This window comes from Pseudomonas sp. 21615526, assembly GCF_013386245.1.
Taxonomy (GTDB): Bacteria; Pseudomonadota; Gammaproteobacteria; order Pseudomonadales; family Pseudomonadaceae; genus Aquipseudomonas.
Genome location: NZ_JACAOM010000012.1, coordinates 1 through 53,813 on the forward strand (window position 1 = coordinate 1; position 53,813 = coordinate 53,813).

Annotated in this window: 59 protein-coding genes, 1 pseudogene and 1 riboswitch (1 of these 61 running past the window's edge); of the genes and pseudogenes, 31 read left to right on the forward strand and 29 right to left on the reverse strand. The window is 60.6% G+C overall.

Translation table 11 applies throughout. The annotated features are described in order from the left end of the window. Positions 1-144: 144 nt before the first annotated feature. From HX786_RS04900 to HX786_RS04915, 4 genes are read left to right on the forward strand one after another with little or no spacing between them, the layout of a single operon-like run. Positions 145-1,527, forward strand: a complete 1,383-nt coding sequence (locus tag HX786_RS04900; RefSeq protein WP_003216098.1) for an aspartate ammonia-lyase — start codon at positions 145-147, stop codon at positions 1,525-1,527. Positions 1,528-1,554: 27 nt separating this feature from the next. Then, on the forward strand, positions 1,555-1,998 hold the full coding sequence (locus tag HX786_RS04905) for a hypothetical protein (protein WP_003216099.1): 444 nt from the start codon (positions 1,555-1,557) through the stop codon (positions 1,996-1,998). Between the two features lies 1 nt (position 1,999). Beyond that, positions 2,000-2,611, forward strand: a complete 612-nt coding sequence (locus HX786_RS04910) for a superoxide dismutase (protein ID WP_003216101.1) — start codon at positions 2,000-2,002, stop codon at positions 2,609-2,611. 31 nt (positions 2,612-2,642) lie between these two features. Then, a complete protein-coding gene (locus HX786_RS04915; RefSeq protein WP_134327315.1) occupies positions 2,643-3,536 on the forward strand; it encodes a ZIP family metal transporter in 894 nt (297 codons plus the stop codon). Positions 3,537-3,549: 13 nt separating this feature from the next. On the opposite strand, the gene HX786_RS04920 is transcribed toward HX786_RS04915, so the two are convergent. Continuing rightward, positions 3,550-4,500: a GlxA family transcriptional regulator gene (locus tag HX786_RS04920; protein WP_087692865.1), complete on the reverse strand. Its 951-nt coding sequence runs from the start codon at positions 4,498-4,500 to the stop codon at positions 3,550-3,552. Positions 4,501-4,614: 114 nt separating this feature from the next. Here HX786_RS04920 and HX786_RS04925 point away from each other — a divergent pair, with 114 nt between their 5' ends. Next, on the forward strand, positions 4,615-5,616 hold the full coding sequence (locus HX786_RS04925; RefSeq protein ID WP_178911788.1) for an SLAC1 anion channel family protein: 1,002 nt from the start codon (positions 4,615-4,617) through the stop codon (positions 5,614-5,616). Positions 5,617-5,636: 20 nt separating this feature from the next. Here the strand turns inward: HX786_RS04925 and HX786_RS04930 are convergent, their stop codons facing one another. From HX786_RS04930 to HX786_RS04975, 10 genes are all read right to left on the reverse strand, one after another. Beyond that, on the reverse strand, positions 5,637-5,909 hold the full coding sequence (locus HX786_RS04930; RefSeq protein ID WP_003216108.1) for an HPr family phosphocarrier protein: 273 nt from the start codon (positions 5,907-5,909) through the stop codon (positions 5,637-5,639). Between the two features lie 16 nt (positions 5,910-5,925). Continuing rightward, positions 5,926-6,783, reverse strand: coding sequence for an RNase adapter RapZ (rapZ, locus tag HX786_RS04935; RefSeq protein WP_003216111.1), 858 nt, complete (start codon positions 6,781-6,783; stop codon positions 5,926-5,928). A 2-nt stretch (positions 6,784-6,785) separates the two neighbouring features. Next, on the reverse strand, positions 6,786-7,250 hold the full coding sequence (gene ptsN, locus HX786_RS04940) for a PTS IIA-like nitrogen regulatory protein PtsN (protein ID WP_003216114.1): 465 nt from the start codon (positions 7,248-7,250) through the stop codon (positions 6,786-6,788). Positions 7,251-7,262: 12 nt separating this feature from the next. Continuing rightward, the gene (gene hpf / locus HX786_RS04945) at positions 7,263-7,568 is read right to left on the reverse strand and encodes a ribosome hibernation-promoting factor, HPF/YfiA family (RefSeq protein WP_003216115.1); all 306 of its coding nucleotides are present in this window, start codon (positions 7,566-7,568) and stop codon (positions 7,263-7,265) included. Positions 7,569-7,643: 75 nt separating this feature from the next. Continuing rightward, positions 7,644-9,137 (reverse strand): RNA polymerase factor sigma-54, encoded by a 1,494-nt coding sequence (locus tag HX786_RS04950; protein ID WP_003216117.1) that lies wholly within the window; start codon positions 9,135-9,137, stop codon positions 7,644-7,646. A 184-nt stretch (positions 9,138-9,321) separates the two neighbouring features. Further along, the gene (gene lptB, locus HX786_RS04955) at positions 9,322-10,047 is read right to left on the reverse strand and encodes an LPS export ABC transporter ATP-binding protein (RefSeq protein WP_003216119.1); all 726 of its coding nucleotides are present in this window, start codon (positions 10,045-10,047) and stop codon (positions 9,322-9,324) included. Further along, positions 10,047-10,619 carry a lipopolysaccharide transport periplasmic protein LptA gene (gene lptA, locus HX786_RS04960; protein WP_023659193.1) on the reverse strand — a complete coding sequence of 191 codons (573 nt, stop codon included), beginning with the start codon at positions 10,617-10,619 and terminating at the stop codon, positions 10,047-10,049. Before lptA ends, lptB begins: the two co-directional genes overlap by 1 nt. Beyond that, the gene (gene lptC, locus HX786_RS04965) at positions 10,606-11,178 is read right to left on the reverse strand and encodes an LPS export ABC transporter periplasmic protein LptC (RefSeq protein WP_003216122.1); all 573 of its coding nucleotides are present in this window, start codon (positions 11,176-11,178) and stop codon (positions 10,606-10,608) included. The genes lptA and lptC overlap by 14 nt, the downstream gene beginning before the upstream one ends. Positions 11,179-11,186: 8 nt before the next feature. Beyond that, positions 11,187-11,711 (reverse strand): HAD family hydrolase, encoded by a 525-nt coding sequence (locus tag HX786_RS04970; RefSeq protein ID WP_003216124.1) that lies wholly within the window; start codon positions 11,709-11,711, stop codon positions 11,187-11,189. Beyond that, a complete protein-coding gene (locus HX786_RS04975) occupies positions 11,712-12,686 on the reverse strand; it encodes a KpsF/GutQ family sugar-phosphate isomerase (protein ID WP_003216126.1) in 975 nt (324 codons plus the stop codon). A gap of 292 nt (positions 12,687-12,978) precedes the next feature. Between HX786_RS04975 and HX786_RS04980 the strand changes: the two genes are divergently transcribed. From HX786_RS04980 to hisC, 10 genes are all read left to right on the forward strand, one after another. After that, the gene (locus HX786_RS04980; RefSeq protein WP_003216128.1) at positions 12,979-13,788 is read left to right on the forward strand and encodes an ATP-binding cassette domain-containing protein; all 810 of its coding nucleotides are present in this window, start codon (positions 12,979-12,981) and stop codon (positions 13,786-13,788) included. Beyond that, positions 13,788-14,585 carry a lipid asymmetry maintenance ABC transporter permease subunit MlaE gene (mlaE, locus tag HX786_RS04985; protein WP_003216131.1) on the forward strand — a complete coding sequence of 266 codons (798 nt, stop codon included), beginning with the start codon at positions 13,788-13,790 and terminating at the stop codon, positions 14,583-14,585. The genes HX786_RS04980 and mlaE overlap by 1 nt, the downstream gene beginning before the upstream one ends. Further along, positions 14,585-15,052: an outer membrane lipid asymmetry maintenance protein MlaD gene (gene mlaD / locus HX786_RS04990; RefSeq protein ID WP_003216133.1), complete on the forward strand. Its 468-nt coding sequence runs from the start codon at positions 14,585-14,587 to the stop codon at positions 15,050-15,052. The genes mlaE and mlaD overlap by 1 nt, the downstream gene beginning before the upstream one ends. Before the next feature lie 11 nt (positions 15,053-15,063). Beyond that, positions 15,064-15,717 (forward strand): phospholipid-binding protein MlaC, encoded by a 654-nt coding sequence (locus tag HX786_RS04995; RefSeq protein ID WP_003216135.1) that lies wholly within the window; start codon positions 15,064-15,066, stop codon positions 15,715-15,717. Then, entirely contained in the window at positions 15,714-16,019 is a 306-nt protein-coding gene (locus HX786_RS05000) for a lipid asymmetry maintenance protein MlaB (protein ID WP_003216137.1), read from the forward strand. The genes HX786_RS04995 and HX786_RS05000 overlap by 4 nt, the downstream gene beginning before the upstream one ends. Positions 16,020-16,133: 114 nt before the next feature. Further along, entirely contained in the window at positions 16,134-16,373 is a 240-nt protein-coding gene (locus HX786_RS05005) for a BolA family protein (protein WP_008434291.1), read from the forward strand. Positions 16,374-16,396: 23 nt separating this feature from the next. After that, positions 16,397-17,662, forward strand: coding sequence for a UDP-N-acetylglucosamine 1-carboxyvinyltransferase (gene murA, locus HX786_RS05010; protein WP_003216140.1), 1,266 nt, complete (start codon positions 16,397-16,399; stop codon positions 17,660-17,662). 247 nt (positions 17,663-17,909) lie between these two features. After that, positions 17,910-18,545, forward strand: coding sequence for an ATP phosphoribosyltransferase (hisG, locus tag HX786_RS05015; RefSeq protein ID WP_003188599.1), 636 nt, complete (start codon positions 17,910-17,912; stop codon positions 18,543-18,545). A gap of 127 nt (positions 18,546-18,672) precedes the next feature. Further along, positions 18,673-19,998, forward strand: a complete 1,326-nt coding sequence (gene hisD / locus HX786_RS05020; protein WP_008434283.1) for a histidinol dehydrogenase — start codon at positions 18,673-18,675, stop codon at positions 19,996-19,998. Between the two features lie 3 nt (positions 19,999-20,001). Continuing rightward, positions 20,002-21,054: a histidinol-phosphate transaminase gene (gene hisC / locus HX786_RS05025; protein WP_003216145.1), complete on the forward strand. Its 1,053-nt coding sequence runs from the start codon at positions 20,002-20,004 to the stop codon at positions 21,052-21,054. Positions 21,055-21,183: 129 nt separating this feature from the next. Here the strand turns inward: hisC and HX786_RS05030 are convergent, their stop codons facing one another. Beyond that, positions 21,184-22,458, reverse strand: a complete 1,275-nt coding sequence (locus HX786_RS05030; protein ID WP_087692860.1) for a uracil-xanthine permease family protein — start codon at positions 22,456-22,458, stop codon at positions 21,184-21,186. Positions 22,459-22,460: 2 nt separating this feature from the next. Then, positions 22,461-23,099, reverse strand: a complete 639-nt coding sequence (gene upp / locus HX786_RS05035) for a uracil phosphoribosyltransferase (protein ID WP_003216149.1) — start codon at positions 23,097-23,099, stop codon at positions 22,461-22,463. 165 nt (positions 23,100-23,264) lie between these two features. On the opposite strand from upp, the gene HX786_RS05040 reads away from it, so the two are divergent. The 3 genes from HX786_RS05040 to HX786_RS05050 all read left to right on the forward strand — a co-directional run bounded on the left by HX786_RS05040 (position 23,265) and on the right by HX786_RS05050 (position 24,865). Next, complete coding sequence (locus HX786_RS05040; RefSeq protein WP_003216150.1) at positions 23,265-23,822, forward strand: hypoxanthine-guanine phosphoribosyltransferase; 558 nt, start codon at positions 23,265-23,267, stop codon at positions 23,820-23,822. 61 nt (positions 23,823-23,883) lie between these two features. Then, positions 23,884-24,369: a hypothetical protein gene (locus tag HX786_RS05045; RefSeq protein WP_178911789.1), complete on the forward strand. Its 486-nt coding sequence runs from the start codon at positions 23,884-23,886 to the stop codon at positions 24,367-24,369. A 208-nt stretch (positions 24,370-24,577) separates the two neighbouring features. Then, on the forward strand, positions 24,578-24,865 hold the full coding sequence (locus tag HX786_RS05050; RefSeq protein ID WP_178911790.1) for a PA4642 family protein: 288 nt from the start codon (positions 24,578-24,580) through the stop codon (positions 24,863-24,865). Positions 24,866-24,958: 93 nt separating this feature from the next. Here HX786_RS05050 and mqo read toward each other — a convergent pair whose 3' ends face one another. Together mqo and HX786_RS05060 are read right to left on the reverse strand one after the other, a co-directional pair. Continuing rightward, the gene (mqo, locus tag HX786_RS05055; RefSeq protein ID WP_003216154.1) at positions 24,959-26,467 is read right to left on the reverse strand and encodes a malate dehydrogenase (quinone); all 1,509 of its coding nucleotides are present in this window, start codon (positions 26,465-26,467) and stop codon (positions 24,959-24,961) included. A gap of 727 nt (positions 26,468-27,194) precedes the next feature. After that, positions 27,195-27,428, reverse strand: a complete 234-nt coding sequence (locus HX786_RS05060; RefSeq protein ID WP_003216156.1) for a hypothetical protein — start codon at positions 27,426-27,428, stop codon at positions 27,195-27,197. Positions 27,429-27,612: 184 nt separating this feature from the next. On the opposite strand from HX786_RS05060, the gene HX786_RS05065 reads away from it, so the two are divergent. After that, a complete protein-coding gene (locus tag HX786_RS05065; protein WP_003216157.1) occupies positions 27,613-28,197 on the forward strand; it encodes a YajG family lipoprotein in 585 nt (194 codons plus the stop codon). Between the two features lie 107 nt (positions 28,198-28,304). On the opposite strand, the gene HX786_RS05070 is transcribed toward HX786_RS05065, so the two are convergent. Then, on the reverse strand, positions 28,305-28,514 hold the full coding sequence (locus tag HX786_RS05070) for a hypothetical protein (protein WP_008434269.1): 210 nt from the start codon (positions 28,512-28,514) through the stop codon (positions 28,305-28,307). 181 nt (positions 28,515-28,695) lie between these two features. Between HX786_RS05070 and HX786_RS05075 the strand changes: the two genes are divergently transcribed. After that, positions 28,696-28,953, forward strand: coding sequence for a hypothetical protein (locus HX786_RS05075; RefSeq protein WP_003216159.1), 258 nt, complete (start codon positions 28,696-28,698; stop codon positions 28,951-28,953). A 135-nt stretch (positions 28,954-29,088) separates the two neighbouring features. On the opposite strand, the gene HX786_RS05080 is transcribed toward HX786_RS05075, so the two are convergent. Then, positions 29,089-30,252, reverse strand: coding sequence for a 1-acyl-sn-glycerol-3-phosphate acyltransferase (locus tag HX786_RS05080; protein ID WP_003216160.1), 1,164 nt, complete (start codon positions 30,250-30,252; stop codon positions 29,089-29,091). A 144-nt stretch (positions 30,253-30,396) separates the two neighbouring features. On the opposite strand from HX786_RS05080, the gene HX786_RS05085 reads away from it, so the two are divergent. Genes HX786_RS05085 through HX786_RS05095 form a run of 3 tightly spaced genes read left to right on the forward strand, consistent with a single transcriptional unit; the run spans position 30,397 to position 31,509 of the window. Beyond that, positions 30,397-30,576 carry a CPXCG motif-containing cysteine-rich protein gene (locus HX786_RS05085; protein ID WP_102369897.1) on the forward strand — a complete coding sequence of 60 codons (180 nt, stop codon included), beginning with the start codon at positions 30,397-30,399 and terminating at the stop codon, positions 30,574-30,576. Positions 30,577-30,591: 15 nt separating this feature from the next. Next, entirely contained in the window at positions 30,592-30,852 is a 261-nt protein-coding gene (locus tag HX786_RS05090; protein WP_017477710.1) for a putative signal transducing protein, read from the forward strand. Between the two features lie 36 nt (positions 30,853-30,888). Further along, positions 30,889-31,509 carry an SOS response-associated peptidase gene (locus HX786_RS05095; protein WP_003216163.1) on the forward strand — a complete coding sequence of 207 codons (621 nt, stop codon included), beginning with the start codon at positions 30,889-30,891 and terminating at the stop codon, positions 31,507-31,509. Between the two features lie 133 nt (positions 31,510-31,642). On the opposite strand, the gene HX786_RS32280 is transcribed toward HX786_RS05095, so the two are convergent. Together HX786_RS32280 and HX786_RS32285 are read right to left on the reverse strand one after the other, a co-directional pair. After that, positions 31,643-32,485 carry a methyl-accepting chemotaxis protein gene (locus tag HX786_RS32280; protein WP_371132336.1) on the reverse strand — a complete coding sequence of 281 codons (843 nt, stop codon included), beginning with the start codon at positions 32,483-32,485 and terminating at the stop codon, positions 31,643-31,645. Positions 32,486-32,500: 15 nt separating this feature from the next. Beyond that, a pseudogene (locus HX786_RS32285) lies at positions 32,501-33,781 on the reverse strand (HAMP domain-containing protein); the annotation flags it as partial. 252 nt (positions 33,782-34,033) lie between these two features. On the opposite strand from HX786_RS32285, the gene HX786_RS05105 reads away from it, so the two are divergent. Beyond that, positions 34,034-34,852, forward strand: a complete 819-nt coding sequence (locus HX786_RS05105; RefSeq protein WP_003216165.1) for a M48 family metallopeptidase — start codon at positions 34,034-34,036, stop codon at positions 34,850-34,852. Between the two features lie 160 nt (positions 34,853-35,012). Here the strand turns inward: HX786_RS05105 and HX786_RS05110 are convergent, their stop codons facing one another. The 3 genes from HX786_RS05110 to HX786_RS05120 all read right to left on the reverse strand — a co-directional run bounded on the left by HX786_RS05110 (position 35,013) and on the right by HX786_RS05120 (position 37,851). Next, entirely contained in the window at positions 35,013-35,597 is a 585-nt protein-coding gene (locus HX786_RS05110; protein ID WP_003216166.1) for a TMEM165/GDT1 family protein, read from the reverse strand. An 88-nt stretch (positions 35,598-35,685) separates the two neighbouring features. Further along, positions 35,686-35,805, reverse strand: a riboswitch (yybP-ykoY riboswitch). Positions 35,806-35,856: 51 nt separating this feature from the next. Continuing rightward, positions 35,857-36,855, reverse strand: coding sequence for a class I SAM-dependent methyltransferase (locus HX786_RS05115; RefSeq protein WP_008434258.1), 999 nt, complete (start codon positions 36,853-36,855; stop codon positions 35,857-35,859). A gap of 30 nt (positions 36,856-36,885) precedes the next feature. Next, complete coding sequence (locus HX786_RS05120) at positions 36,886-37,851, reverse strand: 2-hydroxyacid dehydrogenase (protein WP_178911792.1); 966 nt, start codon at positions 37,849-37,851, stop codon at positions 36,886-36,888. Between the two features lie 84 nt (positions 37,852-37,935). On the opposite strand from HX786_RS05120, the gene HX786_RS05125 reads away from it, so the two are divergent. The 5 genes from HX786_RS05125 (at position 37,936) to HX786_RS05145 (ending at position 47,020) form a co-directional block, all read left to right on the forward strand. Continuing rightward, complete coding sequence (locus tag HX786_RS05125) at positions 37,936-38,568, forward strand: LysE family translocator (protein ID WP_003216169.1); 633 nt, start codon at positions 37,936-37,938, stop codon at positions 38,566-38,568. Positions 38,569-38,699: 131 nt separating this feature from the next. After that, a complete protein-coding gene (locus HX786_RS05130) occupies positions 38,700-40,382 on the forward strand; it encodes a fatty acid--CoA ligase (RefSeq protein ID WP_003216170.1) in 1,683 nt (560 codons plus the stop codon). 331 nt (positions 40,383-40,713) lie between these two features. Then, positions 40,714-42,573: a DUF1302 domain-containing protein gene (locus HX786_RS05135; protein ID WP_008434252.1), complete on the forward strand. Its 1,860-nt coding sequence runs from the start codon at positions 40,714-40,716 to the stop codon at positions 42,571-42,573. 43 nt (positions 42,574-42,616) lie between these two features. Further along, positions 42,617-43,981 (forward strand): DUF1329 domain-containing protein, encoded by a 1,365-nt coding sequence (locus HX786_RS05140; RefSeq protein WP_008434250.1) that lies wholly within the window; start codon positions 42,617-42,619, stop codon positions 43,979-43,981. 309 nt (positions 43,982-44,290) lie between these two features. Continuing rightward, a complete protein-coding gene (locus HX786_RS05145) occupies positions 44,291-47,020 on the forward strand; it encodes a LuxR C-terminal-related transcriptional regulator (protein ID WP_178911793.1) in 2,730 nt (909 codons plus the stop codon). A 9-nt stretch (positions 47,021-47,029) separates the two neighbouring features. Here HX786_RS05145 and HX786_RS05150 read toward each other — a convergent pair whose 3' ends face one another. The 5 genes from HX786_RS05150 to HX786_RS05170 are packed head-to-tail and all read right to left on the reverse strand — an operon-like array spanning position 47,030 to position 50,843. Beyond that, the gene (locus HX786_RS05150; protein WP_003216175.1) at positions 47,030-47,374 is read right to left on the reverse strand and encodes a hypothetical protein; all 345 of its coding nucleotides are present in this window, start codon (positions 47,372-47,374) and stop codon (positions 47,030-47,032) included. A gap of 23 nt (positions 47,375-47,397) precedes the next feature. Then, positions 47,398-47,952 (reverse strand): membrane integrity-associated transporter subunit PqiC, encoded by a 555-nt coding sequence (locus HX786_RS05155; RefSeq protein ID WP_177027792.1) that lies wholly within the window; start codon positions 47,950-47,952, stop codon positions 47,398-47,400. Between the two features lie 17 nt (positions 47,953-47,969). Beyond that, positions 47,970-49,625, reverse strand: coding sequence for an intermembrane transport protein PqiB (locus HX786_RS05160; protein WP_003216179.1), 1,656 nt, complete (start codon positions 49,623-49,625; stop codon positions 47,970-47,972). After that, on the reverse strand, positions 49,606-50,250 hold the full coding sequence (locus HX786_RS05165) for a paraquat-inducible protein A (protein WP_003216181.1): 645 nt from the start codon (positions 50,248-50,250) through the stop codon (positions 49,606-49,608). The genes HX786_RS05160 and HX786_RS05165 overlap by 20 nt, the downstream gene beginning before the upstream one ends. Then, on the reverse strand, positions 50,247-50,843 hold the full coding sequence (locus HX786_RS05170) for a paraquat-inducible protein A (protein WP_003216183.1): 597 nt from the start codon (positions 50,841-50,843) through the stop codon (positions 50,247-50,249). Before HX786_RS05170 ends, HX786_RS05165 begins: the two co-directional genes overlap by 4 nt. A gap of 179 nt (positions 50,844-51,022) precedes the next feature. Here HX786_RS05170 and HX786_RS05175 point away from each other — a divergent pair, with 179 nt between their 5' ends. Continuing rightward, positions 51,023-51,667, forward strand: a complete 645-nt coding sequence (locus HX786_RS05175; protein WP_003216184.1) for an MBL fold metallo-hydrolase — start codon at positions 51,023-51,025, stop codon at positions 51,665-51,667. Positions 51,668-51,885: 218 nt separating this feature from the next. Continuing rightward, entirely contained in the window at positions 51,886-52,656 is a 771-nt protein-coding gene (locus tag HX786_RS05180; protein ID WP_032899265.1) for an OmpA family protein, read from the forward strand. 67 nt (positions 52,657-52,723) lie between these two features. On the opposite strand, the gene HX786_RS05185 is transcribed toward HX786_RS05180, so the two are convergent. Together HX786_RS05185 and HX786_RS05190 are read right to left on the reverse strand one after the other, a co-directional pair. Continuing rightward, complete coding sequence (locus HX786_RS05185; protein ID WP_087692852.1) at positions 52,724-53,305, reverse strand: BON domain-containing protein; 582 nt, start codon at positions 53,303-53,305, stop codon at positions 52,724-52,726. Beyond that, positions 53,302-53,813: the 3' portion of a phosphoheptose isomerase gene (locus tag HX786_RS05190; RefSeq protein WP_003216190.1), read on the reverse strand. 82 nt of this gene lie beyond the right edge of the window; 512 of the gene's 594 nt are visible here — the last part of the coding sequence; the start codon falls outside the window, past its right edge — the gene reads right to left on this strand; it ends in the stop codon at positions 53,302-53,304. Before HX786_RS05190 ends, HX786_RS05185 begins: the two co-directional genes overlap by 4 nt.

A 53,813-nucleotide genomic window follows, 5' to 3' on the forward strand; every position in this document is an offset into this window, starting at 1 on the left:
CGCAATTGCAGGCCCGTCCCTTCGGGTTGTGTCTGAAAGCGGGCCAGGCTGCGTTGCAGTCCTTGGCAAGGGAACAACCATTACCAGCGGACTGCGCCTTGCCTGGCCCGCTTTCAGACCTCAACGCGACACAGGAAATAAGTGATGGCCGACCCTAACACCCGTATCGAACGCGACAGCATGGGCGAACTGCAAGTGCCCGCCGAAGCCTTGTATGGCGCACAAACCCAGCGTGCGGTGAACAACTTTCCCATCAGCCACCAGCGCATGCCGGCGCAGTTCATTCGTGCGTTGATCCTGGCCAAGGCTGCCGCCGCTAAAGCCAACGTCGAGCTGAAACAACTGAGCGAAGCCCAGGGCAAGGCCATCGTTGATGCCGCCCAAGGCTTGCTGGAAGGCGATTTCATGCAGCATTTCCCGGTGGATATCTTCCAGACCGGTTCCGGCACCAGCTCCAACATGAACGCCAACGAAGTGATTGCGACCCTCGCCAGCCGCTTGCTGGGCGAGCCGGTCAACCCTAACGATCACGTCAACTGCGGCCAGAGCAGCAACGACATCATCCCCACCACCATTCACGTCAGCGCGGCGCTGGTGCTGCATGAGCAAACCCTGCCGGCGCTGCTGCACCTGGTCCAGGTGATCGAGCACAAGGCCGAGGAGGTGCACCGTTTCGTCAAGACCGGTCGGACGCATCTGATGGACGCCATGCCGGTGCGCATGAGCCAGGTGCTCAATGGCTGGGCGCAGCAGCTCAAGGCCAATATCGGTCATCTGCAAGACCTGCTGCCGAGTTTGCAGGCGCTGGCCCAGGGTGGCACTGCAGTCGGCACCGGGATCAATGCGCATCCGGAGTTTGCAGCGCGCTTCAGCCAGCAACTGAGCAGCCTGACCCACGTCCAGTTCACCCCAGGCAAGAACCTGTTCGCGCTGATCGGCTCCCAGGACACGGCCGTCGCGGTCTCCGGGCAGCTCAAGACCACCGCCGTGTCCCTGATGAAAATCGCCAACGACCTGCGCTGGATGAACTCCGGCCCATTGGCGGGCCTTGGTGAAATCGAGCTGGAAGGCCTGCAGCCGGGCTCTTCGATCATGCCCGGCAAGGTCAACCCGGTGATCCCGGAAGCCACCGCCATGGTTGCCGCACAAGTCATCGGCAACGACACGGTGATTACCATCGCCGGCCAGTCCGGCAACTTCGAACTCAACGTGATGCTGCCGATCATTGCCCAGAACCTGCTCGGCAGCCTGGAGTTGCTGGCCAACTCCAGCCGACTGCTGGCCGACAAGGCCATCGCCAGCTTCAAGGTCAACGAAGCCAAGCTCAAGGAAGCGCTGTCGCGCAATCCGATCCTGGTGACCGCACTCAACCCGATCATCGGTTACCAAAAGGCCGCCGAAATCGCCAAGAAGGCCTATCAACAAGGCCGTCCGGTGATTGATGTGGCGCTCGAACATACCGACTTGCCCCGCAGCCAACTGGAAATCCTGCTGGATCCGGAAAAGCTCACGGCCGGCGGCGTGTAATCACCGACCCTGCTTTGGAGGCTCACCATGGAGCACTGGAAACGCACGATCGAACGGGCCAATCGCTGCTTTATGGCGGGCGAGCTGGTAGATGCCCGCGAGGCCTACCTGCAAGCCCTGGCCCTGGCTCAAGTGTTGTTTGAGCGCTGGGCGGATGCCGACGAAGCGGTGGCGGCTTGCGTCATTTCCCATCACAACCTGGCCGACCTGCACTTGCGCCTGAACCAGCCGGAAGAAAGCGCGGAATACCTCTGCGCCATTCACCAGCGCCTGTTGCAGACCATGCAAGACACCCGTCTTAACCCGCTATTGCGGGAAGCGGCCCTGCGTCAGAGCAGCAAGACCTACGTCGAACTGCTGAATTTCATCAGCGATCACGGTGAGTACCCACGTACCCACCGCCTGCTGGGCAGCAACGTGGCGCCATCGGATGCGTCGACCCGCAACAGCCCTTTTTATGGAGCTCATTGATATGTCCTACACCTTGCCGGCCTTGCCTTACGCCTACGATGCCCTTGAACCGCATATCGACGCGCAAACCATGGAGATCCACTACACCAAGCACCACCAGACCTACATCAACAACCTCAACGCAGCCGTCGAAGGCACCGAGTTTGCCGCTTGGCCGGTGGAGAAACTGGTATCCAGCGTCCAGCAACTGCCGGAAAAACTCCGGGCGGCGGTGATCAACCAGGGCGGCGGCCACGCCAACCACTCGTTGTTCTGGGCTGTCATGTCGCCCAAGGGCGGCGGCAAGCCAGACGGCGCGCTGGGTAACGCCATCGACGAGCAGTTGGGCGGTTTCGACGCCTTCAAAGAGGCCTTCACCAAAGCTGCCTTGACCCGTTTCGGCAGCGGCTGGGCGTGGTTGAGCGTGACGCCGCAAAAGACCCTGGTGGTGGAAAGCAGCGGCAACCAGGACAGCCCGTTGATGAACGGCAATACGCCAATCCTCGGCCTGGACGTCTGGGAACACGCTTATTACCTGCTGTACCAGAACCGTCGTCCGGAATACATCAATGCGTTCTACAGCGTCATCAACTGGCCGGAAGTTGCCGGCCGCTACCAGGCTGCGCTGGGCTGAAACTCCTCTATAACAAGATCTAAGGCCGACTATGGGCACTGAAACACTGGCGATCAGCAGCGTGCGAATGTTTCGTTATGCGTTTGGCTCGCTGCTGCTATTGGCAGGAACTGCATTGCTGGTGGCCCAAGGGCTGGCCTGGCTTGACCTGGAACCGCGCATCCTGCGTGCCTTGCAGGGCGGGGCCATCTGCGCGCTCGGCACCGCCCTGGGTGCCGTGCCGGTACTGGTGATCCGCCGGATGCCATTGGCGGTGAGCGACACGCTGCTCGGCTTCGGTGCCGGGGTGATGTTGGCCGCTACGGCGTTTTCGCTGATCGTGCCGGGTATTGCGGCTGCCCAAAGCCTGGGGCTGACGCCATGGGCTGCCAGTGGATTGATCAGTTTCGGCATCATGCTGGGCGCGTTCGGGCTGTATCTGGTGGATCGCAAGGTCTCCGGCGCGAGCCCGGAAATGCTGGTGGGCAGTCCGGATCATCCGGTGATACCGCCGCGTATCTGGCTGTTTGTGTTCGCCATCATTGCCCACAACATTCCCGAAGGTATGGCCGTGGGTGTCTCGGCAGGCGGCGGCATGCCAGATGCCGACAGCCTCGCCATGGGTATTGCCTTGCAGGATGTGCCGGAGGGACTGGTGATTGCGTTGGTGCTGGCCGGGGCAGGGATGTCGCGGGTCAAGGCGTTCCTGATCGGCGCGGCGTCCGGGTTGGTGGAGCCGGTGTTTGCGGTGCTGTGTGCCTGGCTGGTGAGCCTGGCTCAGGTGCTGTTGCCGCTGGGGCTGGCGCTGGCGGCCGGGGCCATGCTGCTGGTGGTGACTCACGAAGTCATTCCCGAGTCGCGGCGCAATGGCCATGACAAGCTCGCCAGCCTGGGGCTGTGTATCGGGTTTTGCTTGATGATGGTGATGGATACGGCGTTGGGCTGAGGCTGTCGCGCTTCTACAAGAAGCGCTTGCGGTAGTCGCTGGGGGTAACGCCCAGGCGGCGAACGAAGGCGCGCCGGAACCCATCAACATTGGCATAGCCGACCTGATCGGCCAAGCGTTTGAGCGAGACATTCGAGCCTTCGATCAGCCGCCGTGCCTGGTCGATACGTGCCAGCTCCACGAACTCGGCAGGGGTGAATCCACCCTCGGCCTTGAATACCCGGGCAAAGTTGCGTTCGCTCATGTCAGCGCGCTGGGCCAGCAATGCCACGCTCAGGTCTGCGGCCAGGTTGTCGACGATATAGGTCTGTATCTGGCGAATGTTCGTGCGCTCTGCGGTCTGTGCCGCCAGTTGGGCGCTGAACTGTGACTGGCCGCCCGGCCGTTTGAAGTACATCACCATTTCCCTGGCCACACTGAGCGCCAAATCACGGCCGTGGTCCTCCTCGACTAACGCGAGCGCCAGATCCATACCGGCCGTCACACCGGCGGAGGTGTACAGGTTACCGTCGCGGATAAAAATGCTGTCCGGTTCGACCACGGCATCGGGGTATTGCCTGGCCAGCAATGCACTGGAATTCCAGTGCGTGGTGACGCGTCGCCCGACCAGCAAGCCAGCAGCCCCCAGCACAAAAGCGCCACTGCAAACCGAGCCTATCCGCCGCACGCGCGTGGCCTGGTAGCGTACCCAGTCCCGCAGGTGGGCGTCGTGTGCCACATCATTCACGCTGGGGCTTCCTGCGATCAGCAGCGTATCGATAGCCCCCTTGAACGTCTCGATGGAGTCATCCGTGGCCAGGCGAAGCCCATTGGTTCCCTTGATCTGCCCGGCGACGGTACCGATGACCGAGATCCGGTATGCACGGGAATTGCCCAATTGCCTGGCCGCTTCAGCGAACACATCGGCAGGGCCCACGACATCCAGCATTTGCACACGGGGAAACGCCAGGAGGGCAATTCGCATGGTGTCGGTCTCCGTAGTGGAAATGGCTGAAATCGTCGTTAAGCGACACTATAGGACAGATGGGAGGTAGGCGACACTGTCCGTTACGTGCTTTATCGTCAACCGGAGACCCGCATGAGCATCTGTAACGCGCCACTTCCCCCCTTCGCTGTCGAATCGAGCGAGCGGTCGGGGTCCATCAAGAATCTTCCCATCAATTTGTTTGGCGCCGTGATGGGGTTGGCCGGCCTGAGCCTGGCCTGGCAGTCCGCCAGTGAATATGTGGCTTACGCGCAAATGATCGGAGCGGTCATTGGTGGGTTTGCCATTCTGGTGTTTATCGCACTGGTGGCGGGGTATCTCACCAAATGGGTTAAATACCCTGCGGCGGTCAAAGCCGAGTTCAATCACCCGATATCAGGAAATTTCTTTGGCACGGTGACGATCGCGTTGCTGCTGCTGTCGGCAGTCGTAGGTTCAGCTAGCACCCTGATCAGCCAGGGGCTTTGGATGTTGGGTAGCCTGCTGACCATGATCCTGGCGGCAATTGTGCTCTCGCGACTGTTGTCCGGTAATCAGGAGTCGCAATATGCGGTGCCTGCCTGGCTGATCCCGGGGGTGGCGGCGCTCGACATCGCGGTGACAGGTGCCCACATGCCCATGGCGTGGGCATACGAGTTCAATCTGTTCGCGATGGCGGTAGGGAGTGTGATTGCGCTGGTGTTCTTCACGCGAATTTTTTCACGTCTGGTTCACGAGCCGGTGATGGCCAAAGGTATGACACCTTCGCTGATGATACTTATCGCCCCCTTTGAAGTCGGCTTTCTGGCTTACACCAACTTCTTTGGCAGCGTCGACTACTTTGCCAGCCTGCTCTTCTACTTTGGCCTGTTCCTGTTTGGGGTGCTGGCATTCAAAGTATTCCGTCAGGGCGCGCCTTTTTCTCCTGCCTGGTGGGCAATCAGCTTTCCGATTGCGGCATTGAGCAACGCTGCGTTGAAATATGCCGATGCCAAAGGAGGCGTGATCCTGGAAGCGATTGCCTATCTGATCCTGGCTTTCCTGACGATCGCCCTGGCCGTACTGACGGTCAAGACGTTGAAGATTCTGTTCAACGGCAAACTGCTGTCCAACTGACGCAGGGGAGGGGCGGTTACCTACTCGCCCTCATCAAAGAAATTATTGATCAACGCTACCAGGGCATCCATCGCTTCCTGCTCTTGCTCGCCTTCGGTCTTCAAATGAATCTTCGTGCCCTTGCCCGCAGCCAGCATCATCATGGCCATGATGCTTTTGCCGTCGACCATGGATTCCGGGGTGCGCCCGGCGCGGATCTGGCAAGGGAACTGCCCGGCGACGCCGACGAACTTGGCCGAGGCCCGGGCGTGCAGGCCCAGCTTGTTGATGATTTCAATTTCCAGAGCGGGCATCGCGGGGGTGTTCCTTTCAGCTGAGGTCGCGGTGGCGAACCTGGACGTTCTTGAGGGTTTGTTGCAGCACCTTGCCCAGGCGTTCGGTCAGGTAGACGGATCGGTGGTGGCCGCCGGTGCAGCCAATGGCGATGGTGACATAAGCCCGATTGCTGGCCGCAAAACGCGGCAGCCATTTGAGCAGGTAGCTGGAGATGTCCTGGTACATTTCCTCGACATCCGGTTGCGCCGCCAGGTACTCGGCCACAGGTTGGTCCAGCCCCGACTGATCCCGCAGTTCCGGCTTCCAGTACGGGTTGGGCAGGCAGCGCACATCGAACACCAGGTCGGCATCCACCGGCATGCCGCGCTTGAAACCGAACGACTCGACAAGGAACGCCGTGCCTGGCTCCGGCTGGTTCAGCAGACGCAGCTTGATCGCATCCCGCAGTTGATACAGGTTCAGGCTGGTGGTGTTGATCTTGAGGTCGGCCAGGTCAATGATCGGCCCCAGCAGTTTGGTCTCGTCCTCGATGGCTTCGGCCAGGGAACGATGAGGGCTGCTCAACGGGTGGCGGCGACGGGTTTCGGAGAAGCGCTTGAGCAGGGTCTCTTCGTCGGCGTCCAGGTACAGCACATCGCAATGGATATGCTTGGCCCGCACTTCTTCGAGCAGTTCAGGAAAGCGTGTGAGGTGGCTGGGCAGGTTGCGGGCGTCGATCGACACGGCGACCAGCGGTTGCGCCAGCTCGGTATGAATCAACGCGCGTTCCGCCAGTTCCGGTAGCAGGCCGGCGGGCAGGTTGTCGATGCAATAGAAGCCGTTGTCCTCAAGAACATTGAGGGCCGTGCTTTTACCTGAGCCGGAACGGCCGCTGACGATGATCAAACGCATGATTAATGCCCGTTTTGTTCATCCAGGACAACCTGGTAGAGCGCCTCATTGCTTGAGGCACTACGCAGTTTGTCGCGTACGTCCTTGCGGTCGAGCATGCTGGCGATCTGCCGAAGCAGCTCCAGGTGCGCATCGGTGGCAGCTTGCGGGACCAGCAGTACGAACAGCAGGTCGACCGGCGCGCCGTCGATGGCGTCGAAATCGATAGGGGCGTCCAGGTGCAGCAGGGCGCTGACTGGAGACTCACAGCCTTGCAGGCGGCAGTGAGGAATGGCGATGCCGTTGCCAAAGCCGGTGGAGCCGAGCTTTTCACGGGCGATCAGGGCCTCGTACACAGCTTGCGTATCCAGTTCGGGCACTTCGCGGCCGATCAGGTTGGCAATTTGTTCGAGGGCGCGCTTTTTACTGCCGCCCGGCACGTTCACGAGGGAACGGCCGGGGGTCAGGATGGTTTCAAGTCGGATCATGGGTGGGGAGTGTTAGCGGCCAGTGCCTTGAAGAAGGCTCTGCTGCTTTTCCTTATGCTTTTTAAGTTGGCGGTCAAGCTTGTCTGTGAGCAAGTCGATTGATGCATACATGTCTTCATGTTCGGCATTGGCGACCACTTCGCCACCGGGTATCTGAAGTGTCGCTTCGATTTTCTGCTGAAGCTTGTCGACCTTCATGATGACCTGCACGTTGGTGATCTTGTCGAAATGGCCCTCAAGCTTCTTCAGCTTCAGCTCGACGTATTCGCGCAATGGAGGGGTGACTTCTACATGGTGTCCACTGATGTTGACTTGCATACAGCTTCTCCTTCGTTGCCAGTGCATAAAGCGGCGGGTAGGAATACCCGCCACTGGAACGCTATGGCCCGCCCGTCACATCAAACGCTTACGCTCGCTGGAAGGCGCGATCCCTAGGGACTCGCGGTACTTGGCGACGGTTCGACGGGCGACCTGAATGCCTTGTGCCTCCAGTAAACCAGCGATCTTGCTGTCACTCAACGGCTTTTTCTGATTTTCCGCGGCAACCAGTTTTTTGATGATCGCGCGGATCGCCGTGGACGAGCATTCGCCGCCTTCGGAGGTGCTGACGTGGCTGGAGAAAAAGTATTTCAGCTCATATATACCCCGTGGGGTATGCATGAATTTTTGCGTGGTCACCCGGGAAATCGTTGATTCGTGCATGCCCACCGCCTCGGCGATGTCGTGCAGTACCAGCGGCTTCATTGCTTCATCGCCGTATTCCAGGAAGCCGCGCTGGTGCTCGACGATCTGGGTGGCGACTTTCATCAGGGTTTCGTTGCGGCTTTGCAGGCTCTTGATGAACCAGCGGGCTTCCTGCAGTTGGTTACGCATGAAGGTGTTATCGGCGCTGGTGTCGGCGCGGCGCACAAAACCTGCGTATTGCGGATTGACCCGCAGGCGCGGCACCGATTCCTGGTTCAGCTCCACCAGCCACCGCTCATTGTCCTTGCGCACAATCACGTCGGGCACGACATATTCGGCTTCGCTGGACTCGATCTGCGAGCCCGGGCGCGGGTTGAGGCTCTGCACCAGCTCGATGATCTGGCGCAGGTCATCTTCCTTGAGCTTCATGCGGCGCATCAGCTGACTGTAGTCGCGGCTGCCCAGCAGGTCGATGTAGTCGGTGACCAGGCGCTGCGCTTCGCTCAGCCAAGGCGTCTTGGCCGGCAATTGGCGCAGTTGCAGCAGCAGGCACTCGCTGAGGTTGCGGGCGCCGATGCCGGCCGGCTCGAATTGCTGGATGCGGTGCAGGACGGCTTCGATTTCGTCCAGTTCGATGTCCAGTTCCGGGTCGAACGCCTCGAGGATCTCCTCAAGGGTCTCGTCCAGGTAGCCCTGGTTGTTGATGCAATCGATCAGGGTCACGGCGATCAGGCGATCGGTATCGGACATCGGTGCCAGGTTCAGCTGCCAGAGCAAATGGCTTTGCAGGCTCTCGCCGGCAGATGTGCGGGTGGTGAAGTCCCACTCGTCGTCATCGTTGCTGGGCAGGCTGCTGGCGCTGGTCTGGTAGACGTCTTCCCAGGCGGTATCCACGGGAAGTTCGTTGGGAATGCGTTCGTTCCATTCGCCTTCCTCAAGGTTATCCACCGTGGGGGCGGTTTCCTGGTAGGAGGGTTCCTGTACGTCGGGGTTGGGCTTTTGCTCGATGTTGTCGGCCAGCGGGTCTGCATTATCGAAGTCGTCGCCTTCTTCCTGGCGTTCGAGCATCGGATTGGACTCCAGGGCCTCCTGGATTTCCTGTTGCAGGTCCAAGGTCGACAATTGGAGCAGGCGGATGGCCTGTTGCAGCTGCGGTGTCATCGTCAGCTGCTGGCCCATTCTCAGGACTAGCGATGGTTTCATGGCAGGGGCTTAACACCTTATTCGCCGGCGCAATGCGCCATCCACGACAGGGCGCGTGAGCGCCAAACATAAGCAAATTATATGCCTGATATCGGGGGCTTTGCCTAGAGCGCGGTAACAATAAAAATACTGAGGTTTTTATTGACTACCGCGCTCCATGGCGAATGGCCTGATACCACCGTGTTTACAGGCGGAACTCGTGACCCAGATACACTTCCTTGACCAGTTCGTTGGCCAGGATAGTGGCAGAGTCACCTTCGGCAATCAGCTGTCCATCGTTGACGATGTAGGCGGTTTCGCAGATATCGAGTGTCTCACGGACGTTGTGGTCGGTGATCAATACACCGATGCCCTTGGCCTTGAGGTGATGGATGATCTGCTTGATGTCGCCGACCGAGATCGGGTCGACACCGGCGAAAGGTTCGTCCAGCAGGATGAACTTGGGCGCCGTGGCCAGCGCGCGGGCGATTTCCACACGACGACGCTCGCCGCCGGAAAGGCTCATGCCGAGGTTGTCGCGAATGTGGTTGATGTGGAATTCCTGCAGCAGGCTTTCCAGCTCTTTCTTGCGCCCGGCGCGGTCGAGTTCCTTGCGGGTCTCGAGGATGGCCATGATGTTGTCGGAAACCGACAGTTTGCGGAAGATCGATGCTTCCTGGGGAAGATAGCCGATACCCGCTTGCGCACGGCCGTGCATAGGCTGGTGGCTTACGTCCAGGTCGTCGATCAGGACGCGGCCTTGATCGGCCTGCACCAGGCCGACGATCATGTAGAAGCAGGTGGTCTTGCCGGCACCGTTGGGGCCGAGCAAGCCGACGATCTGGCCGCTGTCGATCGACAGGCTGACGTCACGCACGACCTGACGGCTTTTATAAGCCTTGGCCAGATGCTGGGCTTTCAGGGTTGCCATTAATTCGCCTTCTTCGCGTCGGGTTTCGGCGCCGGCTGGGCTGCGCCCGGTTTCTGCTTCGGCTGAATAACCATGTCGATACGCGGCTTCGGCGTGCTGATTTTCGAGCCGGTAGCACGGCCGGCCTGGGCGATCTGCTTCACCGTGTCGTAGACGATTTTTTCGCCGTCGGTGGTGTTGCCGTCATTGATGACCCGGGCCTGGTCGATCAGCACGATGCGGTTTTGCTGGGCGTGGTACTGGATCGTCTTGCCATAGCCTTTGACCGGCGTAGGGTCGCCCACTTTCTGCAGTTGTTCGAAATACGCCAGGTTGCCCACCGAAGTGACCACGTCGATATCGCCTGCCGGGGTACGAGTCAGTGTCACGGTGTTACCCGTCACTTTCATCGAGCCCTGGGTGATGATCACGCTGCCCGTGTAGGTCGCGATACCTTGCTTGTCATCCAGCTGCGCATCGTCAGCCTGAATGTGGATCGGTTGCTGGCTATCGTTCGGCAGAGCCCAGGCGCTCACGCTTCCCAGTGCTGCGCCCAGGCCGAGCAAAATAGGGAGGGTTTTAACGAGCCTCATACTGTCCTCTTACGTTCGATAGCAGGTGTATCCTGCTTTCTTTCAAATACGCTTTCATTCCCTTGCCAGTCGATACACCGCCAGCGCCGTCAATTCTAACGTCTTGCTCGGTCTGCGCATATTGCTTCTGTGGGAATACGGTCATGCGACTGCTGGTAATAATGGTGTCGCGGTTCTTGGCGTCAGTGCGGGCTACCCGCACCGAGTCAATCAGTTCCACTTGGGTGCCGTCCGGGTTGACCTCGCCACGCTCGCTGGTGACGTGCCACGGAAATTCGGCGCCGCGGTACAGGTTCATGTCCGGCTTGGTCAGCAAAGTGACCTCGGATGCCTTCAAGTGTTCGACCTTGTCGGAGGTCATTTCATACTGGACCTTGCCATCGGGCAGGTACTGGATGCTGTGGGCGTTGATGGCGTAATAGTCGATAGCACTCTCGTCAACCTGTGCAACCGGCTTGTCGAGGAAGCGCTCCGGGCTGATATTCCAGTAGCCGACCGCGAGGAAAACCGCGGCGATGACTGCAAGTATCAGGAAATTGCGAATCTTTTTACTCAGCATAAAACGCTCTATAGGTAGGCGGCGTGGGCCGCTTCAAGGCTGCCTTGGGCGCGCAGAATCAACTCGCAGAACTCGCGGGCGGCGCCTTCGCCGCCGCGGGCGGTGGTTACACCATGGGCGTGTTCGCGAACGAACGCCGCCGCATTGGCCACGGCCATGCCCAGGCCGACCCGGCGAATCACCGGCAGGTCGGGTAAATCGTCACCCAGGTACGCAACCTGCTCATAGCTTAGGTTGAGTTGGCCAAGAAGCTCGTCCAGAACCACCAGTTTATCCTCGCGGCCCTGATACAGGTGAGGAATACCCAGGTTTTGTGCGCGGCGTTCCACAACCGGGGTCTTGCGACCGCTGATGATGCCGGTTTGCACGCCCGCCGCCATCAGCATCTTGATGCCCTGGCCGTCGAGGGTGTTGAACGTCTTGAATTCGCTGCCGTCTTCCAGAAAGTACAGGCGGCCATCCGTCAGCACGCCGTCGACGTCGAAAATCGCCAGCTTGATGTGCTTGCCCCGTTGCATCAGGTCGGTGGTCATTTACATCACTCCCGCACGCAGCAAGTCGTGCATGTTCAGGGCGCCAACCGGACGGTCGTCGCTGTCGACCACCACCAGCGCCAGGATCTTGTGGTCTTCCATGATCTTCAGTGCTTCGGCCGCGAGCATGTCAGGGCGTGCGGTCTTGCCGTGAGGCGTCATGACTTCGTCGATGGTGGCGGTCTGGATGTCGAGGTTGCGGTCCAGGGTGCGGCGCAGGTCGCCGTCGGTGAAGACCCCGGCCAGCCGCCCGTCGGACTCCAGGATTACGGTCATGCCCAGGCGCTTGAGGGTCATTTCCATCAAGGCATCTTTCAGCAAGGTGCCGCGTGGCACTTGTGGCAGCTCGTCGCCGGCGTGCATGACGTTTTCCACTTTCAGCAGCAGGCGACGGCCAAGGGCGCCGCCCGGGTGGGAAAACGCGAAGTCTTCGGCGGTAAACCCGCGGGCTTCCAGCAATGCCACGGCCAGCGCATCGCCCATGACCAGGGCAGCGGTGGTGGAGGAGGTCGGTGCCAGGTTCAGCGGGCAGGCCTCGTGGGCAACGTGCACGTTCAAATTCACTTCGGCGGCTTTTGCCAGCGTCGAGTCCGGGTTGCCGGTCACGCTGATCAGCTGGATACCCAGGCGCTTGATCAGCGGCAGCAGGGTCACGATTTCGTTGGTGGTGCCGGAGTTGGACAGTGCCAGGATGATGTCGTCCCGGGTGATCATGCCCATGTCGCCGTGGCTGGCTTCGGCCGGATGCACGAAGAACGCGGTGGTCCCGGTGCTCGCCAGGGTGGCGGCGATCTTGTTGCCGACATGCCCGGATTTGCCCATGCCGACCACCACTACGCGGCCCTTGCTGGCCAGAATCATCTCGCAGGCGCGTACGAAATCCGCGTCGATATGGGCCAGCAAGCCTTCTACGGCTTCAAGCTCGAGGCGGATGGTGCGTTGTGCGGATTGAATAAGGTCGCTGGATTGGCTCATGTCTGAAATCGTATAGCCTGACGAAAAGTCGGCGATTATAACGGTAATGATCAATTCCCTCACACAAGTTCGTCAGGCTTTATTCAATCCACCTGTGGTTGAGATTGAACCTCAGCCAGGATTTTTTAGCTGTCCTGTTTCTGAACAAGCTCTGTTCCGGCCTTGGGGGCGCTGTACCAGCAGTGATATAGTTCGCGGCCAGTTCGGTCCGCACGGCCTTTTTGTCTATTCGGCGCAAGCATTTGTCGAAAACAAAGTGTCTGAGTGAAAGGCTGCATCCCAAGGAGTTTAGATGAGTGCCGATAACGCCTACGCGGTCGAGCTGAAGGGCCTTTCCTTCAAGCGCGGTACGCGCAGCATCTTCAATAATGTGGATATTCGCATTCCCCGCGGCAAAGTCACGGGCATCATGGGGCCTTCCGGCTGCGGCAAGACTACGCTGCTGCGCCTGATGGGCATGCAATTGCGCCCCTCCGCCGGTGAAGTCTGGGTCAATGGCCAGAACTTGCCGACCCTTTCGCGCAGTGACCTGTTCGATGCCCGCAAACACATGGGCGTCCTGTTCCAGAGCGGCGCGTTGTTTACCGATCTCGATGTTTTCGAAAACGTGGCGTTCCCGCTGCGGGTGCATACACAGCTATCCGATGAAATGATTCGTGACATTGTGTTGCTGAAATTGCAGGCCGTCGGGCTGCGCGGTGCTATCGATTTGATGCCCGACGAGTTGTCCGGAGGCATGAAGCGTCGTGTCGCCCTGGCGCGTGCCATCGCCCTCGACCCGCAGATTCTCATGTACGACGAGCCTTTCGTTGGCCAGGACCCGATTGCCATGGGGGTGCTGGTACGCCTGATCCGCCTGCTCAATGATGCGTTGGGTATCACCAGTATCGTGGTTTCCCACGACCTGGCCGAGACCGCGAGCATTGCCGACTACCTATATGTAGTGGGCGATGGCCAGGTGCTGGGGCAGGGCACGCCTGAAGAACTGATGAACGCAGACAACCCGCGCATTCGCCAATTCATGACCGGCGATCCCGATGGCCCGGTGCCTTTTCACTTTCCGGCAGCGGACTACCGCTCAGATCTTCTGGGGAAGCGCTGATGCGCAAGACATCATTACTCGAAAAGGTTCGCCTTTTCGGTCGCTCCGGCATCGATATCATCGGTGTGCTGGGGCGTTCGACGATTTTCCTGTTTCATGCCTTGCTCGGCCGCGGCGGTATTGGCGGCGGTTTCGGCCTGCTGATCAAGCAACTGCACTCCGTGGGCGTGATGTCCCTGGTGATCATCGTGGTCTCCGGGGTGTTCATCGGCATGGTGCTGGCGCTGCAAGGCTTCAATATCCTCTCCAGCTACGGGTCCGAGCAGGCTGTTGGGCAGATGGTTGCCCTGACGCTGTTGCGTGAGTTGGGCCCGGTGGTGACCGCTCTCCTGTTTGCCGGGCGTGCCGGTTCGGCGCTGACGGCCGAAATCGGCAACATGAAGGCCACCGAGCAGCTGTCCAGCCTGGAAATGATCGGTGTCGATCCGCTCAAGTACATTGTTGCCCCGCGCCTGTGGGCCGGCTTCATTTCCCTGCCACTGCTGGCGATGGTGTTCAGCGTGGTGGGAATCTGGGGCGGTTCCTGGGTCGCGGTTGACTGGCTGGGGGTCTACGACGGCTCCTACTGGGGCAATATGCAAAACAGCGTGACCTTCAGCGGCGACGTGCTCAACGGCATCATTAAAAGCATTGTCTTCGCCTTTGTAGTGACCTGGATCGCCGTATTCCAAGGCTATGACTGTGAGCCCACCTCAGAAGGGATCAGTCGCGCCACCACCAAGACCGTTGTGTACGCCTCGCTGGCGGTACTGGGCCTTGACTTCATTCTGACCGCCTTGATGTTTGGAGATTTCTGATGCAAAACCGCACTGTGGAAATCGGTGTCGGCCTTTTCTTGCTGGCTGGCATCCTGGCTTTACTGTTGCTCGCCCTGCGAGTCAGCGGCCTATCGGCCAGCCCCACCGCCGATACTTATAAACTTTACGCCTACTTCGACAATATCGCTGGTTTGACTGTCAGAGCTAAAGTGACCATGGCGGGTGTAACCATCGGCAAGGTCACGGCAATCGATCTGGACCGCGACAGCTTCACCGGCCGTGTGACCATGCAGGTGGACAAGAAGGTAGATAACCTGCCGACTGACTCCACTGCGTCTATCCTCACCGCTGGCCTGCTGGGCGAGAAGTACATCGGCATCAGCGTCGGCGGGGAATCTGCCCTGCTCAAGGATGGTTCGACCATTCATGACACACAGTCGTCGTTGGTGCTGGAGGACTTGATCGGTAAATTCCTGCTCAATACCGTCAATAAAGACGCCAAATGAGGAATGTGTTCATGATCTCTACTTTGCGACGTGGCCTGTTGGTACTGCTCGCGGCACTGCCGTTGATGGCTAACGCCGCTGCCGGCGGTTCTGCGCATGACCTGGTGCAGGACACCACCAACAAGATGTTGGCTGACCTGAGTGCCAACAAGGAAAAGTACAAGCAGGACCCGAGTCAGTTCTATAACGCGCTGAACACGATTGTCGGGCCTGTTGTTGATGCTGAAGGTATTTCCAAAAGCATCATGACCGTCAAGTACTCGCGCAAGGCTACGCCTGCGCAGATGCAGACATTCCAGGAAAACTTCAAGAAGGGCTTGTTCCAGTTCTACGGCAACGCCCTGCTGGAGTACAACAACCAGGGGATTACCGTCGCCCCTGCCGGGGATGAGTCGGGTGACCGCACCAGCGTCAACATGAGTGTCAAGGGCAACAACGGCGCGGTCTACCCTGTGCAGTACACGCTCGAGAAGGTCAACGGCGAGTGGAAACTGCGTAACGTGATCATCAACGGCATCAACATTGGCAAGCTGTTCCGTGACCAGTTCGCGGATGCCATGCAGCGCAATGGCAACGACCTGGACAAAACCATCAACGGTTGGGCCGGTGAAGTGGCCAAGGCCAAGGAAGAAACCGACAAAGCTGCCGGGAAGCCTGCCCAATGACCGAGTCGGCCATTCGCCTTGGCGAGTCCGGTGAGCTGTTGCTCAGCGGCGTGCTGGATTACAGCACTGGACCCGCCCTGCGCAAGCAGGGCCAGGCGCTGATCAATGCCAGTACCGCTCCTGCGCTGGTGCTGGATTGCTCGGCGGTGGTGAAGTCCAGCAGCGTCGGCTTGTCGTTGCTGCTGTGTTTCATGCGCGATGCGCAGGCCGTCAAAAAGCCGGTGAGCATTCGTGCATTGCCCGAAGACATGCGTGAAATCGCTGAGGTTTCCGGTCTGACCGAGCTGTTGGCGCATCCTTAATACACATTATTAAAGAAGCCCCCCGTCAGAGTCCTGCTATGCGGGGTTCGCAGGCGCGGGGCTTTTTTGTATGATGTGCGACCCGCGCGCACTGGGCGCCCATAGAGGTTGATCATGCAGGCCCTAGAAGTTAAAAGCTTCCTTGAAGGAAAGCTGCCCGAAACTAATGTTGAAGTTGAGGGCGAAGGCTGCAATTTCCAGCTGAACGTGATTAGCGATGAACTGGCGGCATTGAGCCCGGTCAAGCGTCAGCAGCAGATCTATGCCCATTTGAACCCGTGGATCACCGATGGCAGCATCCATGCGGTCACTATGAAATTTTTCAGCCGCGCGGCCTGGGCCGAGCGCACCTGAGCCCCCAAGGCGTCGAGATTCTTATGGATAAATTGATTATTACCGGCGGTGCTCGTCTTGACGGCGAGATCCGTATTTCCGGGGCGAAGAACTCCGCCCTGCCGATCCTGGCAGCGACCTTGCTGTGCGATGGCCCGGTTACCGTGGCCAACCTGCCGCACCTGCATGACATCACCACCATGATCGAGTTGTTCGGTCGCATGGGCATCGAGCCGGTGATCGACGAGAAACTCAGCGTCGAAATCGACCCGCGCACCATCAAGACCCTGATCGCACCGTACGAGCTGGTGAAAACCATGCGCGCCTCGATCCTGGTACTGGGCCCGATGGTTGCCCGGTTCGGCGAAGCCGAAGTCGCACTGCCTGGCGGTTGCGCCATCGGTTCGCGTCCGGTGGACCTGCATATCCGTGGCCTCGAAGCCATGGGTGCAACCATTGACGTCGAAGGCGGCTACATCAAGGCCAAGGCGCCGGAAGGCGGCCTGCGTGGCGCAAACTTCTTCTTTGATACCGTCAGTGTGACCGGTACCGAGAACATCATGATGGCCGCTGCCCTGGCCAATGGCCGCAGCGTGCTGCAAAACGCCGCGCGCGAGCCGGAAGTGGTCGACCTGGCCAACTTCCTGATCGCCATGGGTGCCAACATCACCGGCGCCGGCACCGACACCATCACCATTGATGGCGTGAAACGCCTGCATTCGGCTACCTACAAGGTGATGCCGGACCGCATCGAGACCGGTACCTACCTGGTCGCGGCTGCCGTCACCGGTGGCCGTGTCAAGGTCAAGGACACTGATCCGACCATCCTCGAAGCCGTCCTGGAAAAACTCAAGGAAGCCGGCGCCGAGATCACCACCGGTGAAGACTGGATCGAGCTGAACATGCATGGCAAGCGGCCAAAAGCCGTTAACGTGCGTACCGCTCCGTACCCGGCGTTCCCGACCGACATGCAGGCGCAGTTCATTTCCCTGAACGCGATTGCCGAAGGCACCGGTGCCGTGATCGAGACCATCTTCGAAAACCGCTTCATGCACGTGTACGAGCTGCACCGCATGGGCGCCAAGATCCAGGTCGAAGGCAACACCGCCATCGTGACCGGCATCGAGAAGCTCAAGGGCGCGCCAGTGATGGCTACCGACCTGCGTGCCTCCGCCAGCCTGGTGATCTCGGCGTTGTGCGCTGACGGCGACACCCTCATCGACCGCATCTACCACATAGACCGTGGTTACGAGTGCATCGAAGAGAAGCTGCAGATGCTCGGCGCGAAAATCCGCCGCGTACCGGGCTAATTCCCGGGGCTGTTGACACCGTCATTGTGGCGAGGGAGCTTGCTCCCGCTGGACTGCGCAGCAGTCCCAGTCTTTTTAAACAAAGATCAGGGCCGCTTCGCGCCCCAGCGGGAGCAAGCTCCCTCGCCACATGACGATGTATGCTGTTAGCTGATTTGTTTCAAGTCGAGGCTGTAATGGCCTCGATCTGTGTCTGGCGCCGATTGCGACCGGACAGCAATAGCCTGATGAAGGACTGACGTTTCCCATGTTGACCATCGCACTGTCCAAGGGCCGCATCCTTGACGACACTTTGCCGCTTCTGGCTGAAGCGGGCATCGTGCCGACCGAGAATCCGGACAAGAGCCGCAAGCTGATCATCCCCACGACCCAGGACGACGTTCGCCTGCTGATCGTGCGTGCCACCGATGTGCCAACTTACGTTGAACATGGCGCGGCCGACCTCGGCGTCGCGGGCAAAGACGTGTTGATGGAATACGGCGGCCAGGGCCTGTACGAGCCGCTGGACCTGCGTATCGCCCTGTGCAAGCTGATGACCGCCGGCCGTGTCGGTGACGTCGAGCCTAAAGGCCGCCTGCGGGTGGCGACCAAGTTCGTCAACGTTGCCAAGCGTTACTACGCCGAGCAAGGCCGCCAGGTCGACATCATCAAGCTTTACGGCTCGATGGAGCTGGCACCGCTGATCGGCCTGGCCGACAAGATCATCGACGTGGTCGACACCGGCAACACCCTGCGCGCCAACGGCCTGGAGCCCCAGGACTTTATCGCCGACATCAGCTCCCGGCTGATCGTCAACAAAGCTTCGATGAAAATGCAGCACGCCCGTATCCAGGCGTTGATCGACACCCTGCGCAAGGCAGTGGAGTCTCGACACCGCGGTTGACTCACCCGCGCGGCCCCAAGCCGCGCCCGTCTATCCGCCTCATAGCCAGAATTCTCAGGTGCCCAAGCGGATCGACTGCTAACTTTCGGCGCCTGAGCATTTTTGCCATTCCTATGAGGCCCTCGCTATGACCACGTCCACTGCAATTGCCCGACTCAACGCTGCCGACCCGGATTTCGCCCATCATCTGGATCATCTGCTGAGCTGGGAAAGCGTGTCCGACGATTCGGTCAACCAGCGGGTGCTCGACATCATCAAGGCCGTGCGCGAGCGCGGTGACGCGGCGCTGGTTGATTTTACCCGGCAGTTCGATGGCCTGGACGTCGCCTCCATGGCCGACCTGATCCTGCCCCGCGAACGCCTGGAACTGGCCTTGACCCGCATCACCGCGCCCCAGCGCGAAGCCCTGGAAGTGGCGGCCGCGCGGGTGCGCAGCTACCACGAGAAACAGAAACAGGATTCCTGGAGCTACACCGAGGCCGACGGCACCGTACTGGGCCAGAAGGTCACGCCGCTGGACCGCGCCGGCCTGTACGTGCCGGGCGGCAAAGCGTCGTACCCGTCCTCGGTACTGATGAACGCGATTCCGGCCAAGGTGGCCGGCGTGACCGAAGTGGTCATGGTGGTGCCTACCCCGCGCGGCGAAATCAACGAACTGGTGCTGGCAGCGGCCTGCATCGCGGGCGTTGATCGCGTGTTCACCATCGGTGGCGCCCAAGCGGTAGCGGCCCTGGCCTACGGTACCGAAAGCGTGCCGAAGGTCGACAAGGTGGTTGGCCCGGGCAACATCTACGTGGCCACGGCCAAGCGCCATGTATTTGGCCAGGTCGGCATCGACATGATCGCCGGCCCTTCGGAAATCCTCGTGGTGTGTGACGGCCAGACCGACCCGGACTGGATCGCCATGGACCTGTTCTCCCAGGCCGAGCACGACGAAGACGCCCAGGCGATCCTCGTCAGCCCGGATGCCGAATTCCTGGACAAGGTCGCCGCCAGCATCGCCAAGCTGCTGCCGACCATGGAGCGCGCCGAGATCATCGAGAAGTCGATCAATGGCCGTGGCGCCCTGATCCTGGTCCGCGACATGGAGCAGGCCATCGAAGTGGCCAACCGTATCGCCCCGGAACACCTGGAGTTGTCCGTCGCCGACCCACAAGCCTGGCTGCCGCTGATTCGCCACGCCGGCGCGATCTTCATGGGCCGCCACACCAGCGAAGCCCTGGGCGACTACTGCGCAGGTCCCAACCACGTGCTGCCCACGTCGGGCACTGCGCGGTTCTCCTCGCCGCTGGGCGTATATGACTTCCAGAAGCGCTCGTCGATCATCTTCTGCTCGCCAGAGGGCGCGTCGGAGTTGGGCAAGACCGCTTCCGTGCTGGCCCGTGGCGAGTCGCTGACCGCCCACGCCCGCAGCGCCGAATACCGCATCGTTGACGATAAGCAGGGGAACTGAAACATGAGCAAATTCTGGAGCCCGCTCGTCAAGGATCTCGTGCCTTACGTGCCCGGTGAGCAACCGAAGCTGACCAAGCTGGTAAAACTCAACACCAATGAAAACCCCTACGGCCCATCGCCCAAGGCGCTGGCTGCCATGCAGGCCGAGCTGAACGACAATCTGCGTTTGTACCCGGACCCCAACAGCGACCTGCTCAAGCAGGCGGTGGCCAAGTACTACGGGATCGACGCGGGCAAGGTGTTCCTCGGCAACGGCTCCGATGAAGTCCTGGCGCACATCTTCCACGGTTTGTTCCAGCACGACCTGCCGCTGCTGTTCCCGGACATCAGCTACAGCTTCTACCCGGTGTACTGCGGCCTGTACCGCATTGCCTTCGACGCAGTGCCGCTGGATGAACAGTTCCAGATCCGCGTGTCGGACTACGCCAGGCCCAACGGCGGGATCATCTTCCCGAACCCGAACGCGCCGACCGGTTGCGTGATGGCGCTGGACGCCGTGGAGCAAATCCTCAAGGCCAGCCCGGACTCGGTGGTGGTGGTCGATGAAGCCTATATCGACTTCGGCGGCGAGACCGCCATCAGCCTGGTGGACCGTTACCCGAACCTGCTGGTGACCCAGACCCTCTCCAAGTCGCGCTCCCTGGCCGGTTTGCGGGTGGGCCTGGCCGTGGGCCACCCGGACCTGATCGAGGCGCTGGAGCGGGTCAAGAACAGCTTCAACTCCTACCCGCTGGACCGTCTGGCGATTGTCGGCGCGGCCGCCGCTTTTGAAGACCGCGAATACTTCCGGAATACCTGCAAGTTGGTGATCGATAGCCGTGAAAAGCTGGTGGCGCAACTGCAGGCCAAGGGGTTTGAAGTACTGCCGTCGGCGGCCAACTTCATCTTTGCCCGGCATCCAGGGCACGACGCTGCCGGGCTGGCGGCCAAGGTGCGGGAGCAGGGGGTGATTGTGCGGCACTTCAAGCAGGAGCGGATTGCCCAGTTCCTGCGGATCAGTATTGGCACGCCGGAGCAGAACCAGGCGCTGATCGATGCGTTGGGCGAGCTGTAAGCCACACTGAAACTCAAAAAAATGTGGGAGCGGGCTTGCTCGCGAATGCGGTGGTTCAGTCACTGATGTGCTGAATGACACACTGCATTCGCGAGCAAGCCCGCTCACACATTGGTTTTGCGTTGGCAGTTAGATCAGCGGCTCATCCGGCTTCCTGTTCTTCCAGCCGTCATTGCCCGGCAGCAGCAGATTCAACGCAATCGCTACCACCGCACACAGGGCGATGCCCTTCAGGCCAAAGTCATCCGGGCCAGTGCCGGTGCCTACCAGCACACCGCCAATCCCGAACACCAGGGTCACCGACACAATCACCAGGTTGCGCGCTTCGCCAAGGTCGATCTTGTGGCGGATCAGGGTGTTCATCCCCACTGCGGCAATCGAGCCGAACAGCAGGCACAGAATCCCGCCCATTACCGGGACTGGAATGCTTTGCAGCAGCGCGCCGAACTTGCCGATAAACGCCAGGCTGATGGCAAACACCGCCGCCCAGGTCATGATCTTCGGGTTGTAGTTCTTGGTCAGCATCACCGCGCCCGTCACTTCCGCGTAGGTCGTGTTGGGCGGGCCGCCGAACAGGCCGGCAGCGGTGGTGGCGATCCCGTCACCCAGCAGGGTGCGGTGCAGGCCAGGCTTCTTCAGGTAGTCGCGACCGGTCACGCTGCCCACCGCAATCACACCACCGATGTGTTCGATCGCCGGGGCCAGGGCCACCGGGACGATAAACAGGATCGCCTGCCAGTTGAATTCCGGCGCGGTGAAGTGGGGCAGGGCGAACCACGGTGCGGCGGCGATCTTCGCCGTGTCGACTACACCGAAGTAGAACGACATGGCGAAACCCACCAGCACGCCGGAGATGATCGGCACCAGGCGGAAAATGCCTTTGCCGAACACCGCCACGATCAACGTGGTCAGCAGCGCCGGCATCGAGATCAGCATGGCGGTCTGGTAGTGGATCAACTCGCTGCCGTCACCGGCCTTGCCCATCGCCATATTGGCCGCAATCGGCGCCATGGCCAGGCCAATGGAAATGATCACCGGCCCGATCACCACCGGCGGCAGCAGCCGGTCGATGAAACCGGTGCCCTTGATCTTCACGGCCAGGCCCAGGAAGGTGTAAACGAAGCCGGCCGCCATCACGCCACCCATGGTCGCCGCGAGGCCGAACTGGCCCTTGGCGAGAATGATCGGGGTGATAAACGCAAAGCTCGACGCCAGGAACACCGGTACCTGGCGCCCGGTAACCACCTGGAACAACAAGGTGCCCAAGCCTGCGGTAAACAGGGCGACGTTTGGATCGAGACCGGTGATCAGCGGCATCAACACCAGCGCGCCAAATGCTACGAAGAGCATCTGTGCGCCAGACAGGATCTGGCGCCAAAGCGGGTCGTTGAACTCATCCTGCATGGTCACGCGTCCTTCTGCTTGGTACCGAAGATCTTGTCGCCGGCATCGCCCAGGCCCGGGATGATGTAGCCATGTTCATTCAGGCGTTCATCGATGGATGCGGTGTAGATCAACACGTCCGGGTGGGCTTTCTCGACGGCGGCGATGCCTTCGGGAGCGGCCACCAGCACCATGGCGCGGATGTCCTTGCAACCGGCTTTTTTCAGCAGGTCGATGGTGGCAACCATGGAGCTGCCGGTGGCGAGCATCGGGTCGATGATCATCGCCAGGCGCTCGTCGATTTCCGGTACCAGTTTTTCCAGGTAGGTGTGAGCCTGCAGCGTCTCTTCGTTGCGGGCCACGCCTACGGCGCTGACCTTGGCACCCGGGATCAGGCTGAGCACGCCTTCGAGCATGCCGATACCGGCACGCAGGATCGGCACCACGGTAATCTTCTTGCCGGCGATTTTCTCGACCTGGACGGGACCACACCAACCGGCGATCTCGTAGTTTTCCAGGGGCAGGTCTTTGGTCGCCTCGTAGGTGAGCAGCGCTCCGACTTCCTGAGCAAGCTCACGGAAGTTCTTCGTGCTAATGTCGGCGCGGCGCATAAGGCCGAGTTTATGTCGGATCAGCGGATGGCGGATCTCACGGATGGGCATGGGGAAAGGCTCCGGCGGCGGGCAAAAAAACCGGCCTAGATTAATCTATCCGAGGGTGTTGTCCTATAGACATCTAGTACGTTAGTCCATTAAGGCTTGAACGTTGCGCCTCACATGCGTACCTTTGCCCGCTTTTCTTGCCACAGCACCCCCTTGGAGAGCGCCATGTCCGCTGATCTCGAGCATATCCGTCAAATCATGCGCGAGGCTGACTGCCTGTACACCGAAGCGCAAGTCGAAGAGGCCATCGCCAAGGTCGGCGCGCACATCTCCCGTGAAATGGCCGACACCAACCCGGTGGTCTTTTGCGTGATGAACGGTGGCCTGATTTTCGCCGGTAAATTGCTCACCCACCTGCAATTCCCGCTGGAAGCGTCCTACCTGCACGCCACTCGCTATCGCAATGAAACCAGTGGCGGCGACCTGTTCTGGAAAGCCAAGCCGGAAGTCTCGTTCATCGACCGCGACGTGCTGATCATCGACGACATCCTCGACGAAGGTCACACCCTGGGCGCGATCATCGACTTCTGCAAACACGCCGGCGCGCGCAAGGTGCACACTGCCGTGCTGATCGACAAGGACCACGACCGCAAGGCCCGTCCGGACCTGAAAGCCGATTACGTGGGCCTGCCGTGCATTGACCGTTACATCTTCGGTTACGGCATGGACTACAAAGGCTACTGGCGCAACGCCAATGGGATCTACGCCGTCAAAGGGATGTAAGCGGGATTCAGGCGCAGGGTTGTCATGCTATCGTGCTTGGCCCCTGCGTCTGGAGCTGTTCATGAGCCTGTTGATTCGCACCTGCGCCGCCCTGGCGCTGACCCTCAGTTTGCCCCTGGCGGCTGCTCCGGCGCCGCTGCACAGCCAATTCCTGCCGCCCGACGACCTGACCCTGCGCGCCGAAACCCCGGACCAGCAGCAATTGCTGCAAGTCACCGAGTATTCGGTGGTGGTGGGTAACCAGCGCCAATCCACCCAGCAGCCGATCCCGGTGACCTCGCCGTTGATGATCCGCCTCAAGGGCAAGTCCCTGAACAAAGGCGCGACCATCGCCCAGGTGATCCTCAATTTCGATGCCGAAAGCAAAAGCCTGAAAAAGCCGGTGTTCGACGATAAAAGCAAAACCCTGACCTTGTCGTACCCGATGACCCAGTATCGGGTGATCGTCGATCTGCTGCGCAACGACACGGTCTATGTGCAGTTCCTCAGTTACGCCAACGGCCATATCTGGGCCGATTTGCACACCGGGGCGGTGCGCGCCAAATAATCCAGCCGACGCGCATTCGGCGGTGTAAATACAGTCAATGTGGCAGCTGGCTTGCCTGCGATAGCGGTGGGTCCGTTGGCCCATCTGTTACTGATGCACCGCTATCGCAGGCAAGCCGGCTCCCACATTGGTTCGCGTAGCTTTCGAAGCCGCGGTGCCGCAGGTAAACTGCTTTTCCCGTGTAAATGTCTGCAGGCTGGAGTCGGTAATGCGTAAAGATAAGAAACAGGTGATTGGTGATGAAATCGGCGACGAGCAAATCAAGCTGTTCCTGGATTTCGACCCGGTAGACGCCACTTCGCCGTCCCTGCACAAACTGATCAAGGCCTACCGCGGCCTGCGTATCGACGACTTCGAACGCTTCCTGGTTTTCTTCAAGGAAGCCGGCCTGGACCTCGATGGCAAGGACGAGCACGGCCAGACCTTCGTTGAAGTGATCAAGGACCAGCGCAACGCCGCCGAGTACATCGAGCTGATCGAACAAGCTCGCGGCTGATTGTTGCGGACGAAAAAAACGCCCCGTTCGGGGCGTTTTTCGTTCCCACGCTCTGCGTGGGAATGCATCAACTGACGCTCTGCGTCACGACGCTCAAGCGTAGCTTTCGGTCTCGCTGCTCTGCTCAACCAGTTCCAGGCTGATGTTGTTCTGCGTGTTGATCTTGCGATACAGCTCGGCATCGGTCTCCAGGACCTTTTCCCGAGCCGGGAAGATCTCGTGCAGCTTGGCGGCCCACTCACCGGCCGCTTTCGTCGGGAAGCAGCGTTCGATCAGTTCCAGCATGATCGACACGGTCACCGAAGCACCTGGAGACGCGCCGAGCAGGGCGGCCAGCGAACCGTCCTTGGCCGCAACCAGTTCGGTACCGAATTGCAGCACGCCGCCTTTCTTCGGGTCTTTCTTGATGATCTGCACCCGTTGGCCGGCCACTTCCAGGCGCCAGTCTTCGGCTTTTGCCTCAGGGTAGAAGCGACGCAGGGATTCCAGGCGCTGTTCCATGGACTGGCGCACTTCGCTGACCAGGTACTTGGTCAGGTCCATGTTGTCCCGGGCCACGGCCAGCATCGGGCCGATGTTGCCGGCACGAATCGACATGGGCAGGTCAAGGAACGAGCCGTGCTTGAGGAACTTGGTGGTGAAACCGGCGTATGGCCCGAACAGCAGGGACTTCTTGCCATCCACCACGCGGGTGTCGAGGTGCGGCACCGACATCGGTGGCGAACCCACGGCTGCCTGGCTGTAGACCTTGGCCTGGTGGTGCTTGACCACTTCCGGGTTGTCGCAACGCAGCCACTGGCCGCTGACCGGGAAGCCGCCGAAGCCCTTGCTTTCCTCGATGCCCGAGGCTTGCAACAGCGGCAGGGCCGCGCCACCGGCGCCGAGGAACACGAACTTGGCGTCCACATCACGGGAGTTGCCGCTGTTGACGTCCTTGATGCTCACGGTCCAGCCGGCGCCGTTGCGCTTGAGGCCGGTGACGCGCTTGCTGTACTTGACCTGGGCATCCGGGGCGCTGGTCAGGTGCGAGAGCAACTGGTTGGTCAGGGCGCCGAAGTTGACGTCGGTGCCGTTCATCACGCGGGTGGCGGCGATTTTTTCGTCCAGCGGGCGGCCGGGCATCATCAGCGGCATCCACTCGGCCATCTCGCTGCGGTCTTCGGTGTAGTGCATGTCCGAGAACGCGTGGTGCTGGCTGAGGGTTTCAAAGCGCTTCTTGAGGAACGACACGCCTTTCTCGCCCTGTACGAAGCTCAGGTGCGGCACGGGGCTGATAAAGGATTTGGACGAGCCAAAGGTGCCTTTCTTGGTCAGGTAGGCCCAGAACTGCTTCGACACCTCGAATTGGGTGTTGATGTGCACGGCTTTCTTGATGTCGATGGAGCCGTCGGCGGCCTGCGGTGTGTAGTTCAGCTCACACAGCCCGGCGTGGCCGGTACCGGCGTTGTTCCACGGGTTGGAACTTTCCGCGGCACCCGAATCCATCAGCTCAACGACTTCCAGCTTGAGGCCGGGGTCGAGCTCTTTGAGCAGTACGGCGAGGGTGGCACTCATGATGCCCGCACCTACCAGTACTACGTCGACTGCTTCGTTATGCGCCATTTAACGCGTCTCCAAAATCTGCAGCACCAAATTGACGGCATGGCTGCCAGGAGTGACGGGGCGGTTCACGTGATGCCCCAGGTTACCCATGGCCAGGATCGCCATGTCCGATTCTTCGCAATTTATCGCAAGCGGACGCTGCCGACCGGGCCTGATCTGCGTATGAACGCATTTAAGGGCGCCTGTGGCAATTCGACTTATGGTCAAGCTCGTCCGATCGTGCAACCAAATCCGTAGCGGACAGGCTTCAAGCTCCGGTTCTTGAGGAGTGCTCGGTCCTGTGTGGTGGGGCTGTTCCAGACGCTGATGGTGCTTGTACAAACGCAAAACTATTCATTTGCTCGCCACACTCTTGTGAAGTTGTGAAAACCCGTTTTTTTCACGCTCTTTTGAAGACGTGAACCTCAAAAAAGGGCTGCCCCAGCCTGGCACCTGGCCCGAAATCACTGCCGGCAAGCGGCAAAACGGGCAAACAACTCAAGTGGCCGAGCGCATGGCAGCTCTGGCAGATTCGGGTAAAGACGATGGTTTGCAGAGAAAACAGCAAGCTCGCCAGCTTCACACGATCTGTGTGGGCGGCTCTCTGTGGGCGGTGCGGGGGAGCTAATACAAGTGCATTAGCGATGCTGCGAGGCCCGATCAGGAGACGTCCTTATAATCGGGGGGAGATTGTAGCGAAGAAATGCGCGCAAATGGACGTGTTTAATGACTTTTATTAGCAGTCTGGTCAGGAGGCCAACGCGTGCCGTGCCTGTGGCTGCGAAACCCGGGGGCTGACGCGCGCGCTGGCGGGCAGCGGACGGTGCATCCAGCTCAGGCGGGTCTCTTCGACTTCGACCCAGCCTTCACCGACGGGCGGCAGGCTGCACTGCTTGAAGGCCTGGCAGCAGCCTTGGGCGTCGAGCAGGGCGAAGTGGCGATGGCTGGCGTGGGAAAAGAACAAAGATTTGAGAAGGCGCATGGCTGTGTACCCGGTTCGTTACATGCTGCGAAGGTTGGCAGTCTGGCATGACATTGAGGTGACGGTTCTGTGTGAAAATTGTAATTTCGCCGACAGTTCAGGCGCCGTTCAGGAATTCTGGTGAGTGGCGAGCGCTCACCGTTATACTGGCGCCCTGTTTGCATCTAGTCCTGGAGAAATGAGTATGTTGCAACGCCTGTTGTTCGGTTTGATCACTGTGACCAGTTTGACCCTGGTTGGCTGCGCCCACAGCCCGCAACAACTCAGCCCGCAACCGAAAATCACCACCCAGCTGGCGCCTGTCGGCCATGGCCAGCCGGTGTCGGTGCGTGTGGTTGACGGTCGTCCGTCGCCGACCCTCGGCACCCGTGGCGGCCTGTACCCGGAAACCAGCGCCATTACGGTGACCGGTGCGGACGTGCTGCCCAAGCTGCAAGCCCAGGCCGAAGCGGCCGTGCGCCTGTTGGGCTTCACCCCTTCCAACTCGCCAGGTGCGCCACAACTGACCATCACCCTGGCCGAGCTGAAGTATCAGTCGCCCAAGGAAGGCCTGTACGTGACTGAAGCCACCATCGGCGCGACCTTCAAGTCCGACGTGACTGCCGGTACCCGTCGCTACAGCGGCCGTTACGGCGCATCCCTGGACCAGCGCTTCGGCATGGCGCCGAACCAGGAAACCAACACCAAGCTGGTCAGCGACGTGTTGAGCGATGCCCTGACGCGCCTGTTCAAGGACCCGAGCATCGGTTCGCTGCTCAGCTCGCAGTAACCGTCAGGCGGGCGCGGAGCGCCCCAGTCGGCATTCCTTTGCGGCGCGTGGGAACGATCAAAAAACCGGGCTCATCACTGAGCCCGGTTTTTTTACGCCTGCCGTTTTCATGCAGCCGTTTCGACATAAAAGTCCAGCACACTCACGCCAGTGAGCAAGTCCAGCTCCGGCAGGTCGGCATGTTGATGCCCGCCGAGGGCGCAATACACCAGCCAGTGGCGGTCCTGCACATTGAACGCGAGGCCGCCCACCAGGGCCTCTTGCTCATCACTTGGGGCAATCAGATACAGCCGATCCTGGTTCTGCGCGTGCAACATGACAAGCTCCCGGGCTTTCGAAGGGCAACAGAGTGGCTTGTTAAGGTGACGTTCAGGTGACGCTGTAAATTACTGGATACATTAGCCGTCAATGGGGAAGGAGTAATGACGCGCAGGCGGCGCATATCATTCAGGTTTGTATCTGGATTGATACCAAGACACTGATACATCGAGGTTTGCGATGTCGCTGACCGCACTACTGCTCAATTCCCTTGCCCTGTTACTGGCCTGCCCGGCGGCATGGCTGCTGTTTGTCACGCGCCTGCATGAACAGCGCGCGATGGCCCGCCTTGCCGCGCAAAGCGAACTGCGTGCCATTGATCAGCCGATGCTGTATCTGGACGTGTTGACGCAGCGTACCTATCGCCTGTTCTACCGGTTGGGGTTTGCCTGTCTGGGGCTGGCGTTGCTGGTGTCCTTTCTTAGTACCCGATTGTAGGAACACCCTAAAAACAACTGTGGGAGCGGGCTCGCTCGCGAAAGCGCGGTGTCAGTCAATACATGATTGGCTGATCCACCGCCTTCGCGAGCAAGCCCGCTCCCACATTGGGTTTGCGCTGTTGCTGGTACCGGGTTACAGGGCAATCCCGGCCTTGACCCGGTACTGATTCCTCACCGGCGTCGCGTATTGCAATACCAGATACGGCCGATGCTCGGCCGGGCACGCATTCAAGCGCCGCTCCCACTCTGCCTTTGCCTTGGCCAACTCGTCCGCCGGGAATACCTCGGCTGCGGTCGGTACCTGCAATTGCGGATCGGCATCGCTCCATTGGGCGTACGCCAGGTAATGCACCGGGAACAACCGATACCCACCCAGGATCTGCCGGTCCATTTCGATCGCCAACAGCTTGGTGTCTTCGAACGCCTCGGTGACCGGCGGCGCGAAGTTGACGTGTACCCGGCCCTTGTAGCCGGTGATGCCCAGGGCGATGCTCACGTCATCTTCCCCCGGCGCCTTGCTGTAGGTGCCGGTGGTGGCGCGGATGTACAGCTCGCGCGCCTTGGCTGCGTCGCACGGGTCGTATTCGTAGCTGATGGACACCGGCGTCAGGTTCAGTGACTGGATGACTTCGGCGAACGGCTCGTCCTTGCGGCTCATGTGGAACATCTTGAGGATCGCCGACTCGGTGCGATCATCCCCATCCTTGGCGCGGCCTTCGGCCTGGGCGATCCAGATCGACTGGCAGTCGTTGCGAATCGAATGGTTGATGTAGGCCGACAGCAACTGGTAGGCCGCCATCTTCTCTTTGCGCCCGGTGATCGAGCGGTGCACGATGAAACTCTTGTTCAGGCGCATCAGGTCGCTGACAAACGGCTTCTGCAGCAGGTTGTCGCCGATGGCGATGCGTGGCGTCGGCAGGCCGGCGTGATACACGGCGTAGTTGACGAAGGCCGGGTCCATCACGATGTCGCGGTGGTTGGCCAGGAACAGGTAGGCGCTGCCGGACTTGAACTGCTCCACGCCGGTATAGGTCACGCCGTCGGTTGCCCGCTCGATGGTGTGGTCGACGTAAAACTCGACTTTGTCCTGCAGCGTGGCCACGGTAGTGACGCCGGCGAACTCACGGCGCAGTTTATGAGCGATCATCGGCTTGAGCAGCCAGCCGAAGGCGCCGGCAAAGCGCGGGAAGCGAAAGTGGGTCAGGATGTCCAGAAAGGCCTTGTCACTGAACAGTCGGGCCAGCACTGCCGGGACTTCGCTGTCGTTGTAAGGTCGGATGGTATCGAATTCGCCCATCATGCTCTCTTGTTAGAAACGGCTAGGGTAAGTAAAGGTTTGGAACAATAAATATCAGGGCGTGGTCCGGGCAATTGGCCGGGACGAAAAATAGCCCTGTAAATAGACCGGCGATTATACGCACAAGTCACCTTGGAGACCGCGATGGAAGAGGAGTCGTACGAATGTCCTTATTGTGGAGAGGTAGTCACGGCGCTACTGGACCTGTCGGCGGGCGATCAGGAATATATTGAGGACTGCCCGGTGTGCTGCCGGCCCATTGTTTTCGAGCTGCAGGTTCATGACGACGAATGGATGCTAAACGTACGCAGCGAGAACGAATAAATAAAAGGTACGCCCATGCAGCGAATCTACGAGCCGGAAAACCTGATGGAAGGCGAGCTGCTGCAAGGCATGCTCGAAAGCGAGGGCATCACCGCGCACCTGGTGGGGCGCGATTTGCTCGGGGGTACCGGCGAACTGCCGATCTATGGCCTGCTGGCGCTGGCGGTGGAGAACGACCAGGCCGCCTACGCCCGCGAGCTGATCACCGCCTACAACGGTGCGCAACCACTGCCCGGTGATGAACCCGACAGCTTTCCCGACGTGCTGGTCTGTTAGGCTGTCGGCCAGTTTCTCCAAGAGTCGTGTTGCCCCATGTGTGGACGTTATGCCCTGTTTCGCTGGAACCCCGCGTTTGCTGCCTTGCCGGGCTTCCCGGCCGACCAGCAGGCCCAGTGGAACATCTCTCCCAATGACTCGGTGCTGATCCAGCGCCTGAGTGACGGCCAGCACACCCTGGCGCGGGCGCGCTGGGGCCTGACGCCGCCCTGGCTGACCGATCTCTCTCGTACACCGGCCCATGCCCGGGCGGAAACCCTTGCCGAACAGCCGATGTTTCGCGAAGCGTTTCGCCAGCGCCGCTGCCTGCTTCCGGCCAATGGTTTCTACGAATGGCGCGGCACCCAGCGCAAGCGCCCGTACTGGCTGACGCCGGGGGAGGGCAGCACGCTGTTCTTTGCGGCGATCTGGGAGGCGTATCCGGTGCAGGAGCAGGTTTGGTTGAGTACGGCGGTGGTGACCCAGGCGGCGCAGAGTCAGCGCCGACCGTTGATTCTGGATGCGGCGGGGCAGGCAGCCTGGCTGAACCCCGAGACCCCGCTGCACACCTTGCAGGCCTTGTTGGCCAGTGAACCCACCGCGTTGCGCGAGCGGGTGCTGGCCAATATGGTCAACGATCCGAAGCTGAATGGACCGGAGTGCCTGACGCCGGGTTGAGCGTTGTGTTGAATCGGCCGGCCTCTTCGCGAGCAAGCCCGCTCCCACATTTGATTGCATTTCAACTGAAGGAATGCGATCGAATGCGGGAGCGGGCTTGCTCGCGAAGGCGCCCGAAAGGGCGCCGCTTGACTCAAACCTTGAACTGATTGATCAACCGCCGCTGCTGCTCCGCCAGCTTGGTCAGGTCTGCGCTGGCCGCGCTCGACTCATCCGCTCCGCCGGCCACTTCATTGGCCACCTGTCCGATATTGATCACGTTACGGTTAATGTCCTCGGCCACCGCGCTCTGTTCCTCGGCGGCGCTGGCGATCTGGGTGTTCATGTCGTTGATCACCGACACCGCCCGGGTAATGGTCTCCAGCGCCTGAGCCGCCTTGGCCGCGTGCTGCACGCTTTCATCGGTGCGGTTCTGGCTGTCTTCCATCACTCGCACCACGTCGCGGGTGCCCTGCTGCAGTTGCTGGATCATGGCCTGGATTTCTTCGGTAGCCTTCTGGGTCTTCTGCGCCAGGTTGCGCACCTCGTCGGCCACCACCGCAAACCCGCGCCCTTGCTCACCGGCCCGTGCTGCTTCGATTGCCGCGTTGAGCGCCAGCAGGTTGGTCTGCTCGGCAATCCCGCGAATCGCCGTGAGGATGGCATTGATGTTCTCGCTGTCCTTGGCCAGCGCCTGCACCACACCGACCGCCTTGCCGATTTCCTCGGCGAGGGCGCCGATGGAGGTGGAGGTGTCGCGCACAATCTGCATGCCCTGGCTCGCCGCTTGATCAGCGTGGCTGGCGGCCTGTGCGGCCTGGGTGGCGTTGCGCGCCACGTCCTGTGCGGTCGCGGTCATCTCGTGCACGGCGGTAGCCACCTGGTCGATCTCGACCATTTGCTTGTGCACGCCCTGGTTGGTGCGAATCGCAATGTCGGCGGTGTGCTCCGACGAGTCGCTGACCTTCTGCACCGAACTCACCACCTGGGTAATCATCCCCTGCAACTTGGCCAGGAATGTATTGAAGCCGCTGGCAATCGCCCCCAGTTCGTCGGCGCGATCACTGGTCAGGCGCCGGGTCAGGTCGCCTTCGCCCTGGGCGATGTCATTGAGCATCGCCACCATTTGCTTGAGCGGCCGGGCAATCCCGTGGCCCACCAGCCAGATCACCAGCAAGCCAATGCCGGCGATCAGCAGACCGGCCACGGCCATGCCGAAAATATCGGTTTTGCGCTGGGCGTCGAGGTCGTGTTGCATCGCCTGCAAGTCCGCCATCACCGCGCTCAAGGGCAGTTGCAGCAACAGGGTCCAGCGGGCATCGGTCTGGCCGATGTTGAACGGCAGGAACAACTCGATATGCCCGTGTTCCTTATCCACGTCGTAACGCACTTCGCCGATCTTCAACTGGCCGAGGTTGGCCAGTTCGTTGCTGTCCAGCAGGTCGCTGGCCTTTTCCCCGAGCTTGCTGGCGTCCTTGGTGTAGGCCACCAGGCGGCCGTTGCTGGAAATCAGCGCCAACTCGCCAGCACCGTTGTACAAATTCTGATCAGCCTTGATGAGCATTTCCTGGATGAAGTTCACCGACAGGTCGGCGCCGACGATGCCCTGAAAGGTGCCGTCGATCATGATTGGTTCGATAAACGAGGCGAGCATCACCATCGCATTCCCTACTTTATAAGGGGCCGGATCGATGGCGCAGGGCTTTTTGCTTTCCTTGGAACACAGGTAGTACTCACTGGCGCGCACGCCGGTGGACAGGATGGTCTGGTCGGCCACGTCAGCCAGTTTATCCAGGCCCAGGCTGCCGTCGGCATTGCGGAACCACCACGGCAGGAAGCGGCCGTTGGTTTCGATGCCGACCACCGGGCTGTTCACGTAGGCAGCATCGTTGTGGTCGATGGCGTTGGCTTCCCAGCCTATATAGGCGCCGAGAATCTTCGGGTTACGCACCACGGTTTCGTGGATCAGGTTGATCAGTTGTTCACGGGAGACCGCCAGTTGCGGGTTGCCGTTGGCGTCTTTCATGCCCATCAGGGCGTTGGCGGTGGCCAGGCCCTTGGCCGTCACCAGCGGTGCTTCGAGTTCGCGCTGGATCAGCGTCGCCTGGGTTTGCGCCAGGGCGGTCAGGCGCTGCTCGATGATTTGTTCGAATTGACCCTGGGTGCGTTCCTGCACCATCTCCTGGGTGCGCGCCCCGGCGAACAAGGCATACAGCACCAACACCGCCACCACGCTCAGGACAATGGCCCCGGCCAGTGCCGCGACAGAAAATTGAATCGACTTGAACTTCATGACGGCTCCGAACGCAGGGGGAGATTGGCTGCTTGTGTATATCGGCCGCGGGCGGGGGAGACATGAGGGCCATTACCTCAAAATGGCTGTGCCGGATGGGCGAATGTCGTAAATGGAATGGTTGCCAGCGTTTGTGAATTTTTTGCGGCAGTGTGGGATGTATCTGAAATCAGGTGGCTATACGTCTGTTGTATCTGGCGTCGATACAATTGGCCGACTACGATACGCGCCATGTTTTCAGGGAGCAGGTTGATGAAAAAGACAGTGGCGGTATGTGCGTTGGGCGCGGCTTTGTTGCTCGCCGGTTGTCAGTCGGTCAACACCACCAGCGGCGGCGCCGTGGGCGTTGAGCGCAAGCAGTACATGTTCAGCATGTTGTCGAGCCAGGAAGTCGACCAGATGTATGCGCAGTCCTACCAGCAGACCCTGGGTGAAGCCAGCGGCAAGGGCCTGGTGGACAAGACCAGCGCCAACGCCAAGCGCGTGCAGGCGATTGCCAACCGCCTGATCGCCCAGGCGCCCACCTTCCGCCCGGATGCGGCGCAGTGGAAGTGGGAAGTGAACCTGATCAAAAGTGACGAGATGAACGCCAACTGCGGGCCTGGCGGCAAGATCTTTGTCTACAGCGCGTTGATCGACAATCTCAAGTTGACCGACGACGAACTCGCCGCCGTGATGGGCCATGAAATTGCCCACGCCTTGCGTGAACACGGCCGCGAAGCCATGTCCAAGGCCTACGGTATCGAAATGGCGAAGCAGGGGGCCGGTGCGTTGTTCGGCCTCGGTCAGGACAGCCTGGCGCTGGCCGATACCGTGGCCAACTACGGCATGACCTTGCCCAACAGCCGCAGCAATGAAAACGAAGCGGACCTGATCGGCCTGGAGTTGTCGGCGCGTGCCGGTTACAACCCGAACGCGGCGATTACCCTGTGGAACAAAATGGCCAAGGCTTCGGAAGGCTCGCCACCTGAATTCATGAGCACCCACCCTGCCTCCGACAGCCGGATCGCCTCGTTGCAGGCGGCGATTCCGAAGGTGATGCCGTTGTATCAGCAGGCGAAAAAATCCTGATTTATAAGGCTGAAATGCAAATCTGAATGTGGGGGCCCGGCTTGTGTGGGCGTCGGGCTTGCCCGCGATGCAGGCACCTCGGTGTGTCAGTTGCACCGAGGTGATGCTATCGCAGGCAAGCCAGCTCCCACAAAAGCCCAGCTCCCATATGGGGTTGCGTTTAGATCCAGCCACTGCTCTGCATGGCCTTGTACACCGCAACAATGGCCAGGATGAAGAATGCCGTAGCCGCCAGTCGACGAATCAGCGTCAGCGGCAATTTGTCCGCGGCAAAATTACCCGCCAGCACCACCGGCACGTTGGCAATCAACATGCCCAGGGTCGTGCCGATAATTACCAGCCACAGTTCCGGGTATTGCGCCGCGAGCATCACGGTAGCGATCTGGGTCTTGTCGCCGATTTCCGCGAGGAAGAATGCGATCAGCGTGGTCAGGAAGGGCCCGAACTTGCGGGAAGTGCTGGCTTCGTCATCGTCGAGCTTGTCGGGCACCAGGGTCCACAGCGCCGTGGCGCAGAAGCTCGCCGCGAGTATCCAGTGCAGCACCGCATCCGAGAAGAAACTCCCGAACCAGGCCCCTACGGCACCGGCGGCCGCATGGTTGGCCAGGGTCGCGGCGACGATGCCGGCGATGATCGGCCAGGGTTTGCGAAAGCGTGCAGCGAGAATGAGCGCGAGCAGTTGCGTCTTGTCGCCAATTTCGGCCAAGGCAACGATTGCGGTAGGGACGAGCAGAGAATCCAGCATCAGGTAAGTTCCAGGGGCGGGTCGACACGGCTATGACACGTACAGCCTTCCCGCCCCGGGTAAGGTGTTCGTGTCATAGGTCTTGTCAAACCCCGGTCCGTCTGTGCGGACTCCTGGGTCGCATACGCCATGGCCTGTTGACCAAGTATGTTGACGTATGCCGGACGAGCGTGGAGCTCGTGGGAGACTACTCCCCTAGGACGGAGCGGATTCTGCCTAGGCAAAATCCATTCGGCAAGCCTTCTTTTGGAAAAAGATCTCAGCCGCGCTTGGCACGGTAAATGCGAAAACCCTGACCTTCTGCCTTGATTGCGCACACGCCAAGATGCTCTTCAATCAGCGGCTGATACTTCAGGAAGCTGTTGGCGACCAAGCGAAGTTCGCCGCCTTTTGCCAGATGTTTGGCCGCTTTTCGCAGCAGGTTCTCGGTGGCGAAATAATCGGTGTGCACCCCGACGTGGAACGGCGGGTTGCTCAGAATCGCGTTCAGATTCATCGGAGCAGCGTCGATGCCATCACCGGTCAACACCTCGGCTTCCAGGCCATTGGCCGCCAGTGTCAGGCGACTGCTGGCAGCGGCAAAGGCATCCACGTCGAGCATTGTCACCGTGTTATGCGGGTAGCGACGCTTGACCGCTGCCCCGAGCACACCCGCGCCACAACCGAAATCCAGCAAGTGACCGCTCGGCAACTTGTCCAGATGCTCCAGCAGCAATGCGGTACCGCGATCCAGCCGACCGTGGCTGAACACGCCCGGCAGGCTCACCACCTTGAGCGGGCCCTCAGCCAGCGGCACCTCGAACACCTGCGCCAGGCTCTCCAGTTCTACCGGCTCGGGGGCGTTGGCCACCGTCACCAGCCACAACTGGCAGTGCCGCGCGTTGTCGAGCTTGCGCGGCTTGCCGAACGGGTTCAGTTGCTTGGCCGCGCTTTCGATGCCGCCTTTCTTCTCCCCCACCAGGTACAACTCCTTGCCGGGCAAACGCGCCGCCACGGCATTGAGCAGGTAGTCGGTGAGGTCCTTGGACTTGGGCAGGAACACCACCGCGGTCTCGAACGAACGCTCGGGCACGTTCACACCGAACTGGCTGCGCTCGGCAAAACGTGCGTCCAGTGCGGCCTGGTCGCCGGCGTGCCAGCTCCAGCCATGGGCATTGGGCAGGCGGCCCAGCAGGTCGTCGGCGGGCAAGCCCACCAGCAGCACGTCGCCTTGAAAAAGTTCGGCCTGGCGAAGCAGTACTTCACTGCGCGGATCCATGGTCTGCTCCTTGAAAAGGGGCGCAGTTTATCAACTGACGACACGCAGCGGGGCGCCGCTGAAAAAGCCCTGAGCGTTTTCGATCAATTGGCCGACGATCCGCTGCCGCGCTTCGCGACTGCCCCATGCATTGTGTGGCGTAACGATCAACCGCGGGATATCGCCAGCCAGCAGCGGGTTGCCGTTCACCGGCGGTTCCACGCTCAATACATCGGTCGCCGCGCCGCCCAGGTGCCCACTGCGCAAGGTATCGGCCAGGGCCTGTTCGTTGATCAAGCCACCACGGGCGGTGTTGACGATAAACGCGCCGGGCTTGAGCAAGGCGAGTTCACGGGCACCGATAAAGTCGCGGGTGTGTTCGTTGAGCGGGCAGTGCAGGGTCAGCGCGTCGACCTGCGCCAGCAACTCATCCAGCGGCACGCGATCGGCGCGGGCCGGACGGCCTGGAATGGCACCCAGGATCACGCGCATGCCAAAGGCTTCAGCCAGGCGCGCAACGGCACCGCCCAATTCACCATGGCCCAGCAGGCCGAGGGTTTTGCCTTCCAGCTCGACGATCGGATAGTCCAGCAGGCAGAACTGCTTGGCTTGTTGCCAGTGCCCCGCCTGCACATCCCGTTGATAGTCGTTCAGGCGCGTCGCCAGGTTCAGCAGCAGCATGATCGTATGCTGCGCCACCGATGGCGTGCCGTAACCCTGGCAATTGCTCACGGTAACGCCGTGGGCGCGGGCGGCAGCGAGGTCGACGTTGTTGGTGCCGGTGGCGGTCACCAGGATCAGCTTCAGCTCGGGGCAGGCCGCCAGGGTCTCGGCATTCAGCGCGATCTTGTTGCTGATGGCCACCTGCGCGCCTTGCAGGCGTTCGATAATGTTTTCGGGTGTGGTCTGCTGGTGCAGGCTCAGTTCGCTGAAGAGTGCCTGCAACCCGCTGAGGTCCAGGTCCCCGAGGTCCAGGGAAGGGTGATCAAGGAAGACGGCGCGGCGATTGTTCGTCATCAACTGTACCTTTTGCGGCGGGATTCGAAGGCGTAATCTGCCGAGCCTATCAGATGAAATAATCAGTTACTTCCTGGAGTGTGCATGTACCTCACCGAGTTCTTGACCGTGGCACTGATTCACCTGTTGGCGGTGGCCAGCCCTGGCCCGGATTTCGCCGTGGTGGTACGTGAAAGCGTGACCCATGGCCGACGGGCCGGCACCTGGACGGCGTTGGGCGTCGGTTCGGCGATTTTCCTGCACGTGGGGTATTCGCTGCTGGGCATCGGCTTGATCGTGTCCCAGTCCATCGTGCTGTTCAATGCGCTGAAATGGGCGGCGGCGGCCTACCTGCTGTACATCGGCTTCAAGGCCCTGCGCGCCCAGCCGGCCAAGCCTGCCAGTGAAGAAGACCTGCACCTGGAAGCGGGCGAGCGCACCGCCCGTGGTGCGTTTACCTCAGGGTTTGTCACCAATGGCTTGAACCCCAAGGCCACGCTGTTCTTCCTGTCGCTGTTCACCGTGGTGATCAATCCCCACACGCCGTTGGCGGTCCAGGCCGGTTACGGCGTGTACCTGGCCGTGGCGACCGCGATCTGGTTTTGCCTGGTGGCCATGCTGTTCAGCCAGCAACGCGTACGCGCCGGTTTTGCACGCATGGGCCACTGGTTCGACCGCACCATGGGCGCGGTGCTGATTGCCATCGGTGTGAAGCTGGCCTTTACCAGCATGAAATAAGCCGGATGCTGGCTCAAAGCTAGCATTCATTGGGTTCTGCAAATCATTCCTTTGGCTGATTTGGCTGAAACATAAGCGCTCTAAAGTGCAGATGTTTCAGCCAAGACCGTGCAGTCAGATAAGGGATTCGTATGTTGCAGACTCGTGTTATCCCGCCCGCCGAAGGCGCCTACCAATACCCGCTGTTGATCAAACGCCTGTTGATGTCCGGGACACGCTACGAGAAGACCCGGGAAATCGTCTACCGCGACCAGTTGCGCTACACCTATCCCACCCTGATCGAGCGTGTCGCCCGCCTGGCCAATGTGCTGACCGAGGCCGGGGTCAAGGCCGGTGACACCGTGGCCGTGATGGACTGGGACAGCCACCGCTACCTGGAATGCATGTTTGCCATTCCGATGATTGGTGCGGTAATCCACACCATCAACGTGCGCCTGTCCCCGGAACAGATTCTGTACACCATGAACCACGCCGAGGACCGCTTTGTACTGGTCAACAGCGAGTTCGTGGGGCTCTACCAGGCCATTGCCGGCCACCTCACCACCGTCGACAAAACCCTGCTGCTCACCGACGGCGCGGACAAAACCGCCGAATTGCCGAACCTGGTGGGTGAGTACGAAACATTACTGGCGGCGGCGAGCCCCCGCTATGACTTCGAGGATTTCGACGAAAACTCCGTCGCCACCACCTTCTACACCACCGGCACCACGGGCAATCCCAAGGGCGTGTACTTCACCCACCGCCAACTGGTGCTGCACACCATGGGCGTGGCGACCATCATGGGCAGCGTCGACAGCGTGCGGCTGTTGGGCACCAACGACGTCTACATGCCGATCACCCCGATGTTCCACGTGCACGCCTGGGGCCTGCCGTATGTGGCGACCATGCTCGGCCTGAAGCAGGTTTATCCAGGCCGCTACGACCCCGAATACCTGGTGGAGCTGTGGCGCAAGGAGAAGGTCACCTTCTCCCATTGTGTGCCGACCATCCTGCAAATGGTGCTCAACGCCAAGGCCGGCCAGGGCGTGGATTTCGGCGGCTGGAAAATCGTCATCGGTGGCAGCGCCCTCAATCGCTCACTGTATGAAGCCTCCAAGGCCCGCGGGATCCAACTGACAGCGGCGTACGGCATGTCCGAGACCGGGCCGCTGGTGTCCTGCGCCCATCTCAATGAAGAACTGATGGCCGGCACCGAAGACGAACGCACCACCTACCGCATCAAGGCCGGCGTGCCCGGCCCATTGGTGGAAGCGGCGATCATCGATGGCGAGGGCAACTTCCTGCCCGCCGACGGTGAATCCCAGGGCGAGCTGGTGCTGCGCGCGCCATGGCTCAGCGAAGGCTATTTCAACGAGCCGCAGAAGGGCGCCGAGCTGTGGGCCGGCGGCTGGATGCACACCGGCGATGTGGCCACCCTCGATGCCTTCGGCGTGATCGATATCCGCGACCGCATCAAGGACGTGATCAAGACCGGCGGCGAGTGGATCTCCTCCCTGGCGCTGGAAGACCTGGTCAGCCGTCACCCGGCGGTACGCGAAGTAGCGGTGGTGGGGATTGCCGACCCGCAGTGGGGCGAGCGCCCGTTTGCGTTGCTGGTGGTGCGTGATGGCCATGTGATAGGGGCCAAAGAGCTGAAGGAACATCTCAAGCCGTTTGTGGAATTGGGCCACCTGAGCAAGTGGGCGATTCCAAGCCAAATCGCCGTTGTTACGGAAATTCCCAAGACCAGCGTCGGCAAGCTCGACAAAAAACGTATCCGTGTCGACATCATTGAATGGCAGGCCAACAACAGCACCTTCCTTTCCACTCTCTGACGCTGCTTGCCGTGCCCTCGCGGGCACGGCAGCGCTCTAGTCCAAGCCTTCACTTGTGATTTGCCAATTTTCAGCCATCCTTCCGTCGCTGACCTTCGTCAGCATGGCGAAAAGGACTGTGGCAGACGGGTTGGTGATGCAAATCACACTTTAGAGGGATCAAGCGGTACCCCCTGCTGGCTATAGTTCATCCCAGAGTTTTTCAAGGTGCGGTGCTGTGAACCTGGCGGGTTCATCTGTTCGCCCGGCATTGGAATCGTTGTATTCCGGCCGTTACAAGCCCTTAGAAACGACTCACTGCCATAACAATAATGCACATGGAGTAGCGTCGATGATCTCAGCACACCAGTTCTGGCGCCGGGCAAAACTGCCTTTGGCCGTCAGCCTCGCCTCTACGCTCGCCGGGCCTGCATTCGGCGTCAGTTTCAACATCGGTGAAATCGAAGGCAGCTTTGACTCGTCCCTGTCGGTCGGGGCCAGTTGGTCGACGGCGGGTCGCAATAAAGACCTGATCGGTGCCAACAACGGTGGCAGGGGGTTGTCGCAAACCTCGGATGACGGTCACCTGAACTTCGACAAAGGTGATTCCTTCTCGAAGATCTTCAAAGGCATTCATGACCTTGAGTTGAAATACGGCGACACCGGCGTGTTTGTCCGGGGCAAGTACTGGTATGACTTCGCGCTGCAAAACGAAGACCTGGACTTCAAGAATGTCAGCAACAACAACCGCAAAGAGGGCGCCAAGTCTTCTGGCGGGCAGATTCTCGATGCATTCATCTATCACAACTACACCATTGCTGATCTGCCAGGTAACGTGCGGTTCGGCAAGCAGGTGGTGAGTTGGGGTGAAAGTACCTTTATTGGTGGCGGTATCAACTCCATCAACCCGATCGACGTGTCCGCATTCCGTCGTCCCGGGGCCGAGATCAAGGAAGGCCTGATCCCGGTCAACATGTTCTATGTGTCGCAGACGCTGACCGATAACTTGTCGGCAGAAGCGTTCTATCAGTTGGAGTGGGACCAGACGGTGACCGACAACTGCGGGACGTTCTTCTCGCAGCCGGATGTGGTTTCCGATGGTTGTAACAACAACCTGCGGGTGCTGAACAAGCGCTCGACCATTCCAGGCGCTGCACTGCCTACCCTCAACGCCCTGGGCGTGGATGTGAACAACGAAGGTGTGCTGGTGCGCCGTGGGCCGGACCGTGACGCCCGCGACAGCGGCCAGTTCGGCGTGGCGATGCACTACAACTTCGAGCCGCTGGATACCGAATTCGGCGCCTACTTCATGAACTACCACAGCCGTGCGCCGATCTTCAGCGCCCAAGGTGCGCCAGCATCGGCCTATACCCGGCCTTTGGGGCCGCTGGGTGCGCTGCGGCCGCTGATTGTTGCGGGCAGTTCCAACTACTTCATTGAGTACCCTGAAGACATCCGCCTGTACGGCTTGAGCTTCTCCACCACGCTGCCTACCGGTACTGCCTGGAGCGGTGAGTTGAGCTATCGGCCAAATGCCCCAGTACAGCTCAGCACCACCGACATTCTTTATGCGGGTGTCACGCCGATTCCGGGCTACGGGAATGCCTCGGTGCTGAAGGGCACGCCAGGGCAGGATCTGCATGGCTACAATCGCAAAGAAGTGACGCAGTTCCAGACCACCTTTACGCACTTCTTTGATCAGGTCATGGGCGCCAGTCGTTTGACCACGGTCGGTGAAATTGGCGTGACCCACGTCGGTGGCCTGGAAAGCAAATCCGACGCACGTTATGGCCGAGATCCGGTCTTCGGTCCTGGCACGCTGCCAGGCGGGTTCTGTAACGCCCTTAACAACTCGACGGCCAACGGCGCCGGTCTGCCGAACGCCGCTGGCCTGAACACCAACTGCAACAACGACGGCTACACCACGGCCACCTCCTGGGGCTATCGCGCTCGTGCCATCTGGGAGTACCCGGACGTCTTCGCCGGTGTAAACCTCAAGCCCAACGTGGCGTGGTCTCATGACGTCAAAGGCTACTCGCCAGGTCCTGGCGGCAACTTTGAAGAGGGGCGCAAGGCCGTCAGCCTGGGTGTCGATGCCGAGTACCAGAACACCTACACCGTCAGCCTCAACTACACCAACTTCTTTGGCGGCAAATTCACCACGGTGGATGACCGTGACTTTATCGCCTTGAGCGCTGGCGTGAACTTCTAAGCACACTCTCTTTAAGCAGTATGTTTTAAGGAAGAACCAGAACATGAAAATAACTAAAAATCTGTTGCAGGTGGGTGTGCTGGGGCTGTCGATCATGGCGGGTAGCGTCATGGCGGCGGTCTCGGCGGATGAAGCCGCCAAGCTCGGCACGACCCTGACCCCGATGGGCGCCGAAATGGCCGGTAACGCGGCCGGCACCATCCCTAAATGGTCGCCGCTGCCCACCAACGCCGGTGCCGTGGATGCCCGTGGCTTCCTGGCCAACCCGTACGCCAGCGAACAGCCGCAATTCACCATCACCGCGCAGAACGTCGAGCAGTACAAGGACAAGCTGGCGCCGGGGCAGTACGCGATGTTCAAGCGCTACCCCGACACCTTCAAGATGCCGGTCTACCCGACCCATCGCGGCGCCACGGTGCCAGCTGATGTGTTCGCCGCCATCAAGAAAAACGCCACCAGCACCAACCTGGTGTCCGGCGGCAACGGCCTGGAAAACTTTGAAACCGCCGTACCGTTCCCGATTCCGAAAAGCGGCGTTGAAGTGATCTGGAACCACATCACCCGCTATCGCGGCGGCAGCGTGACCCGCCTGGTGACCCAGGCCACGCCGCAAACCAACGGCTCGTTCAGCCTGGTGTATTTCCGTGATCAGTTCGTGTTCCGCGACAAGATGAAGGACTACGACCCGAAAAACCCGGGCAACATCCTGTTCTACTTCAAGCAGCAAGTGACTGCGCCGGCACGTCTGGCCGGTGGTGTGCTGCTGGTGCACGAAACCCTCGACCAGGTGAAAGAGCCGCGTTCGGCGTGGGTCTACAACGCCGGCCAGCGTCGTGTGCGCCGGGCACCGCAAGTGTCGTATGACGGCCCGGGTACCGCCGCCGACGGCCTGCGTACCTCCGACAACCTCGACATGTTCAACGGTGCACCGGACCGCTACGACTGGAAACTGGAAGGCAAGAAGGAACTGTACATCGCCGAAAACAGCTACAAGCTTGACGATCCGAAGCTCAAGTATGTCGACATCATCAAGGCCGGCCACATCAATCAGGACCTGGCGCGCTACGAGCTGCGCCGTGTGTGGCATGTGGTTGCAACCCTGAAGGAAGGCCAGCGCCACATTTACGCCAAGCGTGATTTCTTCATCGACGAAGACACCTGGCAAGCCGCGGTCATCGACCACTACGACGGTCGTGGCCAGCTGTGGCGCGTGGCTGAAGCCCATGCCGAGAACTACTACGACAAGCAAGTGCCGTGGTACGCCCTCGAAACCCTCTACGACCTGCAGTCCGGCCGCTACCTGGCACTGGGCATGAAGAACGAAGAGAAACAGGCCTATGACTTCGGTTTCACCGCCACCACCAGCGACTTCACCCCGGCGGCTCTGCGCCAGGATGGTGTTCGCTAACTTGCTGTAAACGAGGCCGCATCCTCGAAGAAGCCCCGACTGGTTCGGGGCTTTTTTTTGCGCGACCACGGTGGCGAGGGAGCTTGCTCCCGCAGGGATGCGTAGCAGCCCCAAAAACGGGAGCGCTGCGCACTCCAGCGGGAGCAAGCTCCCTCGCCACAGAGTGTCGGTCGTTACAGAAGAAGTCCGGATATTTTTTGTTGTAGTCTTTTTCAGACAAATGTTGCAAAGATCTACAAAGCTGCCGCTTTTACCGCTAGTCTGCGGACATCTGCAATGCCGACAACAGCCTTCTACAAGAGCCCGGCGATGACTGATCTGTCCCGAATTCAAGGGCCTGCCAGCGCGGTAATTCCGACCCTGGAAGGTCGCTTCTATCGACCCCCACTGCCTGACGGCTACGTGTTGCGACCGCGCCTGTGCGAACGGCTGAGTGAAGGGTTGGCCGGGCGTCTGTTGCTGGTCAGCGCCCCGGCCGGGTTCGGCAAGAGTTCGCTGGCGGTGGAGTTCTGCCAGAGCCTGCCGGCCCACTGGCAAAGCCTGTGGTTGGGGCTAAGTCCCCGGGACAACGACCCGGGACGTTTTCTTGAACGCCTGCTCGACGGTTTGCAGCAATACTTCCCGCAGTTGGGCGCCCAATCCCTGGGCCTGCTGAAAATGCGCCAGCGTCACCAACCCTTCGCCTTTGAAGAATGGCTCGACGGCCTGCTGGATGAACTGACGGTGCACCTGTCGACCCAGGCGCCGCTGTTGCTGGTGCTGGATGACTACCATCTGGCCCAGGGCCCGGTACTCGACCGCTGCCTGCAATTTTTCCTCAATCACCTGCCCGACGGCCTGCTGGTGCTGGTCACCAGCCGCCAGCGTCCCGACTGGCACCTGGCCCGCCTGCGCCTGTCCCGGCATTTGCTGGAACTGCACGAGCAGGACCTGCGCCTGACTCACGGCGAATCCCTGGCCCTGCTGGATCGCCACAGCAGTTCATTGCGTGGTGAAGCCCTGGATAACCTGATCCGGCGCAGCGAAGGCTGGGTGGCCGGCCTGCGTTTCTGGCTGCTGGCGGCTTCCGAGGCCGGCAGCGAAGGTACGCTGCCCCAGGGTTTGCACGGCGGGGAAGGGCTGATCCGCGATTACCTGCTCGAAGAAGTCATCGACTGCCTGCCCTCGGAAGTCCAGGCGTTCCTCTACGACACCGCGTCCCAGGAGCGCTTTTGCAGCGAGCTGTGCGACGCCGTGCGCGAGGCCCACGACAGCACGGAAATCCTGCGCTACCTGCAAGCCCACCAGGTATTCCTGGTGCCGCTGGACGAGCAGGGCCATTGGTACCGTTATCACCATCTGTTTTCCGACCTGCTGCGCACCCGGCGCGCGAGCAATGCCGTGTTGCCGGCAGCCAGCCTGCACCTGCGGGCCTGCCGCTGGTTCAATGCCCAGGGCTTGATCGACGAGGCAGTGGAGCAGGCGCTGCGTGCGGGCCACCTGGATGTGGCGGCAAACCTGGTGCAGAACCTGTCCGAAGAGCAACTGCTGGCGGAGCAGAATGTCGGCATGCTGCTGCGCTGGAAAATGGACTTGCCCGACAGTTTGCTGATGAGTACGCCACGCCTGATCGTGCTCTACAGTTGGGCGTTGGGCCTGGCCTGCCAGCTGGATGCGGCGCAGGAACTGGCCAGCCACCTCAGCCGTTTTTTACCGGCCCCGTCGGCCACCGCGCAAAAGTCGATGCTGGCGCAATGGCTGGCCCTCAGCGGGATTATTGCCCGGGGCCGTGGTGATCGTGAGCTGACCCAGTCGTATTGCAGCGAGGCCCTGGAAAGCCTGCCGCACAAACGCTATGGCCAGCGGTTGATGTGCCTGTCGACCCTGTCCAACCTGGCCATTGTCGACGCCGACCTGTGGCGCGCCCGCGGCCTGAACCGCGAATCCCTGGAGTTGGCGCAGCGGGTCGGCAATCCATTGTTTGAAGCGCTGGCCCATTACGACCGAGCGCGTGTACTGCAGGCCCGTGGCGAGATCCTGCGGTCGCTGGATGAAGTGCGCCAGGGCCTGCAACGTTTGCAAGGCCTGGCGCCGCAACGCCTGTACGCAGTGCGCGCGCGCCTGGCGTTGTACGAAGGCTATTTGCTGCTGATGCGCTGCCAGCCTGAAGCCGGGCTCGCTCGGCTGCGTGCCGGATTGACGGAGGCGCGAGCCTGTCGGGATATCAGCGTGTTGATCGGCCACTGTGTGATCGCCAGCTTCGAAGGTCGCCGTGGCGACTTCTCCGTGGCCTTTGCCGAATTGGCCGAGGCCGAGCGCTTGATGCATATCTGGGACGTGCCGCCGATTTTCTATCTGGCGATGATCACCCTGGTCAAATGCGAGCTTTGGCTGGCTCAGGGCCGCACCGACCTGGCCGATGCCTGGCTGACGCGGCTGGGGCAAACCTACAACGGTGAACAGGCCGCTGCCGCACCGGAGTTCCACCCGCACCTGCCGCAACATATCGAGTTGCAACAGGCGGCACTCGACGCCATCCGTCATCAGCCGGCGGCTTCACTGCAACGGCTCGATGAACTGGCACGCCAGGCCCATAACAGCGGCCGGCAGATGATCAGCCTGATGGCGCTGACCCAGCAGGCACTGTTACTGCTGGACGGTGGCCAGGAAGCCCAGGCCCGCCCGGTGTTTGCCCGCGCGCTTGAAGCGGCTGCCGGTGGCGCGATGCAACCTTTCCAGCGCCTGTTGGAACGCTATCCCGAGTGGACGCGGGAGCATCTGTCTCGGGATCCCCATGGACTGATGAACCAGGGCCTGCTGGCACTCTTGCCGGATGTTGCAGTAGTTGAAACCCCACACACACTGGAGACCCTGAGCGCCCGTGAACTGGCGGTGCTGCACCTGATCGCACAGGGTTGTTCAAACCAGGAGATCAGCAATCAGCTGTTTATCTCCCTGCACACCGTGAAAACCCACGCCAGCCATATCAACAGCAAGCTCGGGGTGGAGCGGCGCACACAGGCGGTGGCGCGGGCGCAGGAGATGGGATTGCTGGGGTAGAAACCTGGATCAATGGGATCGAAAGCCCCAGACGATTTCCACCACGCGGGCTGCCACCAGTACATAGATCAGGATAAGCAGCAGCTGAAGGACCAGGTGATAACGCAGCTTGGCGAGCCGGCGGATGCCATCGCTCACATTCAGCACCATCAGCAAGCTTGAGACCACGATCAAGCCCCACCCGGCCACGCTTGACGCCAGGATGCCGAGGAACAGTTCATGTTTCCCGGCCAGTGCGTTGGTGCCCGCAGCAAACAACAGCGCGCATACCAGCAGGTTCTTCACATTGTCGAAGACCTGGGTGCTGAAGTCATTCTCCAGCAGTTGCTGATACCACTTCCAGAATGTGCGCATGGCTCGATCCCCCGGATCAATGTTTACCGCACGGCGGGGCACTCACTCGATGACTTGTCGGCGGCCTGGCTGAGCAGCGCGGCAAACCGCTTGACGTTGTTTTGCTGCGCGATCACCAGGTCATCAATGGTCGGGCCGGATGGCGACTGCACCACCGTGCGACACGTCAGCGGCGTGCGTTCGTCCGTGCCCGTCTGGCGAAGCCGCCATTTGACGTCGAGCAGGGCGTACTGCCCGGGGATCGAGTCAAAGCGCTGGACCTCAATGCGCACCGCCAGGTTTTTCCGGCTGCTGGCGAGTTGATCCACCAGCGCGCTGCGCAACTCATCCACCAGGCTGGCAGCCCACCATTGCGTCTCGAGAATGGCCACGCCGCTGTCACCCTGGCGGATGACAATCTGCGGCCGGTCGACCTGTGGCGGGACCGTGATGCTTTCAATCCGGATCTCGCCCCCCGCGGTCAATGACGCATTGCTGCGCTGCACCGGCGTCAGGGTATGAAATTGAATGGGCTCACTGCGGCACGCCGTCAGCAGCAGCAACCCGGTGAGCAGCGTGATCTTCAGCGGCAAAGCCATGGTGGTTGCTCCTGTGGTCATTTGCGCGGTGGCCCTTGCAGGTCGGAGGGCGCGGCGTTGTCGGGGCGACCGCGAATCAGCGATTCGGGATGGCGTGCCAGGTAGTCCGACAGCTCTCGCAGGGAGCGCGACATGCGGCTCAGTTCGTCCAGGGTCTGGGTCAACTGTTCCCGTTGCGGCGAATCCTCGGCCAGGGTCGAACTGGCGGATTGCAGGGTTTTACTCACGTCGGCCAGCGTGTTTTGCACCCCCGGCAGTGTCTTGGCGTTGAACTGGCCGAGACCCTTGCGCAGTTCCACCAGGCTGCCGTCGAGGTTGCCGGCAATTCGCTCGATCGGCAGCTGGTTGATCTTGTTGACGATGCCTTCGAGTTTTTCCTGCAGTTGTTCCAGGTTGCCGGGGATGGTCGGAATACTGACGGGGCGCAGGTTCGGGTCAAACACGACTTTGTCGGCCTTGGGGAAGAAGTCCAGGGCGATATAGAGCTGGCCAGTGAGCAGGTTGCCGCTGCGGGCCTGGGCGCGCAGGCCGTGTTCGATGAAGCTGCCTATCAGGCGCACACCGCCGGCTTCGTCGTTGGGGTCATGCTTCAAGACCGTGAGCATTTTGGTGTTGGCTTCGCCGAGGCGCTGCGGGTAGATCACGATGCCGACGTTGACCGGGAAGCTGCGTTTTTTCTCGTCGAAATCCAGGTTGATCGACACCACTTTGCCGAATTCGATACCCAGGAACTCCACTGGCGCACCCACCGTAAGCCCGCGCAAGGCCTGGTCGAACCGCAGGTTCAGGTATTGCGCCTTGCCATTGGGCGGGGCCAGCGCGGTTTGCTGGTCGGCGAACAGTTCATAGGAGTGTTCTTCGTCGGCCGGCTTGTCGTTGGGGCTGTAGGGCGGGGCGAGGAAGGCGATGCCGCCCACCAGCATGGACGACAAGGATTCGGTTTTCAGCGCAAACCCGTTGGCGCCGACACTCACATCAATCCCGCTGGCGTTCCAGAACCGGGTGTTCTCGGTGACGTAGGCGTCATTGGGTGCATGCACGAACACGTCGATGTTCACGCCCTTGCCATCAGCGTCCAGGGCATAGGCCACCACCTGGCCAACGGGAATCTTGCGGTAGTACACGGGGGAGCCGATATCCAGCGAACCCAGGTCCTGGGTGTGCAGCGTGAAGCGCTTGCCCGGTTCGCCATAGGTAATGGGCGGCGGGTTTTCCAGGCCGGTGAACCGGTTGGCGCGGGTATCGGACTGGCCGATATCGGCGCCGATGTAATCCCCGGAGAGCAGCGTGTCGATACCGGAAACGCCGCCGGCACCGATACGTGGGCGCACCACCCAGAACTGCGAGTCTTCACGGGTGAAGCTTTCAGCCTGTTTGGACAGTTTGATCGTGGCGTTGACGCTTTTCTGATCGTCGCTCAACTCCACATCAGTCACCTGGCCGATCACCACGTTGCGGTATTTCACGTCGGTCTTGTTGGCGGTCAGGCCGCTGCCGGTCTTGAAGGTAATGGTAATGCTCGGCCCTTGCTGAAGGATGCTGTGCACCACCAGCGAAATGCCCACCAGCACCGCGACAATCGGCACGATCCACACCAGCGAGACGCTGAAGCGCCGCGTCTTGATCGCAGGCGAGCCCGCAGGCTGCGGTTTGTCAGTGGTTTGCGACGCCATCCGGCATCTCCTCGTTGTGTGGGTTTTCCCAGATCAGGCGCGGGTCGAAACTCATGGCCGAGAGCATGGTGAAAACCACCACCAGGCCAAAGAACAGAATGCCCAGGCGCGGCTCGATGGTGCCCAGGGCCTGGAACCGCACCAGGGCGGCCACCAAGGCCACCACGATCACATCCAGCATCGACCAGTAGCCAATCACTTCGACGAAGCGAAACAGCTTCGAGCGCTCCTTGCGCGCCCACTGGTTATTGCGCTGCACGGTGACCAGCAGCAACGTCAATGCGACGAACTTGATACCCGGCACCGCGATGCTGGCGATGAAAATGATCAGGGCGATGTCCCAGGCGCCGTGCTGCCAGAACTCCAGCACGCCGCTCATGATGGTGCTGTCGGCGCCCGAGCCGAGCATCGAGGTGTTCATCACCGGCAGTAAGTTGGCGGGCACGTAAAACGCCAGCGCCGTCAGCATATAGGCCCAGGTACGGGTCAGCGAATGGACCTTGCGCCGGTGCAGCGGCGCGCCGCAACGCTCGCATTCGTCGGGCGCGGTGCTGACGTCGCAAGCCTGGCCGCAGCTGTGGCACAGGCACAGGTTCAGCTCGCTGGCGGTCGGTGGACGGCTCATAAAATGTCCCACAGGTCGCGAATATCACGCCCGGCAATGCGGATCAGCAACAGGCTGAGGGCGGCCAGGGCAAACAGGCCGGTGCCGGGCAACACATCCAGCATGCCGGCGAGTTTGAACACCGCCACCATGGCGCCCAGCAGGCAGACTTCGAGCATGCTCCAGGGCCGAAGCGCTTCGAGCCAGCGCATGCACAGCTTGAACGCCGGCGAGCGTTGGCCCTTCATCGCAAAGCCCAGCACCCAGATCAACAGCAGCAACTGGAACACCGGCGCGATGATGATGGAAATCGCCGCCACCAGCGCGATGAAGGTGATCGGGCCCTGGGCCAGTGCGACCACCGAATCCCATAACGTGGCGCTGCTTTTCAGGCCTTGCAGGCTGATGCTCATCACCGGGTAGAAGTTGGCGAAAATCCACAGCACGGTGGCGGTCAGGGTCAGGGCCAGGCGTTGTTCCACCGACAGCCCGTTATAACGCTGGAGTACGCCTGCGCAGCGGGTGCAAAGGGTCTTCTGATGTTTGGCGAGCGTGACTTTTTCGTACACGCAATCGCAGTGTTCGCAGATGATCAATGGGCTGAGGGTCGCCATAAGTCCCACTCCATGCGCTATACGTTGCGCGTTGTATGACTGGCGCCAGAGTAGCTTAGCAGTTGCCGGGTTTGACAGCCGTGCGCTCGCGAGCGCTTTCGGATCGGGTGCAGGGTCGAACATACTGTGCGCCAGAATGCAGTACAAAAGAGTGTGCCTTTGAATTTGCAGGAATACCCATGAATATTCAGTCTCCCGCGCTGATCCGCGAAACGTTCCCGGTAGGCCCGTTGCAGTGCAACTGCACGATCATCGGCGACCCCGTCACCAAAAAAGCCATCGTCGTCGACCCGGGCGGCAACCATGAGCTGATCCTGGCGCGCCTCGATGCGCTGGGCCTGAAAGTGGTCAGCATTATTCACACCCACGCCCATCTTGATCACTTCCTGGCCTCCGGGCAGTTGAAGGAAAAAACCGGCGCTACCCTGCACTTGCACAAGGAAGACCAGTTTCTGTGGGACAACCTGGAAATGCAGTGCCAGATGTTCCGCGTGCCTTATACGCCAGTGCCGTCGCCGGATCGCTGGCTGGAGGATGAAGAAGAGCTGGCCTGTGGTTGCGGGGTTGCCTTGCATACACCTGGACACACACCCGGCTCGATGAGTTTCTGGTTCGCCGATGCGAAGTTGCTGATTGCCGGCGACACCCTGTTTCGGCGCGGCGTGGGCCGTACGGATTTGTGGGGCGGTGACCAGGCGACCATCGTGCGCTCGATCAAGCAACGGCTCTACACCCTGGATGAAGCGGCGGTGGTGGTGACAGGGCACGGTCCGGATACGCGCCTGGGAGATGAAATGCGTGAGAATCCGTTTGTCCGCGCGTGAAGGAAAATGTGGGTAGTTTTTCGGATACCAAGTGGCAACTATCAGACGAAACATATAGAGAAAATGACAATTACCGTTCAGGAAGTCTCTGCTAGGGTTTGAGTGTGGCCGGGCTTGTGTGGAGATGGAATTTTTACCGTTTGTCGTGTTCCAAGCTCGGCACAGGTCCAATGCCAATGTCCTCTGCATCACCGAATGCAAAAGTAGGAGCTTCCTTCATGTTCACTTCTCGTCGTCTGCTTGTTGTTGCTACTGCCGTAGCCCTGTTGTCGGGCTGCGCTTCACCTAATCCTTATGACGGCAGCCAGGCACAGGGTGGTGGCTCTTCCGGTGTGAGCAATACCGCCAAGTATGGTGGCCTGGGCGCTCTGGCTGGTGCGTTGGCGGGCGCAGCCATCGACCACAACAACCGCGGCAAGGGTGCGCTGATCGGCGCTGCCGTCGCCGGTATCGGTGGTGCGGGCTACGGCTACTACGCCGACCAGCAGGAAAAGAAACTGCGTGCCAGCATGGCCAACACCGGTGTCGAAGTGCAGCGCCAGGGCGACCAGATCAAGCTGATCATGCCGGGTAACATCACCTTCGCCACCAACTCGGATGCGATCTCCAGCAGCTTCTACACGCCGCTGAACAACCTGGCGAACTCGCTGAAGCAGTTCAACCAGAACACCATCCAGATCGTTGGCTACACCGACAGCACCGGCAGCCGTCAGCTCAATATGGACCTGTCCCAGCGTCGTGCGCAGAGCGTGGCCAATTACCTGACCTCCCAAGGTGTCAGCCCGACCAACCTGAGTGCCCGCGGTGCCGGCCCGGATAACCCGATCGCCAGCAACGCCGATGTCAATGGCCGTGCCCAGAACCGTCGTGTGGAGGTCAACCTGGGCCCGATCCCGGGCCAGCAGTACGGTCAGCCTGCCGCCCAGCAGCAACAGGCGCCACAGCAGAATAACCAGTTCCAGGGCAACCCGTACCAGCAGTACCAGTAACCAGTAGTCAATAAAAAGGGCGCCGTGCAATCCATGCACGGCGCCCTTTTTTGTGGCTGACGATAAATCAGTCGATGTATTCGAACAGCTTCACGATCTTCTGTACGCCGGACACACTTTGTACCAGGTTGGCGGCGCGGGTGGCTTCTGCCTGGGTCAGCAGGCCCATCATGTAGACGATGCCGTTGTCGGTGACGATCTTGATCCGAGAGCCGGGAATGGCGCTGTCGGTCAGCATCTGCGTCTTGATCTTGGTGGTCAGCAGGGCGTCGTTGCTGATAGCCAGCAGGGTGATCGGCTCCATCACCTGCAGTTCGTTGTGAACCTTCTTGACCCGCTGCACAGTGGCGGCAGCTTGTTCAGCCTGGGCCTTCAAGTCGGCGCGCGGGGTTTGGCCGGTGAGCAGCACCACGCCGTTGAAGCTGACGACCACGATGCGCGACGCGCCGTTGCCCAGGTCTGGAGCGGCCTTGGACACGTTGACGGAAACCTTGGTCTCGATCAGTGAGTCATCGATTTTGCTGCCGAAAGTGCGGGTGCCTTTATCGTCCTGGATGGGCGTGTCGCGGCTCGCTTCGATTACCGAGCTGCAGCCGCTGATGCCTAGGCACAGCGTGATTGCCAATAGGCTAAGGCGTTTAACGGTCATTCTTCACTCCCGAACAGTTGGCTGTCGATCAGATCGCACAGGCAGTGGATCGCCAGCAGGTGGACTTCCTGGATACGTGCGGTGACATTGGCCGGGACGCGGATTTCCACGTCTTCGGGCAACAGCAGCGAGGCCATGCCGCCGCCGTCGCGTCCGGTCAATGCTACGACAATCATTTCACGATCATGTGCGGCCTGGATCGCTTGAATAATATTCGCCGAGTTACCGCTGGTGGAGATCGCCAGCAGGACGTCCCCCGGCTGGCCAAGGGCGCGAATCTGTTTGGAGAAGATTTCGTTGTAGCTGTAGTCGTTGGCGATCGAGGTGATCGTCGAGGTGTCGGTGGTCAGGGCGATGGCCGGCAGGCTCGGGCGCTCACGCTCGAAGCGGTTGAGCAGCTCTGAGGAGAAATGCTGGGCATCGCCGGCCGAACCGCCGTTGCCGCACGAAAGCATTTTGCCCTCGTTGAGCAAGGCGTTGACCATGACCTGACTGGCTTGCTCGATGT

Excerpts from the sequence above, each read along its gene's own strand:
- HX786_RS04900 (WP_003216098.1), top strand. The coding sequence starts at position 145 with ATGGCCGACCCTAACACCCGTATCGAACGCGACAGCATGGGCGAACTG.
- HX786_RS04905 (WP_003216099.1), top strand. The coding sequence starts at position 1,555 with ATGGAGCACTGGAAACGCACGATCGAACGGGCCAATCGCTGCTTTATG.
- HX786_RS04910 (WP_003216101.1), top strand. The coding sequence starts at position 2,000 with ATGTCCTACACCTTGCCGGCCTTGCCTTACGCCTACGATGCCCTTGAA.
- HX786_RS04915 (WP_134327315.1), top strand. The coding sequence starts at position 2,643 with ATGGGCACTGAAACACTGGCGATCAGCAGCGTGCGAATGTTTCGTTAT.
- HX786_RS04920 (WP_087692865.1), bottom strand. The coding sequence starts at position 4,500 with ATGCGAATTGCCCTCCTGGCGTTTCCCCGTGTGCAAATGCTGGATGTC.
- HX786_RS04925 (WP_178911788.1), top strand. The coding sequence starts at position 4,615 with ATGAGCATCTGTAACGCGCCACTTCCCCCCTTCGCTGTCGAATCGAGC.
- HX786_RS04930 (WP_003216108.1), bottom strand. The coding sequence starts at position 5,909 with ATGCCCGCTCTGGAAATTGAAATCATCAACAAGCTGGGCCTGCACGCC.
- rapZ (WP_003216111.1), bottom strand. The coding sequence starts at position 6,783 with ATGCGTTTGATCATCGTCAGCGGCCGTTCCGGCTCAGGTAAAAGCACG.
- ptsN (WP_003216114.1), bottom strand. The coding sequence starts at position 7,250 with ATGATCCGACTTGAAACCATCCTGACCCCCGGCCGTTCCCTCGTGAAC.
- hpf (WP_003216115.1), bottom strand. The coding sequence starts at position 7,568 with ATGCAAGTCAACATCAGTGGACACCATGTAGAAGTCACCCCTCCATTG.
- HX786_RS04950 (WP_003216117.1), bottom strand. The coding sequence starts at position 9,137 with ATGAAACCATCGCTAGTCCTGAGAATGGGCCAGCAGCTGACGATGACA.
- lptB (WP_003216119.1), bottom strand. The coding sequence starts at position 10,047 with ATGGCAACCCTGAAAGCCCAGCATCTGGCCAAGGCTTATAAAAGCCGT.
- lptA (WP_023659193.1), bottom strand. The coding sequence starts at position 10,619 with ATGAGGCTCGTTAAAACCCTCCCTATTTTGCTCGGCCTGGGCGCAGCA.
- lptC (WP_003216122.1), bottom strand. The coding sequence starts at position 11,178 with ATGCTGAGTAAAAAGATTCGCAATTTCCTGATACTTGCAGTCATCGCC.
- HX786_RS04970 (WP_003216124.1), bottom strand. The coding sequence starts at position 11,711 with ATGACCACCGACCTGATGCAACGGGGCAAGCACATCAAGCTGGCGATT.
- HX786_RS04975 (WP_003216126.1), bottom strand. The coding sequence starts at position 12,686 with ATGAGCCAATCCAGCGACCTTATTCAATCCGCACAACGCACCATCCGC.
- HX786_RS04980 (WP_003216128.1), top strand. The coding sequence starts at position 12,979 with ATGAGTGCCGATAACGCCTACGCGGTCGAGCTGAAGGGCCTTTCCTTC.
- mlaE (WP_003216131.1), top strand. The coding sequence starts at position 13,788 with ATGCGCAAGACATCATTACTCGAAAAGGTTCGCCTTTTCGGTCGCTCC.
- mlaD (WP_003216133.1), top strand. The coding sequence starts at position 14,585 with ATGCAAAACCGCACTGTGGAAATCGGTGTCGGCCTTTTCTTGCTGGCT.
- HX786_RS04995 (WP_003216135.1), top strand. The coding sequence starts at position 15,064 with ATGATCTCTACTTTGCGACGTGGCCTGTTGGTACTGCTCGCGGCACTG.
- HX786_RS05000 (WP_003216137.1), top strand. The coding sequence starts at position 15,714 with ATGACCGAGTCGGCCATTCGCCTTGGCGAGTCCGGTGAGCTGTTGCTC.
- HX786_RS05005 (WP_008434291.1), top strand. The coding sequence starts at position 16,134 with ATGCAGGCCCTAGAAGTTAAAAGCTTCCTTGAAGGAAAGCTGCCCGAA.
- murA (WP_003216140.1), top strand. The coding sequence starts at position 16,397 with ATGGATAAATTGATTATTACCGGCGGTGCTCGTCTTGACGGCGAGATC.
- hisG (WP_003188599.1), top strand. The coding sequence starts at position 17,910 with ATGTTGACCATCGCACTGTCCAAGGGCCGCATCCTTGACGACACTTTG.
- hisD (WP_008434283.1), top strand. The coding sequence starts at position 18,673 with ATGACCACGTCCACTGCAATTGCCCGACTCAACGCTGCCGACCCGGAT.
- hisC (WP_003216145.1), top strand. The coding sequence starts at position 20,002 with ATGAGCAAATTCTGGAGCCCGCTCGTCAAGGATCTCGTGCCTTACGTG.
- HX786_RS05030 (WP_087692860.1), bottom strand. The coding sequence starts at position 22,458 with ATGCAGGATGAGTTCAACGACCCGCTTTGGCGCCAGATCCTGTCTGGC.
- upp (WP_003216149.1), bottom strand. The coding sequence starts at position 23,099 with ATGCCCATCCGTGAGATCCGCCATCCGCTGATCCGACATAAACTCGGC.
- HX786_RS05040 (WP_003216150.1), top strand. The coding sequence starts at position 23,265 with ATGTCCGCTGATCTCGAGCATATCCGTCAAATCATGCGCGAGGCTGAC.
- HX786_RS05045 (WP_178911789.1), top strand. The coding sequence starts at position 23,884 with ATGAGCCTGTTGATTCGCACCTGCGCCGCCCTGGCGCTGACCCTCAGT.
- HX786_RS05050 (WP_178911790.1), top strand. The coding sequence starts at position 24,578 with ATGCGTAAAGATAAGAAACAGGTGATTGGTGATGAAATCGGCGACGAG.
- mqo (WP_003216154.1), bottom strand. The coding sequence starts at position 26,467 with ATGGCGCATAACGAAGCAGTCGACGTAGTACTGGTAGGTGCGGGCATC.
- HX786_RS05060 (WP_003216156.1), bottom strand. The coding sequence starts at position 27,428 with ATGCGCCTTCTCAAATCTTTGTTCTTTTCCCACGCCAGCCATCGCCAC.
- HX786_RS05065 (WP_003216157.1), top strand. The coding sequence starts at position 27,613 with ATGTTGCAACGCCTGTTGTTCGGTTTGATCACTGTGACCAGTTTGACC.
- HX786_RS05070 (WP_008434269.1), bottom strand. The coding sequence starts at position 28,514 with ATGTTGCACGCGCAGAACCAGGATCGGCTGTATCTGATTGCCCCAAGT.
- HX786_RS05075 (WP_003216159.1), top strand. The coding sequence starts at position 28,696 with ATGTCGCTGACCGCACTACTGCTCAATTCCCTTGCCCTGTTACTGGCC.
- HX786_RS05080 (WP_003216160.1), bottom strand. The coding sequence starts at position 30,252 with ATGGGCGAATTCGATACCATCCGACCTTACAACGACAGCGAAGTCCCG.
- HX786_RS05085 (WP_102369897.1), top strand. The coding sequence starts at position 30,397 with ATGGAAGAGGAGTCGTACGAATGTCCTTATTGTGGAGAGGTAGTCACG.
- HX786_RS05090 (WP_017477710.1), top strand. The coding sequence starts at position 30,592 with ATGCAGCGAATCTACGAGCCGGAAAACCTGATGGAAGGCGAGCTGCTG.
- HX786_RS05095 (WP_003216163.1), top strand. The coding sequence starts at position 30,889 with ATGTGTGGACGTTATGCCCTGTTTCGCTGGAACCCCGCGTTTGCTGCC.
- HX786_RS32280 (WP_371132336.1), bottom strand. The coding sequence starts at position 32,485 with ATGATTACCCAGGTGGTGAGTTCGGTGCAGAAGGTCAGCGACTCGTCG.
- HX786_RS05105 (WP_003216165.1), top strand. The coding sequence starts at position 34,034 with ATGAAAAAGACAGTGGCGGTATGTGCGTTGGGCGCGGCTTTGTTGCTC.
- HX786_RS05110 (WP_003216166.1), bottom strand. The coding sequence starts at position 35,597 with ATGCTGGATTCTCTGCTCGTCCCTACCGCAATCGTTGCCTTGGCCGAA.
- HX786_RS05115 (WP_008434258.1), bottom strand. The coding sequence starts at position 36,855 with ATGGATCCGCGCAGTGAAGTACTGCTTCGCCAGGCCGAACTTTTTCAA.
- HX786_RS05120 (WP_178911792.1), bottom strand. The coding sequence starts at position 37,851 with ATGACGAACAATCGCCGCGCCGTCTTCCTTGATCACCCTTCCCTGGAC.
- HX786_RS05125 (WP_003216169.1), top strand. The coding sequence starts at position 37,936 with ATGTACCTCACCGAGTTCTTGACCGTGGCACTGATTCACCTGTTGGCG.
- HX786_RS05130 (WP_003216170.1), top strand. The coding sequence starts at position 38,700 with ATGTTGCAGACTCGTGTTATCCCGCCCGCCGAAGGCGCCTACCAATAC.
- HX786_RS05135 (WP_008434252.1), top strand. The coding sequence starts at position 40,714 with ATGATCTCAGCACACCAGTTCTGGCGCCGGGCAAAACTGCCTTTGGCC.
- HX786_RS05140 (WP_008434250.1), top strand. The coding sequence starts at position 42,617 with ATGAAAATAACTAAAAATCTGTTGCAGGTGGGTGTGCTGGGGCTGTCG.
- HX786_RS05145 (WP_178911793.1), top strand. The coding sequence starts at position 44,291 with ATGACTGATCTGTCCCGAATTCAAGGGCCTGCCAGCGCGGTAATTCCG.
- HX786_RS05150 (WP_003216175.1), bottom strand. The coding sequence starts at position 47,374 with ATGCGCACATTCTGGAAGTGGTATCAGCAACTGCTGGAGAATGACTTC.
- HX786_RS05155 (WP_177027792.1), bottom strand. The coding sequence starts at position 47,952 with ATGGCTTTGCCGCTGAAGATCACGCTGCTCACCGGGTTGCTGCTGCTG.
- HX786_RS05160 (WP_003216179.1), bottom strand. The coding sequence starts at position 49,625 with ATGGCGTCGCAAACCACTGACAAACCGCAGCCTGCGGGCTCGCCTGCG.
- HX786_RS05165 (WP_003216181.1), bottom strand. The coding sequence starts at position 50,250 with ATGAGCCGTCCACCGACCGCCAGCGAGCTGAACCTGTGCCTGTGCCAC.
- HX786_RS05170 (WP_003216183.1), bottom strand. The coding sequence starts at position 50,843 with ATGGCGACCCTCAGCCCATTGATCATCTGCGAACACTGCGATTGCGTG.
- HX786_RS05175 (WP_003216184.1), top strand. The coding sequence starts at position 51,023 with ATGAATATTCAGTCTCCCGCGCTGATCCGCGAAACGTTCCCGGTAGGC.
- HX786_RS05180 (WP_032899265.1), top strand. The coding sequence starts at position 51,886 with ATGTTCACTTCTCGTCGTCTGCTTGTTGTTGCTACTGCCGTAGCCCTG.
- HX786_RS05185 (WP_087692852.1), bottom strand. The coding sequence starts at position 53,305 with ATGACCGTTAAACGCCTTAGCCTATTGGCAATCACGCTGTGCCTAGGC.